The organism is Agathobaculum sp. Marseille-P7918 (genome assembly GCF_964248325.1).
Lineage (GTDB): Bacteria > Bacillota > Clostridia > Oscillospirales > Butyricicoccaceae > Agathobaculum.
Genome location: NZ_CAXTXI010000004.1, coordinates 1 through 56,490 on the forward strand (window position 1 = coordinate 1; position 56,490 = coordinate 56,490).

The 56,490-nt window shown below is 58.3% G+C and carries 57 protein-coding genes, 2 pseudogenes and 1 riboswitch; of the genes and pseudogenes, 50 read left to right on the forward strand and 9 right to left on the reverse strand.

The window, feature by feature from the left end; translation table 11 throughout:
- Positions 1-330: 330 nt before the first annotated feature.
- On the reverse strand, positions 331-1,176 hold the full coding sequence (locus tag ACESSO_RS06785; RefSeq protein ID WP_373164296.1) for a tyrosine-type recombinase/integrase: 846 nt from the start codon (positions 1,174-1,176) through the stop codon (positions 331-333).
- Between the two features lie 217 nt (positions 1,177-1,393).
- Here ACESSO_RS06785 and ACESSO_RS06790 point away from each other — a divergent pair, with 217 nt between their 5' ends.
- Complete coding sequence (locus ACESSO_RS06790; protein ID WP_373164297.1) at positions 1,394-1,516, forward strand: hypothetical protein; 123 nt, start codon at positions 1,394-1,396, stop codon at positions 1,514-1,516.
- A gap of 158 nt (positions 1,517-1,674) precedes the next feature.
- On the opposite strand, the gene ACESSO_RS06795 is transcribed toward ACESSO_RS06790, so the two are convergent.
- Positions 1,675-1,863, reverse strand: a complete 189-nt coding sequence (locus ACESSO_RS06795) for a ferredoxin (protein WP_373164298.1) — start codon at positions 1,861-1,863, stop codon at positions 1,675-1,677.
- Positions 1,864-1,880: 17 nt separating this feature from the next.
- Positions 1,881-2,213 (reverse strand): cupin domain-containing protein, encoded by a 333-nt coding sequence (locus ACESSO_RS06800; protein ID WP_373164299.1) that lies wholly within the window; start codon positions 2,211-2,213, stop codon positions 1,881-1,883.
- Between the two features lie 208 nt (positions 2,214-2,421).
- On the opposite strand from ACESSO_RS06800, the gene ACESSO_RS06805 reads away from it, so the two are divergent.
- The 8 genes from ACESSO_RS06805 (at position 2,422) to moaC (ending at position 7,941) form a co-directional block, all read left to right on the forward strand.
- Entirely contained in the window at positions 2,422-2,649 is a 228-nt protein-coding gene (locus ACESSO_RS06805) for a hypothetical protein (protein WP_373164300.1), read from the forward strand.
- A gap of 2 nt (positions 2,650-2,651) precedes the next feature.
- The gene (locus tag ACESSO_RS06810; protein WP_373164301.1) at positions 2,652-3,254 is read left to right on the forward strand and encodes a hypothetical protein; all 603 of its coding nucleotides are present in this window, start codon (positions 2,652-2,654) and stop codon (positions 3,252-3,254) included.
- Positions 3,255-3,290: 36 nt separating this feature from the next.
- On the forward strand, positions 3,291-4,073 hold the full coding sequence (locus ACESSO_RS06815; RefSeq protein WP_373164302.1) for a hypothetical protein: 783 nt from the start codon (positions 3,291-3,293) through the stop codon (positions 4,071-4,073).
- A 3-nt stretch (positions 4,074-4,076) separates the two neighbouring features.
- Positions 4,077-5,138 (forward strand): hypothetical protein, encoded by a 1,062-nt coding sequence (locus ACESSO_RS06820; RefSeq protein WP_373164303.1) that lies wholly within the window; start codon positions 4,077-4,079, stop codon positions 5,136-5,138.
- A 178-nt stretch (positions 5,139-5,316) separates the two neighbouring features.
- Complete coding sequence (locus tag ACESSO_RS06825) at positions 5,317-6,159, forward strand: hypothetical protein (RefSeq protein WP_373164305.1); 843 nt, start codon at positions 5,317-5,319, stop codon at positions 6,157-6,159.
- A 62-nt stretch (positions 6,160-6,221) separates the two neighbouring features.
- Positions 6,222-6,644: a hypothetical protein gene (locus ACESSO_RS06830; RefSeq protein ID WP_373164306.1), complete on the forward strand. Its 423-nt coding sequence runs from the start codon at positions 6,222-6,224 to the stop codon at positions 6,642-6,644.
- Between the two features lie 135 nt (positions 6,645-6,779).
- On the forward strand, positions 6,780-7,334 hold the full coding sequence (locus ACESSO_RS06835) for a sugar O-acetyltransferase (protein ID WP_373164307.1): 555 nt from the start codon (positions 6,780-6,782) through the stop codon (positions 7,332-7,334).
- 121 nt (positions 7,335-7,455) lie between these two features.
- On the forward strand, positions 7,456-7,941 hold the full coding sequence (moaC, locus tag ACESSO_RS06840) for a cyclic pyranopterin monophosphate synthase MoaC (RefSeq protein ID WP_373164308.1): 486 nt from the start codon (positions 7,456-7,458) through the stop codon (positions 7,939-7,941).
- Between the two features lie 108 nt (positions 7,942-8,049).
- Here the strand turns inward: moaC and ACESSO_RS06845 are convergent, their stop codons facing one another.
- Positions 8,050-8,871 carry an AraC family transcriptional regulator gene (locus tag ACESSO_RS06845; RefSeq protein ID WP_373164309.1) on the reverse strand — a complete coding sequence of 274 codons (822 nt, stop codon included), beginning with the start codon at positions 8,869-8,871 and terminating at the stop codon, positions 8,050-8,052.
- 223 nt (positions 8,872-9,094) lie between these two features.
- On the opposite strand from ACESSO_RS06845, the gene uxaC reads away from it, so the two are divergent.
- From uxaC to ACESSO_RS06890, 9 genes and pseudogenes are all read left to right on the forward strand, one after another.
- Entirely contained in the window at positions 9,095-10,501 is a 1,407-nt protein-coding gene (gene uxaC, locus ACESSO_RS06850; protein ID WP_373164310.1) for a glucuronate isomerase, read from the forward strand.
- Between the two features lie 21 nt (positions 10,502-10,522).
- Positions 10,523-11,572: a mannonate dehydratase gene (gene uxuA / locus ACESSO_RS06855; RefSeq protein ID WP_373164311.1), complete on the forward strand. Its 1,050-nt coding sequence runs from the start codon at positions 10,523-10,525 to the stop codon at positions 11,570-11,572.
- Positions 11,573-11,626: 54 nt separating this feature from the next.
- Positions 11,627-12,655: a TRAP transporter substrate-binding protein gene (locus ACESSO_RS06860; RefSeq protein ID WP_373164312.1), complete on the forward strand. Its 1,029-nt coding sequence runs from the start codon at positions 11,627-11,629 to the stop codon at positions 12,653-12,655.
- 15 nt (positions 12,656-12,670) lie between these two features.
- On the forward strand, positions 12,671-13,165 hold the full coding sequence (locus ACESSO_RS06865) for a TRAP transporter small permease (protein ID WP_373164313.1): 495 nt from the start codon (positions 12,671-12,673) through the stop codon (positions 13,163-13,165).
- A gap of 3 nt (positions 13,166-13,168) precedes the next feature.
- Entirely contained in the window at positions 13,169-14,470 is a 1,302-nt protein-coding gene (locus ACESSO_RS06870; RefSeq protein WP_373164314.1) for a TRAP transporter large permease, read from the forward strand.
- Between the two features lie 106 nt (positions 14,471-14,576).
- Positions 14,577-16,193, forward strand: coding sequence for a mannitol dehydrogenase family protein (locus ACESSO_RS06875; protein WP_373164315.1), 1,617 nt, complete (start codon positions 14,577-14,579; stop codon positions 16,191-16,193).
- Between the two features lie 502 nt (positions 16,194-16,695).
- Positions 16,696-17,511: pseudogene (locus ACESSO_RS06880) on the forward strand (metallophosphoesterase); the annotation flags it as partial.
- Positions 17,512-19,304: 1,793 nt separating this feature from the next.
- Positions 19,305-19,403: pseudogene (locus tag ACESSO_RS06885) on the forward strand (hypothetical protein); the annotation flags it as partial.
- A gap of 85 nt (positions 19,404-19,488) precedes the next feature.
- A complete protein-coding gene (locus ACESSO_RS06890) occupies positions 19,489-20,097 on the forward strand; it encodes an S-layer homology domain-containing protein (protein ID WP_373164607.1) in 609 nt (202 codons plus the stop codon).
- Positions 20,098-20,162: 65 nt separating this feature from the next.
- On the opposite strand, the gene ACESSO_RS06895 is transcribed toward ACESSO_RS06890, so the two are convergent.
- On the reverse strand, positions 20,163-20,912 hold the full coding sequence (locus tag ACESSO_RS06895) for a DeoR/GlpR family DNA-binding transcription regulator (protein WP_373164316.1): 750 nt from the start codon (positions 20,910-20,912) through the stop codon (positions 20,163-20,165).
- Between the two features lie 156 nt (positions 20,913-21,068).
- Between ACESSO_RS06895 and iolC the strand changes: the two genes are divergently transcribed.
- From iolC to ACESSO_RS06915, 4 genes are all read left to right on the forward strand, one after another.
- Entirely contained in the window at positions 21,069-22,100 is a 1,032-nt protein-coding gene (iolC, locus tag ACESSO_RS06900) for a 5-dehydro-2-deoxygluconokinase (RefSeq protein ID WP_373164317.1), read from the forward strand.
- Entirely contained in the window at positions 22,097-22,936 is an 840-nt protein-coding gene (locus ACESSO_RS06905) for a class II fructose-bisphosphate aldolase (RefSeq protein WP_373164318.1), read from the forward strand. The genes iolC and ACESSO_RS06905 overlap by 4 nt, the downstream gene beginning before the upstream one ends.
- Complete coding sequence (locus tag ACESSO_RS06910; RefSeq protein WP_373164319.1) at positions 22,933-23,724, forward strand: 5-deoxy-glucuronate isomerase; 792 nt, start codon at positions 22,933-22,935, stop codon at positions 23,722-23,724. The genes ACESSO_RS06905 and ACESSO_RS06910 overlap by 4 nt, the downstream gene beginning before the upstream one ends.
- A 65-nt stretch (positions 23,725-23,789) precedes the next feature.
- Positions 23,790-24,626, forward strand: a complete 837-nt coding sequence (locus ACESSO_RS06915; RefSeq protein WP_373164320.1) for a sugar phosphate isomerase/epimerase family protein — start codon at positions 23,790-23,792, stop codon at positions 24,624-24,626.
- Between the two features lie 84 nt (positions 24,627-24,710).
- Here ACESSO_RS06915 and ACESSO_RS06920 read toward each other — a convergent pair whose 3' ends face one another.
- Entirely contained in the window at positions 24,711-26,258 is a 1,548-nt protein-coding gene (locus ACESSO_RS06920; protein WP_373164322.1) for a nitrite/sulfite reductase, read from the reverse strand.
- 226 nt (positions 26,259-26,484) lie between these two features.
- On the opposite strand from ACESSO_RS06920, the gene cbiQ reads away from it, so the two are divergent.
- The 28 genes from cbiQ to ACESSO_RS07060 all read left to right on the forward strand — a co-directional run bounded on the left by cbiQ (position 26,485) and on the right by ACESSO_RS07060 (position 52,897).
- On the forward strand, positions 26,485-27,270 hold the full coding sequence (cbiQ, locus tag ACESSO_RS06925; protein ID WP_373164323.1) for a cobalt ECF transporter T component CbiQ: 786 nt from the start codon (positions 26,485-26,487) through the stop codon (positions 27,268-27,270).
- Between the two features lie 18 nt (positions 27,271-27,288).
- The gene (locus ACESSO_RS06930; RefSeq protein ID WP_373164324.1) at positions 27,289-28,122 is read left to right on the forward strand and encodes an energy-coupling factor ABC transporter ATP-binding protein; all 834 of its coding nucleotides are present in this window, start codon (positions 27,289-27,291) and stop codon (positions 28,120-28,122) included.
- A gap of 99 nt (positions 28,123-28,221) precedes the next feature.
- A riboswitch (cobalamin riboswitch) is annotated at positions 28,222-28,416 on the forward strand.
- Positions 28,417-28,562: 146 nt separating this feature from the next.
- Complete coding sequence (locus ACESSO_RS06935) at positions 28,563-29,312, forward strand: energy-coupling factor ABC transporter permease (protein ID WP_373164325.1); 750 nt, start codon at positions 28,563-28,565, stop codon at positions 29,310-29,312.
- Positions 29,309-29,641 carry an energy-coupling factor ABC transporter substrate-binding protein gene (locus tag ACESSO_RS06940; RefSeq protein ID WP_373164326.1) on the forward strand — a complete coding sequence of 111 codons (333 nt, stop codon included), beginning with the start codon at positions 29,309-29,311 and terminating at the stop codon, positions 29,639-29,641. The genes ACESSO_RS06935 and ACESSO_RS06940 overlap by 4 nt, the downstream gene beginning before the upstream one ends.
- A 69-nt stretch (positions 29,642-29,710) precedes the next feature.
- Positions 29,711-30,841, forward strand: a complete 1,131-nt coding sequence (cbiD, locus tag ACESSO_RS06945) for a cobalt-precorrin-5B (C(1))-methyltransferase CbiD (protein ID WP_373164327.1) — start codon at positions 29,711-29,713, stop codon at positions 30,839-30,841.
- Positions 30,838-31,530 carry a precorrin-2 C(20)-methyltransferase gene (gene cobI, locus ACESSO_RS06950; protein ID WP_373164328.1) on the forward strand — a complete coding sequence of 231 codons (693 nt, stop codon included), beginning with the start codon at positions 30,838-30,840 and terminating at the stop codon, positions 31,528-31,530. Before cbiD ends, cobI begins: the two co-directional genes overlap by 4 nt.
- The gene (gene cobM / locus ACESSO_RS06955; protein WP_373164329.1) at positions 31,527-32,282 is read left to right on the forward strand and encodes a precorrin-4 C(11)-methyltransferase; all 756 of its coding nucleotides are present in this window, start codon (positions 31,527-31,529) and stop codon (positions 32,280-32,282) included. The genes cobI and cobM overlap by 4 nt, the downstream gene beginning before the upstream one ends.
- Positions 32,279-33,328 (forward strand): cobalt-precorrin 5A hydrolase, encoded by a 1,050-nt coding sequence (locus tag ACESSO_RS06960; RefSeq protein WP_373164330.1) that lies wholly within the window; start codon positions 32,279-32,281, stop codon positions 33,326-33,328. The genes cobM and ACESSO_RS06960 overlap by 4 nt, the downstream gene beginning before the upstream one ends.
- Positions 33,325-34,530 (forward strand): glutamyl-tRNA reductase, encoded by a 1,206-nt coding sequence (gene hemA / locus ACESSO_RS06965; RefSeq protein WP_373164331.1) that lies wholly within the window; start codon positions 33,325-33,327, stop codon positions 34,528-34,530. The genes ACESSO_RS06960 and hemA overlap by 4 nt, the downstream gene beginning before the upstream one ends.
- A complete protein-coding gene (cobJ, locus tag ACESSO_RS06970) occupies positions 34,527-35,255 on the forward strand; it encodes a precorrin-3B C(17)-methyltransferase (RefSeq protein ID WP_373164332.1) in 729 nt (242 codons plus the stop codon). Before hemA ends, cobJ begins: the two co-directional genes overlap by 4 nt.
- A complete protein-coding gene (gene cobK, locus ACESSO_RS06975) occupies positions 35,252-36,457 on the forward strand; it encodes a precorrin-6A reductase (RefSeq protein ID WP_373164333.1) in 1,206 nt (401 codons plus the stop codon). The genes cobJ and cobK overlap by 4 nt, the downstream gene beginning before the upstream one ends.
- Complete coding sequence (gene hemC / locus ACESSO_RS06980; protein WP_373164334.1) at positions 36,454-37,317, forward strand: hydroxymethylbilane synthase; 864 nt, start codon at positions 36,454-36,456, stop codon at positions 37,315-37,317. Before cobK ends, hemC begins: the two co-directional genes overlap by 4 nt.
- Positions 37,314-38,798 (forward strand): uroporphyrinogen-III C-methyltransferase, encoded by a 1,485-nt coding sequence (cobA, locus tag ACESSO_RS06985; RefSeq protein ID WP_373164335.1) that lies wholly within the window; start codon positions 37,314-37,316, stop codon positions 38,796-38,798. The genes hemC and cobA overlap by 4 nt, the downstream gene beginning before the upstream one ends.
- Positions 38,799-39,785 carry a porphobilinogen synthase gene (gene hemB, locus ACESSO_RS06990; protein WP_373164336.1) on the forward strand — a complete coding sequence of 329 codons (987 nt, stop codon included), beginning with the start codon at positions 38,799-38,801 and terminating at the stop codon, positions 39,783-39,785.
- Positions 39,785-41,065: a glutamate-1-semialdehyde 2,1-aminomutase gene (gene hemL / locus ACESSO_RS06995; RefSeq protein WP_373164337.1), complete on the forward strand. Its 1,281-nt coding sequence runs from the start codon at positions 39,785-39,787 to the stop codon at positions 41,063-41,065. Before hemB ends, hemL begins: the two co-directional genes overlap by 1 nt.
- 230 nt (positions 41,066-41,295) lie before the next feature.
- Positions 41,296-42,489, forward strand: coding sequence for a precorrin-6y C5,15-methyltransferase (decarboxylating) subunit CbiE (gene cbiE / locus ACESSO_RS07000; protein ID WP_373164338.1), 1,194 nt, complete (start codon positions 41,296-41,298; stop codon positions 42,487-42,489).
- Entirely contained in the window at positions 42,479-43,819 is a 1,341-nt protein-coding gene (locus ACESSO_RS07005; protein ID WP_373164339.1) for a cobyrinate a,c-diamide synthase, read from the forward strand. Before cbiE ends, ACESSO_RS07005 begins: the two co-directional genes overlap by 11 nt.
- A 5-nt stretch (positions 43,820-43,824) precedes the next feature.
- Positions 43,825-44,883: a nicotinate-nucleotide--dimethylbenzimidazole phosphoribosyltransferase gene (gene cobT / locus ACESSO_RS07010; protein WP_373164340.1), complete on the forward strand. Its 1,059-nt coding sequence runs from the start codon at positions 43,825-43,827 to the stop codon at positions 44,881-44,883.
- A 30-nt stretch (positions 44,884-44,913) separates the two neighbouring features.
- Positions 44,914-45,444: a bifunctional adenosylcobinamide kinase/adenosylcobinamide-phosphate guanylyltransferase gene (locus tag ACESSO_RS07015; protein ID WP_373164342.1), complete on the forward strand. Its 531-nt coding sequence runs from the start codon at positions 44,914-44,916 to the stop codon at positions 45,442-45,444.
- Positions 45,441-46,229 carry an adenosylcobinamide-GDP ribazoletransferase gene (locus ACESSO_RS07020; protein ID WP_373164343.1) on the forward strand — a complete coding sequence of 263 codons (789 nt, stop codon included), beginning with the start codon at positions 45,441-45,443 and terminating at the stop codon, positions 46,227-46,229. Before ACESSO_RS07015 ends, ACESSO_RS07020 begins: the two co-directional genes overlap by 4 nt.
- Positions 46,226-46,561: a bifunctional adenosylcobinamide kinase/adenosylcobinamide-phosphate guanylyltransferase gene (locus ACESSO_RS07025; RefSeq protein WP_373164344.1), complete on the forward strand. Its 336-nt coding sequence runs from the start codon at positions 46,226-46,228 to the stop codon at positions 46,559-46,561. Before ACESSO_RS07020 ends, ACESSO_RS07025 begins: the two co-directional genes overlap by 4 nt.
- On the forward strand, positions 46,552-47,520 hold the full coding sequence (gene cbiB, locus ACESSO_RS07030; RefSeq protein ID WP_373164345.1) for an adenosylcobinamide-phosphate synthase CbiB: 969 nt from the start codon (positions 46,552-46,554) through the stop codon (positions 47,518-47,520). Before ACESSO_RS07025 ends, cbiB begins: the two co-directional genes overlap by 10 nt.
- Positions 47,521-47,534: 14 nt before the next feature.
- On the forward strand, positions 47,535-48,590 hold the full coding sequence (locus tag ACESSO_RS07035) for a histidinol-phosphate transaminase (protein ID WP_373164346.1): 1,056 nt from the start codon (positions 47,535-47,537) through the stop codon (positions 48,588-48,590).
- Positions 48,590-50,092, forward strand: coding sequence for a cobyric acid synthase (locus ACESSO_RS07040; RefSeq protein WP_373164347.1), 1,503 nt, complete (start codon positions 48,590-48,592; stop codon positions 50,090-50,092). Before ACESSO_RS07035 ends, ACESSO_RS07040 begins: the two co-directional genes overlap by 1 nt.
- Positions 50,089-50,619, forward strand: a complete 531-nt coding sequence (locus ACESSO_RS07045) for a cob(I)yrinic acid a,c-diamide adenosyltransferase (RefSeq protein ID WP_373164348.1) — start codon at positions 50,089-50,091, stop codon at positions 50,617-50,619. Before ACESSO_RS07040 ends, ACESSO_RS07045 begins: the two co-directional genes overlap by 4 nt.
- Positions 50,613-51,251, forward strand: a complete 639-nt coding sequence (locus ACESSO_RS07050; RefSeq protein WP_373164349.1) for a precorrin-8X methylmutase — start codon at positions 50,613-50,615, stop codon at positions 51,249-51,251. The genes ACESSO_RS07045 and ACESSO_RS07050 overlap by 7 nt, the downstream gene beginning before the upstream one ends.
- Before the next feature lies 1 nt (position 51,252).
- On the forward strand, positions 51,253-52,035 hold the full coding sequence (locus tag ACESSO_RS07055; RefSeq protein ID WP_373164350.1) for a sirohydrochlorin cobaltochelatase: 783 nt from the start codon (positions 51,253-51,255) through the stop codon (positions 52,033-52,035).
- Positions 52,036-52,261: 226 nt separating this feature from the next.
- Positions 52,262-52,897, forward strand: a complete 636-nt coding sequence (locus ACESSO_RS07060; RefSeq protein WP_373164352.1) for a corrinoid protein — start codon at positions 52,262-52,264, stop codon at positions 52,895-52,897.
- Between the two features lie 57 nt (positions 52,898-52,954).
- Here ACESSO_RS07060 and ACESSO_RS07065 read toward each other — a convergent pair whose 3' ends face one another.
- The 3 genes from ACESSO_RS07065 to ACESSO_RS07075 all read right to left on the reverse strand — a co-directional run bounded on the left by ACESSO_RS07065 (position 52,955) and on the right by ACESSO_RS07075 (position 56,483).
- A complete protein-coding gene (locus ACESSO_RS07065; protein ID WP_373164353.1) occupies positions 52,955-54,442 on the reverse strand; it encodes an ASKHA domain-containing protein in 1,488 nt (495 codons plus the stop codon).
- Positions 54,443-54,633: 191 nt separating this feature from the next.
- Positions 54,634-55,416, reverse strand: a complete 783-nt coding sequence (locus tag ACESSO_RS07070) for an AraC family transcriptional regulator (RefSeq protein WP_373164354.1) — start codon at positions 55,414-55,416, stop codon at positions 54,634-54,636.
- Positions 55,417-55,433: 17 nt separating this feature from the next.
- The gene (locus tag ACESSO_RS07075; protein WP_373164355.1) at positions 55,434-56,483 is read right to left on the reverse strand and encodes a LacI family DNA-binding transcriptional regulator; all 1,050 of its coding nucleotides are present in this window, start codon (positions 56,481-56,483) and stop codon (positions 55,434-55,436) included.
- Between the last annotated feature and the right edge of the window lie 7 nt (positions 56,484-56,490).

The window sequence follows — 56,490 nt, forward strand, 5'->3', positions numbered from 1 at the left end:
TTCTGAATACCGGTTTGGCTTTATCCGAACAGAACAATCGTAAATGCAAGGTATTCATGACAAAATCAACATTTTGTCGCAACAAAATACTCATTCGCCTTTTTTCGACTACATAATATAGTAATTATAACATACTCATAGTTGATTCACAAGGCGTTTTCCCAATATTAGGCACAGCAAATCACGACCCCATCATTCATTTTGTTGCGGCCGTCCTTTTTTGTACCCAAAAGGCTGTATCGCTCAACGCGATATAGCCTTTTTGCACGCCTGTCGATTAAGTTGCGCAGCATTGCGCCATAGACAGATATACAAAATGTTGATTTTGTCTTATGACACAAAGCCGAGTTTTTCTAGTTGCCGTGCGTGCTCTGCGCCCGAGGTGACCAGATAAATGCGTGTGGTTTCGATGCTGGAATGCCCAAGTACGTCAGCCAGCAGCACAATATCCTTGCAGACCTGATAGAATGCGGTTGCGAACAGATGACGCAGGTTGTGTGGAAACACCTTAGACGTTTCGACGCCCGCACGCTTGCATAAATCTTTCATCTCCGCCCAAATTTGCTGACGCGACAGACTTTTTCCGTTTCCGGTGAGGAAAATTTCTCCGGAGACGGTTTTATTTTTTTCAGCATACTGCAGCAGCTTGCGGGTTAGTTTATGCGGCAGTAAAATGGTGCGGATTTTGCCTTTGAGTGCAATCTCCGTCCGGCCTTTTTGGATGGCCTCTACCGTGATATACTTTACTTCGCTGACGCGGATGCCTGTTGCACAGATGGTTTCCATCAGCAAGGCCAATCGTTCTTGTCCCTGCGCCTGCGCGGCAGCCAGCAAATGATGGAATTCCGCCCGGGTCAATTCCCGCTTGGTATCTCGGAACAGACGCCGCTGGATTTTTAAAAACTTTATCCGGAATGTCTCCCAGCCAAGAAAGCGGAACAGACCGTTGAGAGCTGCTAACATAGAATTGATGGTGCTCGGCGCGTAATGTTGTGCTTGCAAGTGCTCCTTCCATTGGATGAGCAACTCTTTGGTAACCGTTCTGCCGTTCAGCCAGCGCATAAAAGCGGACAAATCCCTCATATACTTGTCGACCGTGCCGGCACTGCGCTCTTCCGCATAAAGATAGTCCCGATATTCCATGATTATTTCTCTCGATACGTGCATATCTCTCATATCTGAAGCCTCCGCTTGGTTGGTATTGTTCTTATTCTACCTGATGCAGATTAAGATTATGTGAATGAATAAGACTCCGACTTTGTCAAGCGGATGCCTGTGTGGATGGAAGCTGTCTGCGCCGCAACTGTAAAGGAGAGTTTGAGGAAAATGATCATTGTGGTGGTAATTGCGGTAAATAAGGACGGATACCGTGAGGCTTTGGGGGGCGCTGAGGTTGGAAGAAGGACAAGGCTATCTGAGTGAAACCTGTGGTAAAGGAACTGCACCCCATGATATAAAGGGTAAAATGCTTGATTTTAAGCATTTTACCCTTTGTCTTATACATATAGGTGGCTGACAGCATGCCAATCATCCAGCTGTCTGAACCAAAATATTTGATTTAGTCAGCAGTCTGCCCTTGACGCGCATATTTCAGAGGATGGAGTTATTCATCCCTGTATACCTCGTTCACTCCCAAACCATACAGCACATCCCGCTGACATGGGATTTTAATGTTTAGTCTTCCCAGCTGATTGCCGATACCGGGCAGGAATCGATGGCGCTCTGCACTTCGCTCTGATTTTCCTCGGTTGCCTCCTGATATGCTTCGGCTTTCCCGTCATCATTCATGCGGAACACGGCATCGCACATTCCGCAGCAAAGGCCGCAGCCGATGCAGGTATCCTGATCTACAAATGCTTTCATATCAAAAACTCCTTTTCTTAAAATACAACAACAAGCAGCATCTTGAATGCTTCTTCTCCATATACAGCATGGGGATGGCCGGCGGGCATGACGATGGATTCTCCTTCGTGCAGCAGATAATCCACGCCGTCGATGGTGATCTTGCCTACGCCGTCGAGGCAGGTCACAAAAGCGTCTCCGCCCGATTCATGGGTGCTGATCTCCTCGCCCTTGGCAAAGGAGAAGAGTGTGACGCTGACGGCGCTGTTCTGTGCCAGCGTTTTGCTGACCACCTGACCTTCCTGATAGGAAATTTGCTCCTTCAGAACCAGAACTTCCGATTGGCTGATGTTTTTCATTTTCATGTTCATCACAAGACCTCCGAGTTTATAATAAGAATAATGTCATACTTTTTCGTGCGATTTATTCAGTTCAATATGGTTTCGCATAAGTGGATGCTTATTGGACCGCAGTTTGATAATCTGTGATTCCGTTCCATAGAACCGCTCACCTCACTCTGGTTTATGTTTTTATATTAGACCATTCTTTCCGGAATGTATGTTGTTAAAACAACAAACTGTGGATACTGCAGGGTATTTTGCGCAGAAATCGGAGCAGAATGATGGGCGCTTGCTGCCGCGGATGTTGCCAAATCAAAATGGGATGCCTATGGATAATGTTTACAATGGTGTGTTGCCGGTTTTGGTACTTTCTGCTAAAATAAGATATATCTTTATTTTTCAAAAGGGGCTGATAAAAGGCGGGGTACAGTATTGTTTTATATATGTAAAGAAAGAGGATGAATGAAGATGAAAAAGCGCAATTCCATATTAGGGCTAATTTGTCTGGTGGTCTTGGTTGGCGCCGGATGGTACTTTTTCCGCGGCGGCGGCGAGAAAGCGGAAATCACCATCAACGGAGTTCCTTATGAGATGTGCACCATGACCGTGCAGGAGTTCATGGGGGATAATTATGTTCTTGCCACTTCGTCTGTAGAGGGCAGGTCTGTTTATACATACAATTACAACGATTCGGAGCTGGAGGCCAAAAGCTATTACAACATGGCGGTCCCCTTCTGTCCGAAGGACGGAGTGGGCGCACCAATCGCCTGCTGGCTCTATAACCCCACTTCGGAGCCGGTGGAAATTCGGGAAGGAAAGATCTGTGCTATCTCCTGTGATGTGCCGGAATTGCGGACCTATGATATCACCGTGTCGGTAGCCGGTTTGGAGTTGGATAGCCAGAGCAAAACAGAAATCAAAACCTATATGGATGAACAGCTGAAGGGCTATCAATTGAGCGAGAGCGAGGATGTAAACGCTATATCGTACACCAAGGGAAAGGTGTCTTATACCTTCAGCTTTGATGAGGACGATATTCTGGAAAATGCCATCGCCCGGTATAATGTGTGATTTGCCATGGAAAGAAACGAGTTTTTAAGCCCTCTGGTGAATTTGATGCACCAAAAGCGGTGGGAGGATGCATACGTTTGGTTTCGGGAACATCAAAACCGGTTTTCCCGGCGGGAGCAGCGGCTGATTCGTGCCGTGCTGTCCAGACGGCTTTGGCGTGCGCCTGTATTACTGGCGGTGGTGACGCTGGTGCTGCAAGTGACAGCTGCCGGCCTGTTCGACAACCAGATTCAGGATTTCTTCTCTTTTTTGGGCAGATCCTTCCGGCCCTATATGTATGTGGCTTCGGTGGTTCCGCTTCTTGTCAATTTGGCGTTGGCGATCCTGCTGGCCATTCAGTGTTATGAGCGGCTGGTATTCACCTTCCGCATGTTCGGGCTGCGCCCGCTTTGGGGCAGAGTGGTTGTGGCTTGGGCGTTCACTCTGCTTCTGGCGGGATGGTCTGTGTATTCGCTGGTTCCCTATATCCAGGACTTCCCCTTGGTGGCGGCGGGGGAGTGGCGTACCGGCATTGTTACCAGAGAGCAGCAGGAGGCTACAGCCATGAACAATGTGCTGGTGGAAATGGGGCGGGAGCCGGAGGGAGAATACGATCCTATTCCGTGGTACTCCAATCCCCGCTGGTCCAAGCTGCTCATGCCCATCATGCCGGGGCTGTATAACCGCTGGGTGTGCGACATTCATGTGGACGATGTCACCTGCCGCATGGGGCGGCTTCAGTTTGACCTGACGGACTATGATAGCAACATCTATCCGGTGCGGGTGGATTATCTGCCCCACAGCAAACTGGTGTTGTGGATTTCTTGCGGGGAGGGCTAATCCGTGGACAAAAAAAGAAAATGGAGATGGTGGCTTCCGGCCTTGGCTTCGACCGTTGTGCTGCCTGTCTGTGCCTTGATTGCTCCCTCTGTGATGAAGTCTGTGTTTTGGCAGTTTGGGAGTGATCCGGCAGTAGCCGTTCTTCAAGGCGAACACTTGGGAGCAATCATCCGCGCAGCGCTGTTGACCGCAGCCCCTGTTGTTCCGATCGTGTGCTTTATTCTCGAGCAGGTCGGCGTTCGTCGCGCGCGATGGCAGCGGCAAAACAGCCGACCGCCGGAGTTTGCCACACAGGAGGAACGCAAGGCCTTCTATCTCAAAGAGCTGGACCGCGAGAAACACGCGCGGCAAGGCACACCTTGGATTGTCTATGCTGCCTTATGCGGCCTGTCTATCTTGTTGTTCGGCAGCGGAGTGCTTCGAGCGGCGCTGCCCCGACAGATTGAGGAGACCGGTCAGGATTTGGAGGCATATCGCACCGGTCACCCCACGGTTTATGAGGGACCGCTTCAGCTGGTGGATCGCCAGCTGCGTGATGGGGTCAGAGCGGTTCCCGACAAGCGTTTTGTGTATTACGATTCGGCAGAGGACTCCCTGCGGTGCGCTGCGACCTTGCTTTCCCAGACCCAACTGATGCAGGAATCCTATACCGTGACCTATCTGCCGGAAACGGGTACGATCCTCACCATCACGGACGCCGCCGGAAATCTGCGCACCGGAGGGGCGGAAACCGAACTGTCTGCGCCGTCGGGATGCTGGCTGTACGGTGATTTGGCGGTGCCCATCTGTGATGAAGTGGAAGGGTATGCCGCCTTGTCCCAAGAGCAGCAGGCGCTGTTCGATTTGATGTATTCCGAGGTACTCAGCGGCGGCGTAGCGGCGGGAGAGATACCGACCCGGAGTTTTGACTTGCCCTATCCACTCAAAAAGGACGAATTCAATGCTGTGCTGGAGTTGTATGAGACATCGGTAGCTGCGGAAAAGCATCCGAACCATGGTTACCGCACGGATGACGGGCGTATTGTCCGGCAGGCGTACTGTTATGGTATCACCTATGCAGCATAAAACCGATGATATCGATGGCAGGATTATGATTGCCGGCTGCTTGCCGCCGAACAAAGCGTCCAGAGCTTGCAGGCGGCATGGGTGGAAAGCGGAGATAACAAACCTTTGCATTCCATCTGGAAGCGTTGTGTACGGGAATCCTGACTGAAAGTACCAATGATGAAAAAGGAGAAAAGATTTGGATATCACAATTTCTGGGGTTGTAACCTTACTCATTATTCTTGTTTTTTTATCGGCACTGCTGGCAAGGGCTTATGAAGTCGGTCCGATTATCTGGTTGAAACGGGTGTTGCGGCGAAAACGGGCGCAGGAGGGAACGGACCGTCGGGAATTGGTAGCCAGCGTGCGGCAATTGCTGCCTCAGGCCAATGACGATACGGTGGTTTTCTCCCTGCATCGGGAAAGCTCGGCCAGCGGCGGCAGCAAGATAACGGTTTTAAGCAGTACCTATTATCCCAGAGTGTTTGTCGTGGACGGGGACTCCTTGTGGATGATACCGATGGCCTATGACAAGAGAAGGCGGCATTATGAACTGGGAGAGCCGGTCCAGTTTACGGCTGATGCCGTAAGGCAGATAAGCTTGACCGGAACGCGCGGGAAAACGCTGACCGTCAACTTCCTGCTGGAGTTAGACGGCCGCAAGCGGGATATAGACATGGATTTAACGCCGTTCTGTTTCCGGAAAAACTCGTTTTATCCCTTTGACCTTATGCAGGAAACGGCCTGTGACAGAGCTTTGAAAGTCGCTGAAAATATGGCTCGCATCGCTTGCAATCTGACTCCGGAGGAGCTGGAGGCAGGCCGGTTAAAAGAAGAGTGCAGTCAATATGGCACATATGCCGCTTGCGCCGGCATTTTTGGCGTTCTGCTTACGCCAGCGAACAATCTTCCCATTGTTCTGGCCTGCTTTGCAATTTCGCTGCTCTTGTTCGGGCGGATGATTGCAAAAAAACAGATTCCAAAAATCAGCGCCATTGTGGTGCTCATAGAGGCTGTGGGAGCCTATCTGCTGATGCAGTAATCCCTTTGGGTGACAGGTTGTACTGTGCTGCAACCAAGATAAACGAAAATGGAGAAATGATTATGTATCTTTTTACACTTGTTATTCCCTTTCTGCTGATCGCAGCGGTAGTGATATTCATTATTGTGATGGCGAAAAAAGGCGCGTTTCGTTCAAAGACGACTCCCCAAATTACAATGCGAAATGGTGAAGTTTCCATCTTGGCAACTCATGTTGTCTGGATGCAGAAAAAGGTTTACCTCAACAAATACCGTATTCCGCATGGAGTGCTGGACATCACAAATCAGCGGGTGGTATATACCCAAACCTCTGGTGACAAAGTGGATTTTGCTCTGGAAAAGGCCGATATTGAGGCGGCGATTCATACGGCGGGCATACGTGTCAACATTCAGGCAAAGGACGGAATGGTTTATGCGCTCAATACAATGCCCGTTAAGGACACATTGGACGCACTGGAGCAGATGGGGGTTCCTGTGCAGAGATAACATGGTACAAAGTCCCCGGATGTTATGTCATTGAGAATAATATGCCTTTTGAGCATGCAAGAGACGTTATTATAAGTATTTGCTATTTGCATGTCGCGGGCATACAATAAAAGAAAAATGATAAGGGGCGAGCAAATGAATATCGCGGATCGGAACGAAATTGAAAAGGGACTGGACGACCCGGAGGCGATGCGTGCGGCATCGCAGCGCGCTCTGCGCCTGACGATGGAATTGAACGGCAGCTATTTTGAACCGGCAGAGGTTCGACGTCGTTTTTTTGAACTGATTTGTCAGCCGGAGGAGGAAACCTTCTGCCTGTTTCCGCCGTTTCATACGGATTACGGAAAGAATATTCGCGTAGGGAAAAATGTATTTATCAATACCGGCTGTCATTTTCAGGATCAGGGCGGCATCGAAATCGGTGACGGGACGCTCATCGGGCATAACGTCGTTTTGGCGACGCTCAATCATGATGAGGACCCGGATTTGCGGCATATCCTGCATCCTGCTCCGATTGTGATTGGCAAAAATGTTTGGATTGGCGCAAATGTGACCGTCGTGGCAGGTGTGACAATAGGAGACGGCGCCATTATTGCTGCGGGCGCGGTGGTGACCAAGGATGTGCCGCCAGATACTATGGTCGGCGGCGTACCGGCAAAGGTAATCCGCAAGGTCCGTCGGCAGGCATAAGGGCATCCGACACGGCGGATTGGCCCTCGGACTATTGTGCATTTGTGTTCCCTTTGGTAAAATAGATACCACACCGGCGGCTGAGCCGCAGGGGGTGGATTTACAGAAGGGAAGAGAAAACATGCAGTTATCGCATTTGGATGCTAAGGGCAATGCGCATATGGTTGATGTTGGAAAGAAGCCGATCACAGCCCGCATGGCGGTGGCGCAGGCGGAAATCGCTATGCAGCCGGAAACGCTTGCCATGATATGCAACGGGGAAATACCCAAAGGCGATGTTTTTTCTTGCGCGCGTATTGCAGGCATTATGGCAGCAAAGCGGACGTTTGAATTGATTCCCATGTGTCACCCGCTGCCGATAGATGCGGTTACAATCGATTTTGAAGCCCGAGAACCGGCGCATGTGCTGGTGAAAGCGACGCTGCGGTGCGATTGGAAAACCGGGATTGAGATGGAGGCATTGACAGCCGCAAGCGTGGCCGCATTGACGGTTTATGACATGTGCAAAGCGGTGGACCGCGGCATGGTAATACAGAATATCTGCCTGTTGGAAAAAACGGGCGGTAAGTCCGGGCATTTTGTCAGGGAAGCGGAAAAAACAGAATAGGTATGCGGCGTGCCGCAGTTTCGGATGGCAGTAAAACAGCCGGATCGTATCTGATACGATCCGGCTGTTTTGGGTGTTTCGGATAAAAATGTGCAATATTTTGGGCAATTACTGCAGATGCTTGATATAGTCGCTCGGATTATGTCCAAACTCACGCTTGAAAGCCTTGAGAAAGTTGGAATAATCGTTAAAGCCACAGCGCATACAGGCGTCGGTGACAGGCACACCGGTGCGCAGCATGTTGCGCGCAACGGTCAGGCGTTTTTTCATAATGAACTGATAGAGCGTCAGGCCGGTATACTGCTTGAACTGATTGCTGAGATAATATTTACTGATATAAAAGGTACTTGCGAGGTGGTCAAGCGACAGGTTTTCGGTCAAATTATCGTTGATATAGGCCACAATCTGATTGATTTTTTCATTTTCCGTAATGTCATGCCGAATGGAGTCCGGCGTGTCAAAATACGCGCGGTTGAGGTACACCAGAAATTCCAGCAGGCAGGCATACAGCAAGGTCCGACTGCCGAAATGCTGCTCGGCCTTGATTTGCGCCATATAGGCGCCATGCTGCTTGAGACGGGCAAGCAAATGGCTGTCCGGTCGGATAAGCTGGTATTTCTTGCGGGCCGTGTCGTTAAAACAGGCGGAAAGGTCATCGCCCCAATCCTGAAAGCGCGCGAAAAAGTCATCCTCCATCCAGATGACATAGCGCTCATATGGTTTGCCGGGGGTGATAACCGGACGGTGAATATCGCGGCTGCTGGTCAGCAGAATATCGCCCGGACGCAACTGATAGGTGCGGCCTTCAATGATGTAATTGACATTTCCGGACAGGAAAAAGAAGATTTCATAGAACGGATGCTCGTGAAATTCCACATTCGGCGGAATGTGGTCAAGGTAGTGATGGAATTCAAAATCTTTCTCTTCCATGAACTGCCGCAGTGTAAATTCTTCTTTGTGTACATTCAATAAAATCAACCTCGCAATATTGTGTACATTTATATTATATAGCAATTTTCACTACATTTCAAGCATGAAACACCAAGATATAGCGCAATAATTGCTGTAAACTAAAACCAGAAACAAAGAAACGCAAAAATGGAATGCATTTCCATCCACGTTACTCATCCGAATCAGCAAAGGAGAAAGGAACATGAAAACTTTTATTGGAGACGACTTTTTGCTGAACAGCGAAGCGGCGCGTATTCTCTATCACGAGCATGCAGAGAAAATGCCGATCTTCGACTATCACTGCCATCTCAATCCGCAGGAGATTTACGAGGATGTCCGTTTTGACGATTTGGCTCATGCATGGCTGGGCGGCGACCATTATAAGTGGCGCGTGATGCGTGCCAACGCGGTTCCCGAGCGCTGCATCACCGGCGATGCGCCCGGCCGTGAAAAGTTCGACCGCTATGCGGAGGTGATGCCCCGCCTGATCGGCAATCCGATCTATCACTGGTCGCATCTGGAACTGATTCGCTTTTTCGGCATTGACGATCTGCTCGACCCGACCACGGCGGATGCCATTTGGGACAAGGCCAATGCCAAGCTGCAAAGTCCGGCGGGCTCCTCTCGTTCGCTGATTATGGAGAGCAATGTGCGCGCGCTCTGCACCACGGATGACCCGATTGACGATTTGCAGTGGCACAAAAAGCTGGCGGCGGATACGGGCTTTGCGGTTAAGGTGCTGCCGACCTTTCGGCCGGAAAAGGCGCTCAACATCGTCGACCCCGGCTATCCGGTGTATTTGCAGAAACTGGGCGCGGCGGCCAACATCCTGATCCGCACGATTGACGATGTCAAGCAGGCGCTGGCGCAGCGTGTGGAATACTTCGCGCAGGTCGGCTGCCGACTGTCCGACCACTCCTTCGGTTCGCCGGACTTTACGGTTTGGGACGAAAGTGCGGCGGAGGAGGCTATGCGCAAGGCGCTGGCGGGCGAGTCGCTGCTTGACTATGAGGTTGCAGCCTACCAGTCGCTCATGATGGACTTCCTCGGTGAGCAGTACGCGGACCGCGGCTGGGCGATGCAGCTGCACATGGGCGCGATTCGCAACCTGAACACCAAGCTGTACCGTGCGCTTGGCGCGGATGTCGGCGGCGACGCCATCGGCGACCCGATTGCCGCGGCTTCGCTGGCAGCGCTGCTCGACCGTCTGGCGGTGCGGGACAAGCTGCCCAAGACCGTGCTGTATACGCTCAATGCAGCGGATAACGACAAGCTGATTGCTGCGGCGGGCTGCTTCCAGGACGCAACAGCGGCAGGGAAGATTCAGTTCGGCTCGGCATGGTGGTTTAACGACCATTATGACGGCATGATCGCGCAGATGAAGAGCCTTGCCAACATCGGTGTGCTCAGCCGCTTTATCGGCATGCTGACCGACTCCCGTTCCTTCCTGTCCTATCCCCGTCACGAATATTTTCGCCGCATTCTGTGCAATCTGGTGGGCAGTTGGGTTGCAGACGGCATGGCGCCCGCCGATTATAACCTGCTCGGCGGCATGATTGAGGATATTTGCTTCCGCAATGTGGAAACGTTCATTGGTTTAAATCAGTAATTTATTTGAGGAGGATTATATATGAAACTATCGTTCCGTTGGTATGGTGAATCCGACCCGGTTACGCTGGAGTACATCCGGCAGATTCCGGGTATGCGCTCGATTGTCTCGGCGGTATATGACGTAAAACCCGGCGAGGTGTGGCCGGAGGAAAGCCTTGCCAAGATGAAGGCTCAGTGCGAGGAAAACGGCCTGATTTTTGATGTGGTGGAATCCATCCCGGTATCCGAGGATATCAAGCTCGGTACGGACAAGCGCGACGCACATATCGATGTATACTGCGAAAACATCCGCCGCTGCGCGAAATACGGCGTCAAGTGCGTGACCTATAACTTCATGCCGGTCTTTGACTGGACGCGTACCCAGCTGGACAAGAAGGCGCCGGACGGCTCGACCAGCCTTGTGATGTATTGGGAGCAGATGAAGGGCCTTGACCCGCTTACGGACGATATCAACCTGCCGGGCTGGGATGCCAGCTACACGCAGGATCAGGTGCGCGACCTGATTCGTGCGTATGGCGAGCTGGGCGAAGAAGGCCTGTGGAAGAACATTGAAATTTTCCTTAAGAAGGTTATTCCGGTTGCCGAGGAGTGCGGCGTTGTGATGGCGCTGCATCCGGACGATCCCCCGTACCCGATCTTCGGCCTGCCGCGTGTTATCACCTGCGAGAAGAACCTCGACCGTTACCTGTCCATTGTCGATTCGCCGGCCAATACGCTGTGCCTGTGCACCGGCTCGCTGGGCTGTGCGAAGTTTAACGATATCCCCAAGATGGTGCGCAAGTATTCTTCCATGAACCGCATCGGCTTCATGCACATGCGCAACGTTAAAATCATGGACGACGGCTCCTTTGAGGAGCGCGCGCATCTGTCCAGCTGCGGCAGCCTGGATATGTGTGAGATTGTCAAGGCACTGGTCGAAACCGGTTTTGACGGCTATGTCCGTCCCGACCACGGACGCATGATCTGGGGCGAGACCGGCAAGCCGGGCTACGGTCTGTATGACCGCGCACTGGGCGCGACTTACCTCAACGGCCTGTTCGAGGCATGTGAGAAAGCGCTGTCTAAGTAAGCGGACAGCGAAGAGAAAGTGTAAAAGAGAATGGACAGGAGGAACGTCTGCACGATGAAAACCTTCAAAAAAGTGCTGGCGCTCGCGCTGGCAACGGTGATGTCAGCGGCGGTACTGACCGGCTGCGGTCAGGGCTCGGATGGCAGAACAATCATCCGAATCGGGCATAACCAGTCGACCAATCACCCCACCCATATTGCACTGGTAGCATTTGAAGAATTTATTGAAAGCAAGCTCGGTGACAAGTATGACGTTGAGGTCTTTCCGAGCGAACTGCTCGGTTCCCAGAACGAGATGGTGCAGCTGACACAGACCGGCGCAATCAACTTCTGTGTAGCATCCAACTCGCTGCTTGAAACCTTCAGCACGAATTACACCTTGTTTAACCTGCCGTATCTGTTCGCCAGCGCGGAGGCGTATCACGCTTCGATGGATGACGAATCGATCACCGGCCCGATTTTTGAGTCCACCAAGGACGCGGGCTTTGAGGCAGTGACATGGCTGGATGCCGGTACCCGCAACTTCTACACGGTCAGCACGCCGATTGAGACGCCTGCCGACCTCAAGGGTCTGAAGATTCGCGTGCAGCAGTCGCCGACCAACGTGCAGATGATGAGCCTGCTGGGCGGATCGGCCACACCGATGGGCTTTGGCGACGTATATACCGCGCTGCAGAGCAAGATTATCGACGGCGCGGAAAACAACGAGCTGGCCTTGACCGATAACGGACATGGCGACGTGTGCAAATATTACTCTTACGACATGCACCAGATGATCCCGGATATTCTGATCGGCAATATCGCCTTCCTCGATGGTCTGAGTGAGGAGGAGCGTGCCATCTTTGAAGAGGGCTTCCAGCTGGTCAATCAGGTGCAGCGGACGGAATGGACCGATGCGGTCGCGGCAGCGAAGGACCGTGCGGCAAACGAGCAGGGCGTACAGTTCCTGTACCCCGACACCAAGCCGTTCCAGGAGGCCTGCGCACCGATGCACGAGGATATGCTCGCGCAGTATCCGGATCTTACGCCGATATACGACGCGATTCAGGTGTACAACGAGCAGTATCCGTCGGCCGAGTCTTGAGGAGGTGCGTAACACATGAAAACACTCAGAAATATTCTGACCAAATTGCTCAATGTGCTGGCCGGCGTGAGCTTTATCGCCATGGTCGTACTAACCTGCTGGCAGGTATTCACCCGTTACGTTCTGAAAAACCCGTCCTCCTGGTCGGAGGAGCTGGTTTCCTATCTGTTTGCTTGGGCAAGTCTTCTGGGCGCGTCGCTGGTCACCGGCGAGCGCGGCCACATGAACATCCCGATTCTGGTAGAGAAGATGAACCCTGCGATGCAGAAGGCGCTGGGCATTTTCGGTGAGCTGATTGCCTTTGCGTTCTCTCTGATTATTCTGGTGTACGGCGGCGTGCAGATTTCGCAGCTTGCAATGGGCCAGATGACCTCTTCGCTGGGCGTTGCGGTCGGCGTATTCTATGTTGTCATGCCGCTGTGCGGTGTGTTGAACATGATTTATACCGTCCTGAATATTGCAGATATCTGCAAGGGTACCGGTTTGGACGCAAAGAAGGAGGGGGCGTAACATATGGCAATGCAGTCTTTGCTGATTATCATCGGCGTGCTGGCCGTTTTGCTGGTCATCGGCGTGCCGATCTCATATTCCATTGGTATTTCCTCGCTGATTGCGATTCTGCAGACGGTTTCGCTGGACGTCTCGGTGGTAACCGGTGCGCAGCGTATCTTTGTGGGCATGAGCAAGTTCAGCCTGACCGCCATCCCGTTCTTTATCCTTGCGGGCAATCTGATGAATCAGGGCGGTATCGCCAAGCGGCTGGTCGATTTCGTCATGGCGATTCTGGGCAAGCTGCCCGGCGCGCTGCTGGTGACCAACATCGGCGCAAACGCGCTGTTCGGTGCGATTTCCGGTTCGGCTTCGGCCGCGGCCGCCGCAGTAGGCAGCATGGTGGAAAAGGGCGAAGAGGAGCAGGGCTATGACAAGGCGCTCTGTGCGGCAACCAACGGCGCATCCGCCCCGTCCGGTCTGCTGATTCCGCCTTCGAATGCACTGATTACCTACTCGCTGGCAGCGGGCGGTACGTCGGTTGCGGCGCTGTTCATGGCCGGTTATATTCCCGGCATCATCTGGGCGCTGTGCTGTATGGCGGTGGCGATTATCATTGCCAAGAAAAAGGGCTACAAGGGCATGCCCGGTAAATTTGATTGGAAAAACCTCGGCGTGTGCACTTTGAAGGCGATTCCGTCGCTGTCCCTGATTGTTGTTGTCATCGGCGGCATCATCGGCGGTATCTTCACCGCTACCGAAGGCTCGGCCATCGCGGTGGTTTACGCGCTGATTCTGGGTATCTGCTATCGCAATATCACGCTCAAGTCCTTCTGGAATATTGTGGTGGAAAGCGCCAAGATGAGCGGCATGGTCGTATTCTTAATCGGCGTGTCCAACATCCTCGGCTGGGTGATGGCGTTCACGCAGATTCCGCAGGCGATTTCCGAGGCGCTGCTCGGTCTGACGCAGAACCCCATCATCATCCTGCTGATTATGAACGTTATCCTGCTGATTGCAGGTACGTTTATGGACGTTACCCCCGCGATTCTCATTTTCACGCCCCTGTTCCTGCCGGTCGTTAAGACTTTCGGCATGGACCCCGTGCAGTTCGGCCTGATTCTGGTGTACAACCTGTGCATCGGCAACATCACTCCGCCGGTCGGCAATACACTGTTTGTGGCCATTAAGGTCGGGCGATCAAGCCTGTCCAAGGTCATGCCATATATGCTCTGGTATTATGTGGCGATCCTGATCGGTTTGCTGCTGGTCACTTATGTTCCGATGGTCAGCCTTGGATTGCCGATGGCGGCCGGACTGATTTAAGACAAAAACAGAAACAATTGGTATGCTGCGGCTATCCTGCGTCATTGACAGGATAGCCGCGGGTACCGTTGCAAAACCCTTTGATAGTTGCGAAAGGAATGGTAGTATGAAACTCTGTCTGGAAGCGTTGCAGGACAAGGAAGGCTGGCAGGCGGTCGGCGTCAAGCTGCCGCAGTTTGACGTGCAGAAGATGCGTGCGCAGACCGCGGAAACCCCGGTTTGGGTACATTTTGGCGCGGGCAACATTTTCCGTGGCTTTGTGGCGATGCTGCAGCAGGAGCTGCTCAACAAAGGCGAGGCCACCTGCGGTATCATTGCGGGCGACACCTTCGACTATGACATCATCAAGAAGATCTACAAGCCGCACGATGAGCTGACCATGATGGTCGGCCTCAAGCCGGACGGCACGACCGAGCGGGAGATTGTCGCCTCCATCGCGGACAGCGTTTGCGCGGACAGCACGGACGCGGACGAGATGGAAAAGCTGCGTAAGATTTTCGTGAATCCGTCTTTGCAGCTGGTCAGCTTCACGATCACCGAAAAGGGCTATGCGCTGCGCAACATTCAGGGCGAGCTGATGCCAGTGGTCGTGGAGGACATGAAGGCCGGCCCGTCCGGCGCGCGCCACGCGATGAGCATGGTTGCAGCGCTGATGTACGAGCGCTACAAGGCAGGCGCGTACCCCATCGCACTGGCCAGCATGGACAACTGCTCGCACAACGGCGAAAAGCTGCGCGGCAGCGTGCTCGAGGTTGTCGAAGCGTGGAAGCAGAACGGTCTGGTCGACGACGGCTTTGTTTCCTACATGCAGGATGAGAGCCGCGTTGCCTTCCCGTGGAGCATGATCGACAAGATCACCCCGCGTCCGGCCAAGGAAGTGGAAGAAGCGCTGCTGGCCGATGGCATCGAGGACATGGAGCCGATCGTCACCAGCCGCAACACCTTTATTGCGCCGTTTGTCAACGCGGAGATCCCGCAGTATCTGGTCGTTGAGGATAACTTCCCGAATGGCCGTCCGGCACTGGAAAAGGCGGGCGTGTACATGACCGACCGCGATACGGTCAACAAGACCGAGCGCATGAAGGTCACGACCTGCCTGAACCCGTTGCACACCGCGCTTGCGGTTTACGGCTGCCTGCTGGGCTACACCAGCATCGCCGCCGAAATGCAGGACACCGAGCTGAAGGGCCTCATCGAGCACATCGGCTATGACGAGGGCATGCCGGTTGTGACCGACCCGGGCATCATCAAGCCCGCGGACTTCATCGCGGAGGTTGTCGGCCAGCGCTTCCCGAACCCGTTCATCCCGGACACCCCGCAGCGCATCGCCACCGATACCTCTCAGAAGATTCCGATTCGCTTTGGCGAAACCATCAAGAGCTATATTGCGTCCGACAAGCTGGACGTCAAGAGCCTGACGTTCATCCCGCTGGCGATTGCGGGCTGGCTGCGCTATCTGCTCGGCGTGGACGACAAGGGCGAGAAGATGGAGGTTTCCTCCGACCCGATGCTGGAAACCCTCCAGCAGCAGCTGGCCGGCATCGAGCTGGGCAAGCCCGAGAGCGTGGGCGATAAGCTGCGTCCGATTCTGTCCAATACGGCTGTGTTTGCCGCCGATCTGGTGGAAAACGGTCTGGCCGACAAGATCGAAACCATGTTTGGCAAGCTGATTGCCGGACCGGGCGCGGTGCGCGCCACCCTGCAGGAATACCTGCGCGGTTGATTGCCAAGCTGAACTTTTGATTGCCTAAAATTCCGAAAAATGCGTCGCAGAGCATGTTCTGCGACGCATTTTTTTCAGTATTTGGAAGTAATGTGGTTAGGTATAGACAACTTTTGCCGAATTGTTAAGTTCTTGTAAAGTACACAAAATAGACACAAAGCGCTGTCAGGAATGCACAACGTCAGGCGAATGATGCGGGCGAAGCGGCTGTGCAATTGACGCGTTTGCGGAAATGCACGGCGAAAAGTTGCACAAGAATCGAGTTGCATCTCTCTTTTCTTTCGGTTATTATAAATAAATCATTTAGGCTGGAGGACATCCCTCCGGAGAAAACAAAGGCAAAGGAGAGAGGATTATGAAGCGACGACTCAGCTTATCCAAGCGGCTGCTCAGCCTGCTGCTGACCATTGCGATGGTTGCAGCACTGATGCCGGCTGCGCTCGCAGCGCAGCAAGCAAAATTCGTTATCGGGCCGTATCTGCTCGCGCCCAAGACGAACAGCATGGTTGCGGTGTGGGAGACGGACACCGGCGATGCGTCCACCATCCGGTGGGGCACGGACGCTAATGCACTGGGTGAAGCCATCACCATCGAGCGCGATCCGTCCGCACCGGCATACGGCGGCGTGCAGACAAACATTTTCCGGTACAAATTTACCGATTTGGAGCCGGGCGCACGGTATTATTATGAGGTGACGCTGGCAGGCGGCGCAAGCTGCAAAGGCACCTTCCGCACGCTGGAGGAAAACCCGGAAGAAGTGCGTTATATGTCGATTACGGATACGCACAAGTTTGACACCAAGAGCACCTTTGACAAGGCGGTTGCCGACTACGATCCCGCCTTCATCATTCACGGCGGCGATATGGTGGAAGGCACCGGCACGCAGAAGGAGCAGTATGCGTTCTGGTTCAACAGCGGCGAATTTATCCACAATTATCCGGTGGTTTATGCTTGCGGCAACCATGATTTCAGCGATTACTTTAATATGTATGTCATCAATACCCAGACCGAGGAATACGGTTCGGAGGTTGAGGGCAACATCGCGTTTGACTACGGCGACATTCATTTCGACCTGATGGACAGCAACCCGTGGGCGCTGTTCCAGATGAACGCCGAGACCTCGGGCGGGCAGATGGACGCAGCAACCGCGAACAAAATTGAAAAGTCCGTACAGTGGCTGAAGGACGATCTGGCAGCCAATCAGGATAAAAAGTTCCGCATTCTGGTCATGCATCACCCGATTTCCGACCCGTACACCAAGATGCACATTGCATCGGTAGCCGAGGCAGGTCATGTCGATATGATGCTGGCAGGCCATACACACAGCTACGCCCGCGCGGTGTCCGATGACCCGACCGTAGGCGCAGGCACAATTTACCTGACCCATCAGGATTCCCGTGCGGTCAGTGCGAAGGGCAGCTACATGACCCATACCATGAAGGGGGATGTGCTGACCACATCCAATATGGCCGAGGGCAAGGTCGTTGGTACGACCGTAACTGCGGTGGACAAGCAGCAGCTGTCGTACTCGAATGTGTCCATCCAGTCCGGTCCGGTGCCCTGCAACAGCGAAATTGAGATTTCCGCGACCGTGAAAAATGACGGAAAGGGCCTTGCGGCGGCGGTCATTCCGGTGGACGACAACGGCACCATGAAGTACATTTACGGCGAACTGGTCAGCGACAGCGGCGTGTCCACCTCGGGCGAGCCGGTGCGCGTCGAGTCCAACGGCGTTAAGACACTCGATCCCGGACAGTCCATCGAACTGCGCGGCACGGTCGAGCTGAGCACCATCGGCACGCACACCCTTAAAGTCGGCGGCAAGACCCAGACTGTACAGGTTGATTTCCGTCCGGCGACCTTCTCGTACACCAACGTTCGCACTAAGCTGGGCGATGGGGAGATCAGCGATATCAACAGCGATGTGCTGCACATCAAGGCGGACGTGACCAACATCGGTAATGAGGCCGGTACGGCGACTGCAACGCTCTATATTGACGACAAAGCGATTGAGAGCAAGCAGTACAGCATGGACGCAGGCGGCGTCAAGACCTGCGAATTTACCTATCAGTTTGAAAAGTCCGGCGATTTCAAAGTGCGCATCGGCGATTCCGCTGTGCAGACTGTGTCCATCGAAGGCTCAATTCAGGGCATGCCGATGGTCAAGGACAAGTCCGGCATGGGCAACAACGGCTATCTGCACGGCGCGCCCACGCTCGGCACGGATGAAAACGGCAAGGGTACAATCATTCTGGATGGCGACAAGGACTACGTGGAGATTCCGGATAACGGAAACTTTACGATCACCGACGGCATCACCGGTATGGTTTGGGCCAAGCTCCCGAACTGTCCGGGCACCGGCATCGACACGCTGACCCCGACCGGCCGCGACCACAACCCGCTCATGACCAAGGGTGTGTCGATCGGCTGGGGCACCAACTATCTGTACCGCATGGCCGTGCGTGCGACCGGTAAGGTCACGGTCGGTATCGGCTTTGACAACGACAACGGCGAGTTCTTCTGGAACGATGATGACGCGGACGATAACGCGGGCATCAAGAAGGGCGAGTGGGTGCAGTACGTCGGCGGCTTTGACCGCACGACCGGCGGTGATTCGTATCAGAACACCTATCACAGCGGCCATATCGACGCACCGGCGTTTGATTCCGAGATTAAAAACTGGCCGGGCGCTTCTACCTATATCGGCTTTTCGTACACCGGCGCACTGCTGACCAACCGCGGCCGCGGCATCGACCGCACTATGCTTGCAGGCGAGATTTCGCAGGCTCGTCTGTATCAGAGTAAGCTGAGCGAAAGCGAAGTTTCTTCGGTAAAGGCCAGTCCGGCGGCTGCCGGCCCGAAGAGCAGCGATATGGTGCTCTGGCTGGACTTTGATTCTTCCAATATTGTACAGACCGGTACACATACCACGGAGTGGGTCAAGGTATCCGGCGCGCCCGAATCTCTGGCCTATGACGCGGTAATTGAGGGCGACTCCAAGATCGACGCAACGGTTGAATTCTCGCAGGATGGCAAGACGGTTTCCGCTTCCAAGCAGTATGCGCTGCAGAACGGCGCCGGGACAATTGACCTGACTGGTGCGGGCGAGGGCGCTTATATGCGCATTGTCACCAAGTTTACCTCGGATTTGGGTACAGACGCAAGCTATCTGCCTGTCCTGAATACCTACACGCTCAAGGCAGGCAATGAGACCGCATGGAACACCTGGGCCGACTGGAAGAAGGGCACCTTCACGGACGGCGCAGGCCATCAGTCCGCGGATGTATACCGCGCCCTGTCTGCTGATTTTGACGATTACTCCGGCACAGTAGACGAAGGCACACCGGTCACACCGACCGAGCCGAGCGGCGAACTTGGCTGGGATGTTCCGTCCGGCTACTGGGCGGCAGAGACCATCCAGAAGCTGATTGATAATGGCATCATTAAGGGAGACGGCGACGGCAGCGTACGTCCGGAAGACCGCATCACGCGCGAAGAAGTCGCTTCTCTGCTGGTTAACGCGCTGGATATCGAGCCGGCAGCAGACGCGGCGGTTGACCCTGCCGACAATTCCTCCAAATGGGCAGCGGGCGTGCTGCAGGCAGCCAAGGAGGCCGGCATCATGCAGGGCGATGAAAACGGCCATATGAACGGTCTGGACAATGCAACGCGCGCAGAAGTGGCAGTCATGATTGCCCGTGCGGCGCAGATTTCATCGGACGACCTGACCGTCTTGGATAAGTTCTCCGATGCCGGTGCGATTCCGGGCTGGGCGCAGTCTTCGATTGCGGGTCTGGTTTCTCAGGGCAAGATGAACGGCTATGAGGACAGCACGCTTCGTATGAACAACCTGATTATCCGTGCGGAGGCATTCCAGCTTCTGTCGGGCATTCTGACAACATAACCGAACCATGACAGACGGAAAAAGGCCGGGGCAAATGCCCCGGCCTTTTTGTGCATGCGTCGATTTTATCCAGCTTCTGTGAGCAGGACGGAGGTGTCCGGCAGTACGCCGCGATAGGCCTCCGGCAGCGCGTCCGTAATCAGGTATTGGACCGCGCGCAGCTCCGCCACAGAGTACATGGCAATCTTGCCGAATTTTGTGCTGTCCGCCATCAGATACCACGAGCGCGTGATGGAGGGCAGGCTGCGGTAAATATGGGTGGAGACAATCGAGTGTACCGTCAGGCCGGCCTGCAGGTCAATGCCGGAAATGCTGGTGAAGGCTTTGGAAACAAAAATGCTGTTGGTAAAAGCGGTGGGATTTTCCGGGCTGGAAAACAGCGTGTGCGCATCGGTGGAGGTGACCTCGCCGCCGAGCAGATATACCCGCGCGTCGCTGCGCAGCAGATCACTGAGTGCAGTGATGTTGTTGGTGACAACCGACAGGTCATGGAAGCGGTCGAGCAAACGGGCCAGATAGCAGCAGGTCTGCCCGGAGCCGAGGAAAATGCTGTCGCCGTCGTGGATTTCCGCACAGGCGCGCACAGCCAGTGCAGCGCGGACGCGATCATCCGCGTGGGCGAGTGCGGGCGGCAGGGCGCTTTCCGCAAGCAATGCGCCGCCATAGATGCGCCGGGCAATTCCTTCCTGTTCCAGATGCTCCAAATCCTTGCGGATGGTCACTGTGCTGACATCAAACTGCTTGCTCAGCGCATCGACAGATACTTTTTTCTGCAGGAAAAGCAGTTTGCGGATTTCTTCCAAACGGCTGGTCATATACGCTCCCTCCTTGCTGGTTTGAGTATAAACGAAATAAAATGAAATGTCAATTTTACAAAACGAAAGTGAAACAAAGCGAAAGTTGAAAGTGTAATATTGCGGTGTTATGATAAGGACAACAGAAGGAAACAAACGCTGCGGGAGGAATCTATCATGCAAATCATTAGGGAACGAGAAATCGACCTGCTGCTGGCGGGCCGCGCGGGGATTGACTTGAATACGACCTGTGCAGGCTGCACTTTTTCAGAAATTCCGTCCTTTACCAAGTCGGTGGGCGGTTCGCCGGCCAATATCGTGCAGGGGGCGGCTCGGCTGGGCCTGAAGACCGGTTTTCTCGGTAAAATCTCCCGCGATGGAATGGGCGAATACATTCTGGAAACCTTCCGAAAAGCGGGTATCCGGACCGAGGGCGTGGTTGTTGATCAAACGGGTGCGCGCAACTGCATTGCGCTGACCGAGATTATCAGCCCGGAGCAAAGCGGCGGGTATACGACGGATGGAGAGGCGTTCCATCATGGTACCTATCTTTACCGTACAGGCACGGCGGATTTGCTCTACGCGCCTGAGGAGGTAGACCGTACGCTGCTGGGTCAGGCCAGAGCAGTGCTGCTGTCCGGTACGGCGTTTTCGCAGTCGCCGTCGCGGGAAGCCATGTTTGAAATCCTGCGTCTGGCGCGGGAGTTGGGAGTATGGACCGTGCTGGATATCGATTATCGTCCGTTTGGCTGGCAGTCGCGGGAGGAAACCGCGCAATGCTATGCGCAGGCAATTGCGCAATGCGATATGGTCATTGGCAACCGGGAGGAGTTCGGTGCAGTCGAATATCTGACTATGCCGCAAAACCGAGATAATGCGAAATCGGCGCGGGCGTTGATTGAGCAGGGCGTGCAACTCGTTATCGTGAAGGATGGCGCCAAGGGTTCGGTTGGCTATACGGCAGAGGGGGATGTGGTACCTTGCGGCAGCATCCCGACCGCTGCGATCAAGACCTTTGGTTCAGGAGATGCTTATGCGGCGGGGCTGATGTATGGCCTGCTGCGGGAAAAGGGGCTGACCTATGCCATGCAGTTAGGTACGGCGTGCGCATCGCTGGCGTTGACGACAATCAGCTGCGGTGATGCGATGCCGGATTTTGCTGCGGCGGAGGCACATCGGGCCGCGCATGAAGGGGTGATGATGCCGTGAGATGGACACAGGACTATGTTGCGCGGGCGGCGGCCGATCGGCGCATTGTGGCAGGCTTTAATGTGTTCGGCTATGAAGATGCGCAAGCGGTCATCCGTGCGGCCGAGCGGGTGAGAGCACCCGTGCTGCTGATGGTCAACCGCGATGCCAGCCAGGTGATGGCAGTGGAGCATTGGGGCGCGCTGCTGGGATCGCTGGCAAACGCTGCGGCGGTACCGGTTGGGGTGCATCTGGATCACTGTTCGGAAACCAATACGGTTTTGCGCGCCATCAACAGCGGATTTTCCTCGGTGATGTATGATGGATCCAAGCGGCCGATTACGGAAAATCTGAAAATCACTGGCGAAATTGTGCGGCAGGCGCATGCAAGACAGGTGCTGGTGGAAGCGGAGCTGGGCACGGTGCCGTACAGCGACTTAGGCGAGACGGAAATCCGCTTAACCGACCCGGAGGAGGCGCGCCGCATGCAGCAGGAAACCGGTGTGGATTGGCTGGCGGTTTCGGTTGGGAATATCCACCGGCTGGAAACGCAAAAAGTACCGATTCGGTTTCCGGTGCTGCGGAAGATAGAGCGGTCGTGCACGCTGCCGCTGGTCGTGCACGGTGCAAGCGGAATTGTTGAGCAGGATGTGCTTCGGCTCAAAAAGACTCAGGTCGGCAAGATGAATTTCGGCACGGTGCTGCGCAAAGCGTTCGGCTATACGTTGCGGGAGCAGATGGAGCAGTATCAGGCGGAGTTTGACCGGCTGCGGCTGTTTGATAAGCCGACGGCGCAGGTAGAAGAACAGGCGTATCAAATCATTGACATGTTATGGCGGGAGGAAACAGAACAATGAGACTGCATCAGGGAAAACCGTTTGAAGCGGGCTATCAGGCCATCACCGAATTGGATGGCAAACACAGCGAAATGCTGATGGATTTCGGTATTTTAAAGCTGGCAGCGGGCATGGAGTTTACCGACGAAAAGCCGCTCGAACGCGTATTTGTGCTGCTGTACGGCGAAATCGAAGTGGAGCTGGACGGCAAAGTCATTCGGGCTTCGCGGCCGACCTATACCAATGACACCATCTGGAGCATCAATCTGCCGAAAAACAAAGCGGTCAAGCTGCGCGGCGTGGCGCAGGACAGCGAGGTGGCGGTCATCCGCACAGAAAACGACAAGGACTTTGCGCCGGTCGTGCGCGCCGGAGACGACGTAGTGGAAGAGGTGCGCGGCCGCGGCTTTATGAACGAGGCAGGCACACGTATTGTTCGCACGGCACAGGATATCCGCCTGTCGCCGGAGTCCAACATCATGTTTGGCGAGGATATGCATTATCCCGGCAAATGGTCGGGATTCCCGTCGCATTCGCATGCCCAGCCGGAGATTTATTTTTATAAATTCTATCCGGAGAACGGTTTCGGCCTGCTGCGTCTGGGAGATGAGGGTGTGCTGCTGGAGCATAATGATACGGTGCTTATCGAGCCGAATAAGGTGCATCCGCAAGTGGCTGCACCGGGTTATGCGATGTATTATCTTTGGGTGATTCGCCATCTGGACGGCAATCCGTATATCAAGCCGGATTTTGACCCGCAGTATCTGTGGGTGGAGCAGCCGGGTGCAAAATACTGGCCGGAGGCATAAATCCGCACGAAAACAGCAAGGCCCGTCCGCAGCAGCGGAAAACGGGCGGGAAAGGATGTATCATTATGGCAGGCAAAGCACTGCACACAAAGTCAATTTGGAAAAGCAACCTTCTCAGCGATATCCGTATTGCCAAGCAGGCGGGCTTCGGCGCACTGGAGATGGCAGGGACCAAGGTGTGGGACTATCTGGAGGCAGGCTGCACACCGGAAACGGTAAAAGAAGCGCTGGCACAATATGATATGCGCATCATCAGCATCAACGATATCGCGCATGTGGAGCGCACGGATGATGATAACATCGCCCGCATGCTTCGTGAGACGGAAACGCTGTCTGCATTTGCGCGCGAGGTGGGCTGCGACTGTATTCAGCTGGTGCCGCTCTGCGCTTTGGAAGGACGCCCGGAGGAAGAAGTCATTGAGCTGACTGCAAAGAATATCCGCCGCATCTGTGACATCGGGGCGCGGTATGGCGTGCGCTTTCAGTTGGAGCCGGTGGCATGGTCGCCCATCCATTCGCTGCGCACAGCCAAATTGCTGATTGATGCGGTCGGACGCGATAATTTCGGCACGGTCATTGATTTCTGGCATCTGTGGTACGGTGCGGAGACCACATCCGACGATGTGCGCGCATTGGACCCGTCGCTTATCTATCACATTCATTTTTGCGACGGACGCCGCAATGCACCGGGGACGGTTTGTGATGAAACCGTGCTGCGCGGCTGCTATGCAGGTGAGGGCGATATCCCGCTGACGGAGTGGGTGCAGGCGGTCAAGGACACCGGCTATGACGGCTGGTGGAGCTATGAACTGGTCAGTGCAAAACACTGGCAGGCGGATACGGCGGCAGTGGCTGCGGAGACCAGCCGTTTGCTGGACCGATATGTGTTTGACAAGGCATAACAGGAAAAGAAAAAGCAAGGCGCCGCTTACAGCGGCGCCTTGCTTTTTTGTTTGAAAATCGTGGCTTCTGACTCACTCACAGAATCAGGCCAGATACGGTGCTGCAATACGGTCGATGCCGTTGGGGTCGGTCTTGCGCCATGCGGCAAAGTCCTTTCCGGAAGCGGCAACGGTCCTGCCCAGCTCGATCAGAAATGCGGGGATTTCGCTTTCCAGGATAGCGCCCAGCTCACGGCCCATCGCTTCGCAGCCCTGACGGTCGCAGCCGCCGACAAACAACGTGAAAGCCGACTGCGGCTTACCGTCCACCAGCTTGGACGCACCGCGGAAACCGATGGAGCCGGTCTGATGTGTACCGCACGAGGAAGCGCAGCCGGAAATGTGCATCTGGGGCAGCGCGCCGTCCGGCAGACCGGCCTCGCGTACTGCTGCAATGCATGCGGCGAGCAGGCCTTGCGAGTCGCGCATGCCAACCTGACAGGTCATGCCGCCGATGCAGCTGACCGAGGTTTCAAACAGTGTGCGTGCGCTGTCCGCAGTGGCGGCAAGCACCTTTTGCGCCTCCGCGCCGGTCAGATTGACAATATAGGCGGCTTCGTCGGGCGCAAGGCGCAGTTCGGCGTCCGGCATGTTCTGCAGCAGGTCGCTGAGTGTGCACAGCGTTTCGGGCGCAGGCTGTCCGCCGATCGGATGCCAGACTACGGTGTACAGGTCGGGCTGCTTCTGTGTCAGCACACGCGGGCCGCTGAGCGTTGTGCCGTCGCCGGTTTTGGTAATCGCTTGCGGCTCGACCGAAAGCGTTAAGTCTTCGCCGGAGGCATAGACCTCGTCCAGTTTTTCACAAAACGCTTTGATATAGTTCTGCTCACCGCCAAGGGTTTCCACCATATAGCGGGTGCGGGCTTTGCCGCGGTTTTCATAGTTGCCGTAGGCGCGGAAAGTCAGCCACATAGCCTTGATATAATACAGGATCTTCGAGGGCTCTACGGCTTCGCCCACCTGTACGCCCATACGCGGATTGTTGCCCAGACCGCCTGCGCTGTATACGTCGAATTTGCCGTCCGCACGTGCGACAAATCCAAGGTCGCGGTAGGTCGCGTGCGTTTGATTGGCCGGCGAGTTGGAAAAGCCGACTTTGAGCTTGCGCGGCATCTTTTCGGCTTTGATGAAGCCCAGCAGGTAGTTGCCGGCGGCTTCCGCCCACGGCAGCGTGTCGAAATATTCATCTGTCTGCACGCCGGAGAGCGGAGAGCACATGACGTTGCGGGGGAAGTCGCCGCCACCGCCCATGGTCACGATGCCCGCGTCGAGCGCCTTCTCCATGACGGAGTATACGGTATCCTGCCCCAGGTCGTGCAGCTGGATGGTCTGGCAGGTGGTGAAGTGTACGCGCGGTATGGCATAGGTGCGGAGCATTTGCGCAACAAATGCCAGCTTTTCGCGTGTCACGCGACCGGCAGGCATGCGCAGGCGCAGCATGCTGGCTTTGCCGCCCTTCTGAGCATAGCTGCCGTAGTAGCCGGAAAAGCCCTTGTATTCGCCGAGCTTGATTTCACCTGCATAAAATGCCGCGGTCTTTTCACGGAAGGCGGGCAGGTCCGCTTTCCAGTTCTGGGGATTGATGGTGTTCATGGATATCCTCCTTGTTTGATTCCAAGCAAAACCGACCCCGTGCGAGACAGCATGCAGCGGGGCGCTGATCGTCTTGTTCCTTATCTTGTCCCTATTATACGATATTTCTCGCAGGATGACAATTTATCCGCGTTGAATATTAAAATTTTTCACATAGATGCATCTGGTTGACAAACCACAGTCCGGACGATACAATGTCACATATTGCAAGGAGGGGGCGCAGGGCGTGAAGCATCGGCATGGACACGGGCCGCGGTCAATCGACCGGCTGGCGTATCAATCCGGGATGCGTGGCTGGAATCCGGCGTTTAAAACCGTATTGGCGGTGGGTACGCTCATTTTGTGCCTTGCCGCCGACCGGCCTGCGGTGTCTGCCGCAGTGATTGTCGTGCTGGCGGCGCTGCAAAAGGGCAAGGGGAAATTGCCGCTGCACGATTATTTCGGCCTGCTGCTCGTGCCGCTGGCTTTTCTGCTGCTGGGCGGCGCAGCGGTCGCATGCGACATAGCCGCCGTGCCTGTGGGCGACTGGAATCTGTCCCTTCCGTGGTTTTATGTGTGTGTGTGCGCGGACAGCGTGCGCTTTGCCGCGGCGCTGGTGCTCAAGGCGCTGGGCGCAGTCAGTGCGATGTATCTGCTGGCGCTTACTACCACCGCCTGCGAGCTGGTGGACGTGCTGCGCCGCGCGCACCTGCCGACGCTGCTGTGTGAGCTGATGTACCTCATTTACCGCTTTGTGTTTGTGCTGCTGGATATGTACGGCCGCATGCGGCAGGCCGCGGGCGCGCGGCTGGGCTGGCGGGATTTCCGCACCTCGTGCCGGTCGTTCGGTGGCACGGCGGGCAACCTGCTGGTGCTGGCGCTGCGCCGCTCGCGCGTCTATGCGGACGCGATGGCCGCGCGCGGCTATGACGGAGATTTGCGCTTTCTGGAAGAGGAAAAGCCGGTGCGCGGGGCGCAAATCGTCTGGATGTTGCTGTTCTGGGCGGTGCTTTTGACGCTTGCCGTACGATAAAAGAAGGGAGAAAGACGGATGCAACCGATTTTGCAGGCGAGAAACCTGCGTTTTTGCTATGATTCCGGTGCGCCCGCGCTGGACGGCGTATCGCTCGATGTGCATGTGGGCGAGCGCATTGCGGTACTCGGCCCGAACGGGGCGGGAAAGTCCACCTTTTTTCTGTGCCTGAATGGGGTGTTGACGCCGGAGAGCGGTCAAATCCTGTTATGCGGTAAGCCGGTTGATAAAAAGACACGTAAAATCCTGTGCGAGCGGGTCGGAATTGTGTTCCAGAACGCGGATGACCAGATTATCGCCTCGACCGTTGCCGCTGAGGTATCCTTCGGGCCGATGAACCTGCGTCTGCCGCGTCAGGAGGTGGCGCGCCGTGTCGACCATGCGTTGGATTACATGGATTTGCAGGCATTCCGCGCCCGTCCGCCGCACGACTTATCCGGCGGGGAGAAAAAGCGCGTGTCCATCGCGGATATTCTGGCGATGGAGAGCGAGATTATCCTGCTGGACGAACCGGCGGCTTCGCTCGACCCCGCGGGGGAGGAGCGGCTGGAGCAGGTGCTTGCCCGTCTGTCGGACGAAGGGCGGACGCTGCTTATTTCGACGCATGACATGGATTTTGCCTTTCGCTGGGCGACGCGCGCGGTGGTGTTTTCCGCGGGGCGCATCCTTGCCGACGGTACGCCGCAGGCGGTGCTGGCGGATGAAGCCGTGCTTCGTCAGGCGCATCTGCGCCGCCCGATGCTGATGGAGGTGTGGGACGTGCTGCGCGCGCGGGAGTTGGTGCTGCCGGATGCACCTTGCCCGCGGACAGCGGAGGCACTTGCCCATCTGCTCGACCAGCAGCGGCATTAGGAGAATGTTGCGGATTTTGGTAGAATCCGATACAATGCGGAGCGCTTGTGTTGACAGCGGTTCCGAGAGTGATATAATGAATATGCTTCTTCCGGCATACAATACCGGATATCAAAAGGTGCCTGCCATTTCTCCGGCAGGAGAATAGGGAAAGAGGTGCAAATCCTCTGCGGTCCCGCCGCTGTAAGGGAAGAGCGCGCCGCCGAATACGTCACTGAGCCGGAAGGTTCGGGAAGACCGGCTGCGTGTGAGGACGCCCGAGCCAGAATACCTGCCTTTTGAGATGGAAGCGCATACGGCTACGAGCGATGGCCGGTTGTGCGTCAGCCCGGCTCTCCGGCAAAGGGGGAGGCGGGCGTTCAGCGCCGGCCTGATGCGTGGGAAGCATCGGGATACGGCGTATTTTTGTATCCGCAGTTTTTCGCGGGAAAGGAGAAAATATGACACAAAAACAACGAAAACTGGTAAGGCTGACGGCCTGTGCTGCGCTTTTGTGCGGCGTGGCACCGACAGCGGGCGCCATGCACATCATGGAGGGCTTTCTGCCGCCGTCTATGTGCATCCTGTGGGGCGTGATTGCGCTGCCGTTTCTGCTGGCGGGGTATTTCTCGCTCAAGAAAACCGTGGCACGCGACCGGCGTGCAGTGACGCTGGTGGCGATGGCGGGCGCGTTCATCTTTGTCATCTCGTCGCTCAAAATTCCGTCAGTGACTGGCTCATGCTCGCACATGACCGGCACGGGACTGGGTGCAATCCTGTTCGGGCCGAGCGCAGTATCCATTCTGGGCGTGATTGTGCTGCTGTTTCAGGCGATTCTGCTTGCGCACGGCGGCTTGACCACGCTGGGCGCGAACACCTTTTCTATGGCGGTTGCGGGGCCGTTTGTCTCGTTTGGAATTTACAAGCTGTGTCTGCGGCTCAAGGTGAATAAAAAAGTATCGGTTTTTCTGGCGGCGGCGCTGGGCGATTTGATTACCTATTGCGTGACGAGCGTGCAGCTGGCCGTAGCGTATCCGTCCGCGACGGGCGGCGTTTCCGGCTCGGTGCTGGAATTTCTCGGCGTATTTGCGCCGACGCAGCTGCCGCTGGCGGTGCTGGAAGGCGTACTGACCGTGATTATCATGATGGCACTCGAGGCCTATGCGCAGCCCGAGCTGCGTGCAGTCGGATTTGAGGAGGCGGGCGCATGACGAAGAAAGACAGAACGCTGATGATTGTGCTGCTTCTGCTTTGTGTGGTGCTGATTGTCACGCCCGTGCTGGCCTTGCGCGGCGCGGAGTTCGGCGGTTCGGACGACGCGGGCAGCGAAAAGGTTGCGGAAATCACGGGCGAAGAATACGAGCCATGGGCAACGCCTGTGTTTGAACAGCTGCTCGGCGGGGAGCTGCCGGGTGAGCTGGAAAGCCTGCTGTTCTGCGTGCAGACCGGTGTAGGCGTGGGCGTGATTGCGTTTTTCCTCGGGCGCTTTGTTGAGCGGAAAAAGCAGGAAACCGCGCGCGCGGCGCAAAAGGAGCAATGAGAAAGGCGGGCAGGGCGGGGTTACGGCCTGTCCTGCCTCTGCTTTCTGCAGGGAGGTGACCGGAATAACATGGAACAAATGACCTATCAGGGCGGTCGGGCGCTGCGCCGCGGCTGGACGACGGGGTCGTGTGCGGCAGCGGCGGCACAGGCGGCGGCAATGCTGCTGCTGACGGGCGCGGCCCCTGCTGAAATCGCCTTGCAAACCCCGGCGGGGCTGACCTTTCGTTTGCCGGTCGAGCAGCCGCATTGGGAGGACGGCGCGGCGGTCTGCACGGTGCGCAAGGACGCGGGTGACGACCCGGATGTGACAAACGGTGTGCGTATCTCGGCGGCAGTGCGCCGTGTGGAAAACGGCGTTGCGATTGCGGGCGGCACGGGCGTTGGGCGCGTAACGCGGCCTGGACTTTCGGTTGCTGTAGGCGAGGCCGCCATCAATCCCGCCCCGCGTGCACAGATTACAGCGGCGGTCGAGCGTGCCGCGCGCGAAGCGGGTTACATGGGCGGCTTTTCGGTCGTCGTTTTGGCGGAAAACGGAGAGGAACTGGCCAAACAGACCTATAACGAGCATCTGGGTGTCATGGGCGGCATTTCTATCCTCGGCACAAGCGGCGTGGTCGAACCGATGAGCGAAAAGGCGCTCATAGACACCATACGGCTCGAGCTGGACAGCCTGTATGCCGCGGGGCAGCGCGTGGCGTTTCTCTGTCCCGGCAATTACGGCGCGGATTTTGCGCGCGACACGCTGGGGCTGGATTTGGAACGCGCGGTCAAGTGCTCGAACTACATCGGAGAGACGCTCGACCACGCGGCGTTTCGCGGCTTTGCGGACATTCTGTTGGTCGGTCACGCGGGCAAGCTGGTCAAACTCGCCGCAGGCGTGATGAACACACACTCATCGGTTGCGGACGGACGGCAGGAGATTTTCACCGCGCACGCCGCGCTGTGCGGCGCGGGGCGTGAGACGCTTGAAGGCTTGATGAACGCGATATCGGTCGACGCCTGCACCCAACTGCTGGATGCAGCCGGCTTGCGTGACGCGGTGCTGGCACGCATCGGCAAGGCGATAGAAGAGCGGCTTCGGCTGCGGCTGCGCGGCAAAGCACAAGTAGAATTTATCCTATTTACGGGAAAATACGGGATTTTGGCACAGTCGCCTGGAGCGCGGGCGTTGTGCGAGCGGTTAAAGGAGACAGTATGAGCAAGGGAACACTATATGGCGTGGGTGTTGGTCCGGGCGACCCGGAATTCTTGACGGCCAAAGCCATTCGCGTGATTGGAGAGAGCGACGTGATTGCGGTACCGCAGTCGGGCGCGGGCGAGCAGACCGCGCTTCAGATCGCGGCGCAGTACATCGGGGACAAGCCGTTGCTGCACTGCGACATGCCCATGACGCGCGACAAGGCGAAACGCGACGCCTGCCACGACCGCGCGGCGGACGATATCTGCGCGCTGCTGGATGAGGGCAAGAAGGTCGCCTTTTTGACGCTGGGCGACCCAACCGTGTACTCGACCTGCTGGTATGTGCTGCGGCGCGTGCAGGCGCGCGGCTACGCGACCGAAATCGTGCCGGGCGTGCCGTCCTTTTGTGCGGCGGCGGCCGCACTGGGCCGCGCGCTGTGCGAGGACGGTGAAATGCTGCATATCATCCCCGCGTCGCACGGCGGGCTGGATGAGGCACTCGATTTAACCGGCAGCCGCGTGCTGATGAAGGCGGGCAAGTCGATTTTGGAGGTGCGCGACACGCTGGCGGCGCGCGGTGAGCTGGAACACGCGGCGCTGGTCGAGCGGTGCGGCATGGAGGGTGAACGTATTGTGACCGACCTTGCGGAGCTCGATGACCCGACCGGATATTTTTCCATCATTCTGGTAAAGGAGGGGCAGGCATGATTTATTTTGTCGGCGCAGGCTCGGGCGCGCCCGACCTGATTACCGTGCGCGGCGCAAAGCTGCTTGCACAGGCGGACGTAATTGTGTATGCGGGCTCACTGGTCAATCCTGCTCTGCTCGAGTATAAAAAGGACGGCTGTGAAGTCTATGACAGCGCCAAAATGACGCTCGAAGAGGTCATTGCCGTGATGGCGCCTGCGTCGCAGGCGGGCAAGATGGTTGTGCGCTTGCACACGGGCGACCCGTGCGTGTACGGTGCGCACCGCGAGCAGATGGACGCGCTCGACCGGCTGGGACTGGCATACGAGGTCTGCCCGGGCGTTTCTTCGTTCTGTGGCGCGGCGGCAGCCTTAAAAGCCGAGTATACGCTGCCGAATGTCAGCCAGACGGTTATCCTGACCCGCATGGAGGGGCGCACGCCTGTGCCGGAAAAAGAGCAAATCGAGGCCCTTGCCGCGCACGGCGCAACGATGGTGATTTTCCTGTCCGCGGGACAGCTGGAAAAGCTGTCCGCGCGATTGATTCAGGGCGGCTATGCGCCCGAAACGCCCGCTGCTATCGTCTACAAGGCGACTTGGCCGGATGAGAAGGTCATTCGCACGACGGTGGCGGGTCTGGCCGAGGCTGCCGCGCGCGAGGGCGTGACCAGAACCGCGCTGATTACGGTCGGCGGTTTTCTGGGCGACGAATATGACCGCTCGAAATTATACGACCCGTCGTTTACCACGGGCTTCCGCGAGGCCAGCCGATGAAGCACGCAAAGTTTGTCTCGTTCACCGCCGTCGGCGCGCAGACCGCGAAGAAAGCGGCCGCGCTGCTGCCGGATTTTCTGACCGAGCGGTACGCCCGCACGGTGGACCCCTCGCTTGCCGGTACGCAGCTTTCGCGCTTTGCGCAGCAGGCGATGGTGGATTGTGACCTCATCGTGTTCGTCGGCGCGGTGGGCATCGCGGTGCGTGCGGTCGCGCCGTATCTTGCGGGCAAGGCGTTCGACCCGGCGGTGCTGGTTATCGACGAGGCGGGGCGGTTTGTCATCCCGATTCTGTCCGGTCACCTCGGCGGCGCGAACGCGCTCGCGGAGCGGCTGGCGGACGGGCTGGGCGCGCAGGCGGTCATCACGACCGCGACCGACGCACGCGCGGCTTTCGCGGTTGATACATGGGCGGCGGCACATGACTGCGTCGTGGTTGACCCGGAAAATATCAAATACGTTTCCGGTGCATTGCTGCGCGGCGAGACAGTCGGCCTGCGGTCGGATTTTCCGGTCGAGGGGCGTTTACCCGCACAGGTGATGCTGGATGGCACACCGGAAAGTGGTTTCTGCATCGGTTTTGACACCGAAGCCGCATCGTTTGCGCATACATTGCATCTGGTGCCGCAGGTTGTTTTCCTCGGTGTCGGCTGCCGCAAGGGAACGGACGAAAAAACAATAGAAGCCGCCGCGCAGGTGGCGCTGGACACGGCGGGTGTGCCGTGGGAAGCGGTGCGCGGGATTGCGAGCATTGACGTAAAACAAAACGAGCCGGGATTGCTGCACTTCTGCGAAACGCACGGCCTGTCGCTGACCGTGTTTTCCGCGGAGACGCTGCAAAGCGTGTCGGGTGACTTTACGCCGTCGGACTTTGTCGCGCGCACGGTTGGCGTGGATAATGTGTGCGAACGCGCGGCAGTATGCGCTGCGGCGGGCGGAGCGCTGCGTTGCCGCAAGCGGGCGCAAAACGGCGTGACAGTCGCGCTGGCGCAGCGGGACTGGCGCGCGGACTTTGATGAAAAACAGTTGGAGGACAAAAAACTGTGAACCTCACGATGATGGGAATTGATTTTGTGCATGCGCCGCTGAAGCAGCGGGAGCGCGTATCGTTCGTGCGCGGACAGGTGCAGGCGCTGCTGCCGAGTATTGCGGAAATGCCGGGCGTTTCGGGCTGTGTGCTGCTGGCGACCTGCAACCGCACCGAGTTGTATGTGCACGGTGAGGATGGCGTGTCGCTCGACCCACTCGCCATGCTTGCTCGCGCGGCAGGCTTTGATGCGGTATCGCTTCGCGGGCTGAGCGTGACCCGCACGGGCGAGGCGTGCGTGCAGCATCTGATGGCGGTCGCGGCGGGACTGGAATCCCAGATTTTCGGAGATGACCAGATTCTCACGCAGGTGCGTGATGCCGCTGCGCTTGCGCGTGAGGCACAGACCATGGACAGTGTGCTCGACACACTGTTTCGCCGCGCGGTAACCGCAGGCAAGCGCGTGCGTACCGAGGTCAAACTCACCGGCGTGCCTGCCTCCGCAGCGACAGCGGGTGTGCGGCGGGCGCAGGACTTTTTCGGCGCGCTGGAAGGCCGTCGCGCAGTCGTCATCGGCAACGGCGAAATGGGACGGCTGGCCGCCGCCGCTCTGCGCGCACAGGGCTGCGCGGTGACGGTCACGCTGCGCAGCTATCACCACGGTGAGACCATCGTCCCCGCCGGATGCGATACCTTTCCGTATGACCGGCGGTGCGAGATGCTCGAGGGCGCGGACCTCGCGGTCAGCGCAACGACCAGCCCGCATTTTACGCTCACCGCGCAGCAGATTCGTGATTTGCATCAGCCGCCGCGCCTGCTGCTCGACCTTGCTATGCCGCGCGATATTGAGCAGGAAGCGGGCGAAGATGCGCGCGTGACGCTGTATAATCTCGACGATTTGGGCGATTTGGATGATTCGCGCAACGTTGCGGCGAAACAGGCGGCGGCGCGTATTCTGGAGGAGGAGCAGGCGGAGTTTTATCGGTGGCATGCCTACCGGCAGGCGCTGCCCGTGATTGCCGAAATCAAAGACACTGCGCTCGACCGTCTGCATTTCGACCACGCCTACGGTGATTTGTACCGTGACGGGGATATGGACGGACTGATGGAACTCGCGGTTGGCAAAACGGTGGATTTGCTGCTGGGCGGCATGAAGGAACTGGTGGACGCGGGCAGGCTGGAGGCGTGCCTTGCGCATATGAGAAAGGGGAGCGGCAGATGAAGCTGTATTGCATCGGCATCGGGCCGGGCGGCGCGGAACAGATGACTTCTCGCGCGGTGCGCGCACTGGAAGAATGCGATTGTGTGGCGGGGTACGGGCTGTACCTCGATTTAATCCAAGAGCTGTTGGACGGCAAAACGCGCATCCAGACCGGTATGACGCGCGAGGTGGACCGCTGCACAGCGGCGCGCGACGCGGCGAAGGACGGGCATACGGTCGCAGTCGTTTCGTCGGGCGACGCGGGTGTGTACGGCATGGCGGGACTGCTGCTTGAGGTGTGCGCACAGGACCCGGAAATCCAAATCGAGGTCATTCCGGGCGTGACGGCGGCGCTGTCGGGCGGCGCGGTGCTGGGCGCACCGCTGACTAATGATTTTGCGTGCGTGTCGCTTTCCGATTTGCTGACGCCTTGGGAGGTCATTGAGAAACGCCTGCGCGGTGCGGCACAAGGCGATTTCTGCATTGCGCTGTATAACCCGGCAAGCAAAAAACGAACCGACCATTTACAGCGCGCGTGCGATATCCTGCTTGAGACTTTGCCGCCGGAAACCGTGTGCGGCACGGTGCGCAACATCGGCCGCGAAGGCGAGACATATACTTTGACGACGCTTGGTGCACTGCGTAATATACAGGCCGATATGCTGACGACCGTGTTTGTCGGCAACAGCCGCACGCGCGTGATAAACGGGCGCATGGTCACGCCGCGGGGGTATCGCGGCGTATGAAACTGGTCATTTTCTCGGGTACGAGCGAGGGACACGCGCTGTGCCGCTTTGTTTCGGCCTGCGGCGGAAATGCGGACGTCTACGTTGCGACCGCCTACGGCGCGGCGGTCATGGAGCCGATGCACGGCATCACGGTGCATAAGGGGCGGTTGGACGCGGATGCGATGGCGGCCGTGCTGGATGCGGACACCCTGCTGGTGGACGCAACTCATCCGTATGCCGCGGTGGTTTCGGATAATCTGCGTGCGGCCTGCGCACAGACCGGCGCGCAGTACGAACGTCTGCTGCGTCCCGCGCTGAACGGCGAGGGCGTGATTACCGTGCCTGACACCGCCGCTGCGGTGCGTTGGCTGAATGAGCATCCCGGCCGCGCGCTGCTGACGACCGGCAGCAAGGAACTGACGGCGTTTACTTCGGTCGAGGGCTACCGAGAGCGGCTGGTCGCGCGGGTGCTGCCGAGCGCTTCCGTACTCGAGCAATGCGCGTCGCTTGGCTTTGCGGGCGCACAGATTGTTGCGATGCAGGGACCGTTTTCGCATGAAATGAATGTTGCACTGCTGCGCCAGACGCGCGCGGATATTCTGGTCACCAAGGACACGGGCGCGGCGGGAGGCTTTGCGGAAAAGCTGTCGGCGGCGCGCGAAGTAGGCGCGACCGTTCTTGTTATCGCCCGTCCGCGTGCAGAGGAGGGCAAGACGCTCGGCGAAACGCAGGACTTTCTTGCGGCGCGTTTCGGCTGGACGGCACCGGCGCACAAGCGGTCCGAATCCGCGCCGCGTTTTCCGTTGTTCGTCTCGCTCGCGGGCAAAAAGTGTGCAGTGTTCGGCGCGGGAGCAATCGCCGCGCGGCGCGTGGGCGTTTTGCGGCGTTTCGGCGCGGCGGTGACGGTGGTTGCGCCGGAAAGTCCGGCGGGAATCGCGGTTGATGCCGTTCGCGGCTATGAGAAAAGCGATCTTTCGGGCGTTTTTCTGGCAGTCGCGGCAACGAATGACCGGCAGGTCAATCGCCGTATCGCGGCGGATTGCGCGGATTGGCACATTCCGTGCAGTGTGGCCGACTGCGCGGCGGAATCGACCTTTTTCTTTCCCGCTGTGTGCGAGGGTGGAGGACTCACGGCAGGCGTGGTGTCGGACGGCACGGCACATGGCAAAACGGCGGCGGCGGCAAAGCGCATCCGCGCGGTATTGGAGGAAATGACATGATTCGAGTGGGCAGCAGAGACAGCCGTTTGGCGGTCGTGCAGGCTGAGGAGGTCTGCCGCGCGCTGGGCGACTGTGAACTCATCACGATGAAAACCACGGGCGATAAGATTCTGGACAGAACACTCGACAAAGTCGGCGGCAAGGGGCTGTTTGTCAAGGAACTGGACCGCGCGCTGGCGGACGGCCGGGTCGATTTGACCGTGCACAGCTTAAAAGACGTGCCGATGGAGCAGCCGGACGGCCTGCCGCTTGTGGCGTTTACCAAACGCGAGGACGCGCGCGATGCGCTGGTGCTGCCGGAGAGCGGCGTTTGGGATAAGGCAAAGCCGATTGGCTGCGCATCCGCGCGGCGGCGGGTGCAGCTGAAAGCGCTGTTTCCCGATATCGACGTGCAGCCCGTGCGCGGCAACGTGCAGACGCGGCTTAAAAAGCTGGACAGCGGTGCGTACGGCGCGCTGGTGCTGGCAGCGGCGGGGCTGCACCGCTTGGGGTTGCAGGACCGCATCAGCCGGTATTTTTCACCGGACGAGATCATCCCGGCAGCGGGGCAGGGCATTCTGGCCGTGCAGGGCCGCGCGGGGGAATGGGAAGATATGGTGCGGCTGGTCGACGACGCGGACGCGCGCGACTGCGCGGCGGCTGAACGGTCGTTTATCCGTACACTCGGCGGCGGGTGCTTTGCGCCGGTCGCGGCGTATGCCGAGGTGCAGGATGATACGCTGCACCTGCGCGGGCTGTATGTGTCCGCGGATGAAACGCAAATGGCGCGCGGTGCGGTGACCGGACGGCGGGCGGAAGCTGCCGCCCTTGGGCGTACGCTTGCGCTGCAACTCAAACATCAGGCGGAGGGAACGGTATGACAGGAACGGTAACGCTGGTCGGCGCAGGACCGGGCGATAAAGGACTGCTGACGACAGCGGGCGCGCAGGCAATTGCGCAGGCGGACGCGGTAGTATACGACCGGCTGGTGGGCGAGGATATTCTCGACCTTATCCCATCGGGGGCCGCGTGTGTGTCGGTGGGCAAAGAAAACAATCACCATCCCGTGCCGCAGCCGGAGATTAACGAAATATTGGTGCGGCTCGCACGCGAAGGGAAAAATGTCGTGCGTCTCAAGGGCGGGGACTGCTTTCTGTTCGGACGCGGCGGCGAGGAGTGTGAGCATCTGCTGGCAAACGGCGTGCCGTTTCGCGTGATTCCGGGCGTGACGAGCGCACTGGCCGCGCCCGCGTTTGCGGGTATTCCGGTCACACATCGGGATTTCACCTCGTCGGTGCATATCATCACGGCGCATGCGCGTGCGGGAAAGCCGCTGAAAATCGACTTTGCCAGCTTGGTGCGGCTCGACGGCACGCTGGTGTTCCTGATGGGATTGACCGCACTTGAGCAGGTGACAGACGGTTTGCTGCGCGCAGGCATGCAGTCTGACATGCCCGCCGCTGTCATTGAAAACGGCGCGCGCGGCACGCAGCGCAAGGTGGTGACAGACCTCGCTGACCTCGCGGGTGCGGTGCGCAAAGCGGGGCTGCAAAGCCCGGCGCTCATCGTGGTTGGACGGGTGTGCAAACTGAGCGATGCGCTCGACTGGTTTACACCCTTGCCGCTGCACGGCAAAACCATCGTCGTGACCCGACCGAAAGCGCGGGCGGGTACACTCGCCGCGCGGCTGCGGGCGTTGGGGGCAAACGTCATCGAAGTGCCATGTATCCAAACAATCGAGCGCGAGGACACGCAGCCACTTGCAGCGGCACTGGAGCAGCCGCATGACTGGGCGGTGTTTACCAGTCCGGCGGGTGTGCCTGCGGCGGTGCATGCGCTGCACAAACGCGGCCGCGACCTGCGGGCGCTGTACGGCATGAAGCTTGCGGCCATCGGCATGGGGACGGCGAATGCGCTGGCGGCTTACGGTCTGACCGCCGACCTGATTCCCGCGCAGTACGACGGGGAGCACCTTGCGGATGCGCTGATTGATGCAATGCCGCAGGGCGGTTCGGTTCTGCTGCTGCGCGCGGCGCAGGGCGGACAGCTTTTACCCGAAAAGCTCGCCCGCGCGGGCATCCGCGTGACCGATGTGCCGCTCTACGACACGGTGCACCGCTGCGACAAGGCGGACGCGCTGCGAAGCCTACTCATCGCAGGTAAGGTGGATGGGGTAACGTTCACCAGTGTGTCCACGGTTGAGGGCTTTGTCGAGACCATCGGTGCAGACCGTACCGGCTTTACCGCGTTCTGCATCGGTAAGCAGACCGCCGATGCCGCAAAGCAGTACTATAACAAGGTGAAAATCGCAAAAAATGCAACCATAGACGACTTGGTCGCCTGCATCAAGGAGGAGATATAAATGTTCAATGACAGCATTCGCCCGCGCCGCCTGCGCACATCGGACGGCCTGCGCCGTATGGTGCGCGAGACGCGCCTTTCGCCCGAAAGCCTGATTTGGCCGATTTTCGTCATGGAGGGGGAGGGCATTTACGAGGAGATTCCCTCGCTGCCCGGTCAGTATCACTATTCCCCTGACCAGCTGTATCGCATGGTCGAGCGCGCCCGCGCGCACGGCGTGTCGCGCGTGATTCTGTTCGGCCTGCCGAAGGAAAAGGACGAAATCGGCTCAGGCGCGTGGGCAGAGGACGGTATCGTGCAGCAGGGCATCCGTAAAATTAAGGAACTGGCCCCGGAGATGTACGTCATCACCGACGTTTGCATGTGCGAATACACCAGCCACGGGCATTGCGGCATCCTGTGCGGCTGCGATGTCGATAATGACCAGACGATTGTACGGCTGGCACAGATTGCGGTGTCGCACGCCGCAGCGGGCGCGGATATGGTCGCGCCGAGCGATATGATGGACGGCCGTGTTGCGGCCATCCGCGGCGCGCTCGACCAGAACGGCTTTACGGGTGTGCCGATTATGTCCTACGCCGCCAAATATGCTTCCTCCTTTTACGGTCCGTTCCGCGACGCGGCGGGTTCTGCGCCGTCCTTCGGCGACCGCCGTTCCTATCAGATGGACTGGCACAACAGCCGCGAGGCGATGCGCGAGTGCGCGCTAGACGTGCAGGAGGGCGCGGATATTCTGATGATTAAGCCCGCGATGAGCTATCTTGACCTTGTGTATCAGTGCAAGCAGCGGTTTGAACTGCCGGTCGCGGCATACGCGGTTTCGGGCGAATATGCGATGATAAAGGCCGCGGCGAAAGCGGGGCTGATTGACGAATACGGTGTGATGTGTGAGAGCGCGGTGTCGATTTTCCGCGCGGGCGCGGATATTCTGATTACTTATTACGCCTGTGAACTTGCGGACGCGATTCGGAAGGGGGACATCGGCTGATGACAAGGTCGGAACAGCTTTTCGAGCGAGCGAAAAAGGTGCTGCCGGGCGGGGTGAACTCGCCGGTGCGTGCGTTTCGCGCAGTGGGCGGTACGCCGCGCTTTATCGTCAAGGGCTTGGGCAGCCACATCCTGGACGAGGATGGGCTGGAATATATCGACTACGTCGGTTCATGGGGGCCGATGGTGCTCGGCCACAGCCATCCGGATATTCTGAAAGCGGTCTATGACCGTATGGTCAACGGCCTGTCGTTCGGCGCGCCGACCGCTTTAGAAGTCGAGATGGCGGAGAAGATGGTGTCGATGGTGCCGCATATCGAAATGGTACGCATGGTGAACAGCGGTACAGAGGCGGTGATGAGTGCGCTGCGTTTGGCGCGCGGCGCGACCGGACGCGACAAAATCATCAAGTTTGAGGGCTGTTATCACGGCCATTCGGATGCCATGCTGGTCGGCGCGGGCAGCGGGGCGCTCACGCAGGGGGAGCCGGACTCCAAGGGTGTGACCCGCGGCGCGGCGCAGGATACGCTGATGGCGCAATACAACGACATTGCTTCGGTCGAGCGCCTGCTGGACGCCAATCCGGGTGAGGTTGCGGCGATCATTGTCGAGCCGGTTGCGGCAAATATGGGTGTTGTCCCGCCGAAGGACGGCTTTTTGCAGGGGCTGCGCGATTTGTGTGATAAGCACGGTGCGCTGCTGATTTTCGACGAAGTTATCACGGGTTTCCGTTTGGCGGCGGGCGGTGCGCAGGCGTATTTCGGCGTGCGCGCCGACCTTGTCACCTTCGGTAAAATCATCGGCGGCGGCATGCCGGTCGGCGCGTATGCGGGCAGCCGCGTGCTCATGGAGCAGGTCGCGCCGTGCGGGCCGGTGTATCAGGCAGGTACGCTGTCGGGCAACCCGGTTGCGATGGCGGCGGGACTGGCGCAGCTGCAAATCCTGACCGACCATCCGGAGATTTACGCCGTTATGGAAGCTTCCGCGCAGTATCTGGCCAATCATCTGCGGGCAAGCGCGGAAAAGCATGGCATCAAAATGCAGGTCAATCAGGTCGGATCGCTGCTTTGCCCGTACTTTACGGACACGCCGGTGGACTGCTTTGCCGCTGCAAAAACGAGCGATACAAAAAAATACGCAAAGTATTTTAATGAAATGTTATTACGCGGTGTGTATCTTGCGCCCAGCCAGTTTGAGGCGATGTTTGTCTCGTCCGCGCACACGCAGAAGGACTTGGCGTTCACGGTGCAGGCGGCTGAGGAAAGTCTTGCAACACTATAACGTTTGTGACACAGGAACGGTGCGGCTGCGCGCCGCAGGCGGGCAAGAGGGCGACAACCTGCGGTTTTCTCCCTCTTGTCAATCACTCTCTTTCCCTTGAGGGCGCGCTGCGCGCAAAATGCGTTTCCTGCTTCTGTCTGCCGCCCACCTCGCGGAATCAGAACAACTTTCGCGGTTGCCTGCCCCAGAGGGGCGCGGGCGCTATCGCTCTTACCGAAAGGAGAACGGAAATGAATCGCCTCTTTTTTATCATCGGCGCAGGGATGGGTACGCCGGACACGTTGACCGGTGAAGCCCGCCGCGCGCTGGATGCGGCGGATGCCGTGCTTGCCACGCATCGGCTTGCGTCCATCGGGCCGGAGACGGAGATTTGTCCGTTTACCGAACTCGCCGCGCGCGCGGTGGGGGCAAATGGACAAACGGTCGCGGTGCTGGTTTCGGGCGACGTGGGCTTTTTCAGCGCGGCGGCGCGGCTGAGGGAGCAGCTTGCACCGCACGGGGACGTTCGGCTGGTGTGCGGCCTGTCCAGTCTGCAATATTTTTGTGCAAAACTGGGTGTTTCCTATGACGATGTGTGCGTGCGCAGCCTGCACGGGCGCGCGGGTAGCATTCTCGGTGCGGTCAGCTATCACAAAAAGGTGTTTGTGCTGACCGGCGGGGCGCAGAACGCGCAGACCGTGTGCCGGACGCTTGTGGATGCGGGACTCGGCGGGCTGACCGTCCATCTGGGAGAAAATCTTGGTATGGAGAGCGAGCGTGTGCAGACTGCGACGGCAGAAGTACTTGCCGCGCAGCCTTGCGGTGACCTCGCCGTGCTGCTGATTGCGCATCCCGGTGCGGTAAACGCGGCCGAACCCCTGCGTGACAGCATGTTTATGCGGGCTAAGGTACCCATGACCAAGGAGGAAGTGCGCTGGACGGCGTGCGCACGGCTGGCCGTGCAGCCGGACAACACGGTTTGGGATGTGGGCGCGGGAACGGGCGCGATGACGCTCGAGCTTGCCCGCCGCGCGTGCGACGGCATGGTATACGCGGTCGAGCGGGACGCAGACGCGCTGGCACTGCTGGAAGAAAACCGTCGCAAGCTGGGCGGATATAACGTGCAAGTGATAGCAGGACGCGCCCCCGAAGCGCTGGAGGCGTTGCCCGCGCCGGACTGTGTGTTCGTCGGTGGCAGCGGCGGCGCAATGCGGCGCATTCTGGAGCTGGCTAGGAGCAAAAATCCTGACGTGCGCGTGGTTGTGACTGCAATTGCGCTGGAAACGCTGGAAGAGACGCGGCACGCGCTCCTTGACCTCGGCTTTGCGGGTGTCGAAGTGTCCCAGCTGGCCGCGTCGCGCGGGCGCGCCGTCGGGCCGTATACTATGATGACCGCGCTCAACCCGGTATTCATTCTGTCGGGAGGGGGAAAAGATGCAGAATAATGCGCCCCGCCTGCTGCTGGCGGGCACCGGCTCGGGCTGCGGCAAGACGACGGTCACGACCGCGCTGCTGCGTGCTTTGCAGCGCCGCGGTGTGCCGCTTGCGGCCTTCAAGTGCGGGCCGGATTACATCGACCCGATGTTCCATACCGAGGCGCTCGGCATTCCCAGCCGCAACCTCGATTTATTTTTCGTGGATGAGGGCGAGGTGCGCGGACAACTGGCGCGTCACATCCCGACGGGCGGCATCGGCATCATCGAGGGTGTGATGGGCTTTTACGACGGTGTTTCCGGCACGACCGACACGGCTTCGGCGGCGCATGTCGCGCGCGCGGCCGATACGCCTGCCGTGCTGATTGTCCGTCCGCGCGGGCAGTCGCTGTCGCTCGCGGCGGAAATCAAAGGGTTTCGGGATTTTGCGCCGAACACGCTTGCCGGGGTGATTCTCAACGGCGTAACCGCGGCAATGTACCCGTTTTATCGGGCAATCGCGGAAAAAGCGGGCCTGCCGGTTTACGGTTTTTTGCCGCCGGTACCGGATGCGGAAATCCCCGACCGACACCTCGGCCTTGTGACTGCGGCGGAAATCGGAGACTTGCAGCAAAGACTCGACCGGCTGGCCGATGCGGCTATGGAAGGGCTGGACCTTGACGGTCTGCTGGCGCTCGCGTGTACTGCGCCGCCGCTTGCGGACGAGACTGCGCCGGTGGCGCCAGTGGCGGACAAGCCGGTGCGTATCGCGGTCGCGCAGGACCGCGCGTTCTGTTTTTACTATGCGGATAACTTTGACGTGCTGCGGGCGCTCGGCGCGGAGCTGGTGCCGTTTTCCCCGCTTGCAGACGAGAAACTGCCGGACGGAATCGACGGCTTATATCTCGGCGGGGGATATCCCGAACTGCACGCGGCGCGTCTGGCGGCAAACCGCACAATGTGCGAAAGCATCCGTGCCGCCGTGCGCGGCGGCCTGCCGACGATTGCGGAATGCGGCGGCTTTCTCTATCTGCACCGCACGCTGGACGGGACGGAAATGGCCGGTGTCATCGATGCGGATGCGCATTTGACCAAAAAGCTACAGCCCTTCGGCTATGTGACGCTGACCGCGCGGCGGGATAACCTGCTGTGCCGCGCAGGGGAGCAGATGCGCGCGCATGTGTTTCATTATGCGGTGTCGAGCGATGAGGGCGCGGATTTTGACGCGGTCAAGCCGAACGGCCGCGCATGGGCGTGCGTCCACGCGACGGAAACGCTCTATGCGGGCTTTCCGCACCTGTATTTTCGTGCAAACCCGGCGTTTGCCGCGCAGTTCGTGCGCCGCTCGGCGCAGAAAGGATGAAGAACATGGATTTGCAGCAGGGGATTGCAGCGGTGCGCCCGCTGTGCGAGGACAGCCGCGCGCAGGCGGCGCAGCGTTTTTCCGATATTGCGATGCCGCTGGGCAGTCTGGGGCTGTTGCAGGATGCAGTCGCGCAGATTGCCGCCATCCGGCGCACGCCGCGTCCCTCGATTGCCAAGCGCGCGGTTGTGATGTTCTGCGCGGATAACGGCGTGGTCGCGCAAGGCGTGACCCAGTGCGGGCAGGAGGTCACCGCGACCGTGACCGAAAACATGGGACGCGGCCAGTCGGCGGTTTGCCTGATGGCGCGTCATATCGGGATGGACAGCTTTCCGGTGGATATCGGCGTGGCGCGCGACGTGTACGGTGAAAGGATTTTGCACCGCAAAATCCGGTACGGCACGGCGGATATGACAAAGGAGGCCGCTATGACGCGGGCGGAGGCCGTGCGGGCCGTTGAAACGGGGATAGAGCTGGCACAGTGGTGCGCCGCGCAAGGGTATGACCTGCTGTGCGGCGGCGAAATGGGCATCGGCAACACGACGACGAGTGCCGCCGTGACCGCTGTACTGACCGGCGCGGACGTGGAAACCGTGACCGGCCGCGGCGCGGGCCTGTCCTCGGAAGGGCTGGAACGCAAGGTGCATGCGATTCAAACCGCACTGGCGCTGCATCGGCCCGACCCGAGCGATCCGCTCGACGTGCTGCACAAGGTCGGCGGGCTGGATATCGCGGGACTGGCCGGATTATACCTCGGCGCGGCGGCTTGCGGTCTGCCTGTCGTGCTCGACGGCGTCATTTCCTGTACGGCGGCGCTCGTCGCGGTGCGGTTGTGTCCCGAAGTGCGGGGATATCTGCTTGCAGGACATCGTTCGGAGGAACCGGCAGGCGCGCTGCTGCTGCGCGAACTGGAGCTTCAGCCGTTTATCACGGCGGGTATGCGGCTGGGTGAAGGTACAGGCGCGGTTGCGGCGGTCAGCCTGCTTGATTTGGTGTTTGCGGCCTATGACGGTATGCCGCGTTTTGACGAAGTGGGGATAGAAGCCTATCAACCGCTCGTATAGAAAGCATAAGTGGGAGGTCGTGCGCAAAATATGCTGATTTTGGTGACTGGTGGTGCGGCGAGTGGGAAATCCGCGCATGCGGAGCGCTTGCTGTGCGAGTGTGTGCCGTCCTCCCGGTTGTATCTGGCGACCATGCAGCCCTTTGGCGCGGCGGCACAGGCGCGCATTGCGCGGCACCGCGCGCTGCGGGAGGGAAAGGGGTTTGAGACGGTCGAGTGTCCGCTGGGCCTGCAAAATCTATCGCTTTCCCAGCGGTATGACGGGATTCTGCTCGAGGATTTGGGCAATCTGCTGGCAAATGAAATCTTTGCGCCCGATGGCGCGGGCGACGCGGCGTTCGGCAGCATCCTTGCAGCGATAGCGCATCTGCAAGACTGCTGCGAAACGCTGGTCGTGGTGACGGATGAAATCTTTTCCGACGGCGTTGACTATCCGCCGGAAACGGCGCAATATACCCGCGACCTCGCGGCACTGAATTGCGCGCTTGCCGCGCGGGCGGATGCAGTTTATGAGTCGGTCTGCGGCATTCTGCTGCCGCTGAAAGGGGAGAAAAACGCATGAAAAGCGCGTGGAGCGGCCTTCTGGTCGCATTTTCCATGTACTCGGTCGTACCCGTGCCGCAGGTGCAGTGGGAAAAACGCACAATGCGCTGGGCGCTGGGCTTTTTGCCGCTGGTCGGCGTGCTGATTGGCGCGCTTGAGTGGCTGTGGTTCGCGTTCTGCGCGCATTTTGCCGCGGACGGCCTGTTCTACGCGGTCGGGGCGGCGCTGCTGCCGCTGTTTGTGTCGGGCGGCATCCATCTGGACGGACTGTGCGATACCTGCGACGCGCTCTGCTCCTACGGCGACCGGGAAAAGCGGCTGGCGATTTTGAAAGACCCGCACGTCGGCGCGTTCGGTCCGATGTGGCTGATTGCCTTTTTGCTGGCCGAAACCGGCTGCTTTGCGCAGGTGTACCGCGCGCCCGCGTTGCTGCCGCTGGCGCTTGTCGGTTTTGCACTTGCGCGCACACTGGGCGGCTGCAAGGTCGTACTCACGCCTTGCGCGAAGGATTCCGGCCTTGCGCACTTGTTCGCGGAGAACAGCGACAAAAAAGCGGTCGCCATCGCGTTGATGCTGGAGTTTGTGCTCTATCTGACCGCAGCCGGACTGCTGCTGTATGCCGTGCCGCACGGTTTGACGGCAGGCAAGGTGCTCGTCATCGTGCTGCTGGTGTGGTATGGCGTGCATGAACAGCTGGCCCGCTGTATTTTCGGCGGCATCACGGGCGACCTGGCCGGATTTTTCATTTCGGTATCCGAGGTTTTGGCGCTCGCTTGCGCCGCGTTTGGAGGGTTAATGTTATGACGGTACTCATTGTCGGCGGGGCGCATCAGGGCAAGGCCGCGCTTGCGCGCACACGGTATCCCGCGCTGCCGCTTGCGGAAAATCTGCATGTGCGCGTGCGGGAGCAGCTTGCCGCCGGGCGCGACCCGATGGCGCTGCTGGATTCTTTATGCGGCCACGCGGTCACCTGCGACGAAGTCGGCTGCGGCGTGGTGCCGATTGACCGCGCAGACGAAGCCTATCGTGAGGCGGTCGGTCGGCTGTGCTGCGCGCTGGCAGAGCAGGCGGACGCAGTCGTGCGCGTGACGGCGGGCATCCCGCAATATATCAAAGGAGACAAACCATGTACCTGACCTGTGCCGTGCTGCTCGGCTTTCTGCTTGATAGTCTGCTGGGCGACCCGAACACCGCTTTGCATCCCGCCTGCCTGATTGGGCGGCTGGTGTCGCTCACTGAAAAAATCCTGCGGCGCGTGTTCCCCAAGACGAAAGGCGGCGAGACCGCCGCTGGTGTCCTGTTGTGGCTGATGGTGTGCGGCGTCAGCTTTGCCGTACCGTTTTTCGCGCTGCGCTGGCTGCGCGGACAGAACTTCTGGCTGGGCTTTGCAGCCGAAACGCTGCTTTGCTGGCTGATTCTGGCGCGAAAATGTCTTGCCGATGCGGGTAAGACGGTATACTGCGCGCTGGGGCAGTCGCTGGACGACGGACGCAAGGCGGTGGCGATGTATGTCGGCCGCGATACCGGAGAACTGGATGAGGCAGGCGTCATCAAAGCCGCGGTGGAGACGGTTGCGGAGAACACGACCGACGGCGTGGTCGCGCCGCTCATCTTCCTGCTCATCGGCGGCGCGCCGCTGGGGCTGCTGTACAAAGCGGTCAACACGCTCGACTCGATGGTCGGCTACCACAACGAAAAATACGAGTATTTCGGCAAGTTTTCCGCCCGTATGGACGATGTTTTCAACTTTATTCCCGCGCGGTTGGCTGCCGTCTGCCTGATTGCGGCGGCGGGTATGCTGGGGCTTGACAACCGCAACGCGCTGCGCATTTGCCGGCGCGACCGCAATGGTCACAAAAGCCCGAACGCCGGGCAGACCGAGTCCGCGTGCGCGGGCGCGCTGCATATCCAGCTTGGCGGGGATGCAAGCTACTTTGGAAAAACAATCAAAAAAGCGTCGTTCGGCAACCCGGACCGTGTGGTGCGGCGCACGGATATCTTGCAGACCTGCGATTTGATGAGTATGGCGAGTGTACTGGCGCTTGTGCTGTGCGCGGTAGTGCGTCTGATGCCGGTCTGGTCGCCGCTTGGATAAAAAGGAGGAACCCCATGCCCGAATATGTACACGGCGGCGACGTGTATTCCTACACTGCGCGCTTTGGGGGCGCGCCGGTGGACTTATCAGCCAATATCAACCCTTACGGCATTCCGGAGCGCGTCAAGCAGGCGATGCTGGACGCGATTGACGCCTGCACACAGTACCCTGACCCGTTCTGCCGCACGGCGCGGCAGGAGATAGGCGCGGCAGAGGGCATCGACCCCGACCGCATTTACTGCGGCAGCGGTGCGGCGGATGTGCTCGACCGGCTGGCGGCTGTTCTGCGTCCCAAAACCGCGCTGCTGCTCGCGCCGACCTTTGCGGAGTATGAGCGCACACTCGAGGGCGCGCAAATTCGCTTTCACACACTGCGCTCGGACGAGGGTTTTGCGGTTACCAAACGAATTTTGCAGGATATCACACCTGAAATGGACGCGGTCTACCTGTGCAACCCCAACAACCCGACCGGACGCACGATTGCCCCCGTACTGCTGCAGAAGATTGCTGCTCGGTGCGCGCAAGCAGGCGCGCGGCTGATGGTAGACGAGTGCTTTCTCGATTTTGTGCAGGGCGGCAAGACGCTTGCGCCTTATCTGGATGCATTTCCGTCGCTTGTGCTGCTGCGGGCGTATACCAAGATGTACGCTGTGCCGGGTGTGCGCTTTGGCTGGTGCATGACGGCGGATGCGGCGCTCATCGAGGGCTTGTACCGCGCGGGGCAGCCGTGGAACGTGTCGGTCATCGCGCAGGCATGCGCGGTGGCGTGCGCGCAGGAGCATGGTTTTGCGCAGGAGAGCACCGTGCGGATTGCGGGCGAACGGGCGTATCTGACAGAACAGCTTGCTGTGCGCGGACTGCGGGTCTGTCCGGGCGAAGCAAATTTCCTGTTGTTCCGCGCGCAAGACGCGGATTTGCAGGAAAAACTCGCGCGGCGCGGCATTCTGATACGCGACTGCGCAAATTACCGTGGCCTGACGCGTGGCTATTACCGCACGGCGGTCAAGACGCGAAAAGAAAGCGACGCGCTGCTCGCGGCGCTCGATGAAATCCAAAAGGAGGAAAGTTGATGGCGCGGTGCATCATGGTGCAGGGCACTTGCTCGAACGCGGGCAAAAGCCTGTTGTGCGCGGCGCTGTGCCGCATTTTCCGGCAGGATGGCTGGCGCGTCGCGCCGTTTAAGGCGCAGAATATGGCGCTCAACTCATTTATCACGGCCAATGGCGGCGAAATGGGCCGGGCGCAGGTCGTGCAGGCCGAAGCTGCGGGCGTTGCGCCCGATGTGCGCATGAACCCGATTCTGCTCAAGCCCACGAGCGACGTTGGCTCGCAGGTCATTGTGATGGGACAGGCGCGCGGCAACCGCACCGCGCGCGAATACTGGGGCGATAAAAGGGCGCTGCTGCCGGTGGTCAAGCAGGCGTATGACAGCTTAGCGGCTGAGTACGACATTATCGTCATTGAGGGCGCGGGCAGTCCGGCGGAAATCAACCTGAAGCAGGACGATATCGTCAATATGGGGCTGGCAAAGCTGGTGGACGCGCCCGTGCTGCTGGTGGGCGATATTGACCGAGGCGGCGTGTTCGCCTCGCTTTACGGTACGGTAAAGCTGCTGGAGCCGGACGAACAGGCGCGCATCCGTGCGCTCATCATTAACAAATTCCGCGGCGATGTGGAGATTTTGCGTCCCGGTTTGGCGCAGCTCGAAGAACTGACCGGCAAGCCGGTCGCGGGCGTGGTGCCATATGGACGGTTCGATATCGATGACGAGGACAGCTTATCCGAGCGGCTGAACGGCGACGCGCGCGGCGCGGCGGTGCGCATTGCGGTTGTGCGGCTGCCGCGGCTCTCGAATTTCACAGACTTTGCCGCGTTGGGCCGCGTGCCCGGCGTGGGTGTCTATTACGCGGACAAGCCCGCGCAGCTGGAAGGGGCGGATATGATTGTCTTGCCCGGCACGAAAGCGACGCTTGCCGATCTCAAATGGCTGCGTGAGAGCGGCATGGAGGCACAGATGCTCAAGCAGCACGCGGCGGGTATACCCGTGTTTGGCGTGTGCGGCGGGTTTCAGATGCTCGGGCGCACGGTGTCCGACCCGGAGAACACCGAGGGCGGCGGCAGTCTGCGCGGGCTTGGGCTGTTGCCCGTCGATACGGTGTTCCGTCCGCGCAAGACCACGGTGCAGGCGCGCGGCGTAGTGGAATGCCTGTCCGGCATGCTGGAAGGTTTATCCGGCGCGGCGGTCGAGGGCTATGAGATTCACATGGGTGAAACCGTGCGCGACACGGAGGCATTGCCGTTTGCCGTGCTCACCCGTGCGGACGGCACAACGGTTTCGGATGGTTGTCAGGCGGAAAACGTCTACGGCACTTATCTGCACGGCGTGTTCGATGCGCCGGGGGTCGCGCTGGGACTGGCGCAGGCGCTCGCCGCGCACAAGGGTGTGTCGCTGGAAGACGCGGTTTGCGACACCGCGCAATATAGGGAACAGGAATACGACCGTTTGGCGGATACCGTCCGGCAGACGCTCGACATGGATTTGATTTACCGGATTCTGGAGGGAAACGCATGAACAGTAAGGCTTGTGTGCATTTATATTGCGGTGAAGGCAAAGGGAAAACGACCGCGGCAATTGGTCTGGCGGTGCGGTTTGCGGGACGCGGCGGCAAGGTGGTGCTGGCGCAGTTTTTGAAGGATGGCACGTCGGGCGAATGCCGCGCGCTGGCAAAATTGGAAACCATAACTATGCTTGCGGCCAATCCGGTGCGCAAATTCTCCTTCCAGATGACGGACGACGAGAAAAAGCAAACAGCGGACGCGATACAGCGCACCTTCGCCGCTGCGACCGGCTACGCTGTGCGCGAGGGCGCGGGGCTGCTCATCCTCGACGAAGTGTGCGCCGCTATCTCCTGCGGTTTTCTGGACGAGCAGACTGTGCTGGATTTTCTGGACGGCCGTCCGGACACGCTTGAGGTTGTGCTGACCGGACGAAATCCGTCCGAAGGCTTGCAGCAGCGCGCGGATTATATCACGGAAATGGTTAAACACCGCCATCCCTTTGACGATGGCGTGGCCGCAAGGGAGGGCATCGAATGGTAAACGGACGCATGGCGCCTGCCGAGATAGAAAAGCGCAGCTTCGAGATTATCACTGCCGAACTGGGTGAACGAACCTTTGCGCCGGGTGTTGCGGAAGTGGTCAAACGCGTCATCCATACGACGGCGGATTTTGACTATGCCGACAATCTGTGCTTTTCGGAAAACGCAGTCGAACAGGCGAAAAAGGCACTTTCGGCGGGTGCAACGGTCGTAACCGATACCAATATGGCGCTGGCGGGCATCAGCAAGGCGACGCTGGCCAAACTCGGCGGACGCGCGCTCTGCCTGATGGCGGACGAGCAGGTCGCGCATGAGGCAAAAGCGCGCGGCGTGACGCGCGCGACGGTTTCGATGGAGCACGCGGCGAAGCGGAACGGGCCGCTTATCTTTGCCGTCGGCAATGCCCCGACCGCGCTCATCCGTCTGCATGAGCTGATAGAGGAGGATGCGGTGCAGCCTGCGCTTGTCATCGGCGTGCCGGTTGGCTTTGTCAACGTGGTCGAGGCCAAGGAGCTGTTTCTCGGCGGAAACACGCCGTATATTATCGCGCGCGGGCGCAAGGGCGGCTCGAACGTCGCCGCGGCTATCGTCAACGCGCTGCTGTACCAGCTGGTCAAGCGGGAGGGATTCTGATATGGGTAAAAAAGCGCTGATGGTCGTCAGCTTTGGCACCAGCATGCCGCAGGCGCGGTGCGCAATCGAGAAAATCGAGGAACGGCTGCACAAGGCGTTCCCGGACCATGACTTTTTCCGCGCGTTTACCTCGCGCATGGTTGCCCGCAAAATCGAGCGGGAGGAGGGGGTGCACATCCCTGCTCCGGAGGAGTTGATGGAGCGCTTGGCAGCCGAAGGATATGAGGAAGTACGCTGCCAGAGCCTGCATGTCATTTTCGGGCAGGAGTATGAAAAGCTGCTTGCGCAGCTGCGTCCGTATCGCGGGCGGTTTGCACGGCTGCTGATTGGCCGGCCGCTTTTATGGGACACCGAGGACTATCTGCGGCTGACGCGGGCGCTTTTGGCCGAAATGCCGCGCCTTGCGGAGGATGAGGCATTTGTGTTTATGGGACACGGCACCGAGCATCCGGCGAATGCCGCGTATGCGCTGGTTGAGAACTGCTTCCGGTATCACCGCGCTGAACGGGTGTATGTCGGTACGGTCGAGGGCTTCCCGCATTTGGATTATGTGCTCGCGCGGCTGGACGCGCATGAGGTCACACATGTGCATCTCGCGCCGCTGATGATTGTGGCGGGCGACCATGCCCATAATGACCTTGCGGGTGCGGAAGAGGACAGCTGGAAGAGCCGTCTGGAGAGCGAGGGCTATACGGTCGAAACCCATCTGCGCGGGCTGGGCGAGCTGGACGCGGTCGGGGAGATTTTTGCCGACCATTGCCGCGCCGCGGAAACATTGGAATAATGCGGAAAAAGAGCGGTTCCTGTTGCGGATGGATGCAGCAGGAGCCGTTTCACTTATGCCTCGGCATGGGGGCGTAAGGGATAAGCCAAGATTGTGCAAAAAAACCGCAATTGCGTTCAAGAAAATAGACGGCCAGAATGGTATGATAATGCCAGAAACCAAAACCGGCGCGCGGGACAGAAGTGTCTGCAACGCGAAACGGCGGAAAGGAAAAGGGGCAATCGAAATGAGCATTTTAAGCGAAATCAGTTCCTGGCTTCAGCAGGGCCGTGCGCCGAAGGTGAAGGCCAGTGTCCAGCAAGCGCTGGACGAGGGAATTCCGGCCGGAGAAATTCTCGAGCAGGGGCTTTTGGATGGTATGAATGTGATCGGGCAAAAGTTCAAGAATAATGAGGTATTTGTGCCCGAGGTGCTGATTGCGGCGCGTGCCATGACAAAGGGCGTTGAGGTCCTCCGACCGTATCTTGTGGCGGACGGCGTAGAGGAAAAAGGCACGGTTGTTATCGGCACAGTCAAGGGCGATTTGCATGATATCGGCAAGAACCTTGTGCGCATGATGATGGAAGGCAAGGGGCTTAAGGTTATTGATCTGGGCGTGGATGTGCCGGCAGAGCGGTTTCTTGATGCCGCGCGCGAGAATGATGCAAAGATCATCGCCTGTTCGGCGCTGCTGACCACTACCATGGGCGAAATGCGCAGCGTGGTCGAGGCAGTGGAGGCATCCGAGCTGAGGGATAAGGTCAAGGTGATGATTGGCGGCGCACCGATTACCCAGGCCTTTTGCGACCAGATTGGCGCAGACAACTATACGCCGGATGCCGCTTCCGCAGCTGAGGTAGCGCTGTCGCTGTGCATGGCGTAAAGACTTATCAAAAAACCGTCCGGGATACCGGACGGTTTTTTTGATAATGCGGAGCGGCTAAAATGGCTCAAAGGACATGCACGCTACATAGTGCTCGGTGAACGAAGCGTTGGAAGACAGGGAGAGCGCAGCCGCTTCGCGGGCGATGCGCTCACTGTCTGCACGCAGTGCACGGTTCATCAGCAGCATGGATGCGCCGCCGAGTGCGCCGTTTCCGATAAAAGCAGCTTTATCCCGCAGTGCAGCAGGAAACAGGCCGATGGCTGTGGCAGAATCACAGTTGAGTGTGCTGCCAAAGCCGCCTGCGATACAAAAACGTTTGATTTGGTCGGGGGACAGCGCGGCATGTTCCAAAAGCGTCAGCATACCGGCGCAAACAGCAGCTTTGGCGAGTTGAATTTGGCGCACGTCTCGTTGTGTGATGCGTACGTTATCGCACAGCGCAAAGTCCTCCTCCAGAAAACCGGTGTCATCCATTACATCGGCTTGGAGCATGACGGTCAATGCGTCCAAAATGCCCGAACCGCAGATACCGCAGGCGGGGGCATCCTGTACGGTTTCGCACCGTATCTGATTTTGCTCCAGCGTTACTGCGCGGATGGCGCCGGCTGCGGCGGGCATACCGCAGGATAAGCCCGCGCCCTCAAAGGCTGGGCCGGCTGCGGTCGCGCAGCACAGCAGACGGCCGTTTTGTGCGAGTGCAAGCTCGCCATTGGTGCCAATATCGGCCAGAAACTGCACGCCGCCGGACAGCAGGCCGGCTGCCAGAACTGCACATACGGTGTCTGCGCCCACGTAGGCATCTATGCAGCGCGGCAGATAGACCGGCGCGCCCGCAAGTGTGTGCCGACTGCTGCCGCCGAAATGCGACGGCACATCAAACGGAGCAACGGCAAGCGGAGCGGGGTCCAATCCTTCAAATAGATGCAGCATAGTAGTATTGCCGGTCACGACCGACTCGGCAATATGGGATATTCCCGCCTGATGCATGCAGGCGGCCGCCATTTCCGCAAGCTGGCCGCGGATGCGTCCGGAGAGGGTATGCAGCCCGTGGGATTTGCATGCTTGGATGCGTGAAATGACATCTGCGCCAAAGCTGCCTTGTGCATTGGAAGCAAGCTGTTCAGCCAGAATGGTACCGCTGGCACGGTCGAACAGCTGCATAGCCACGGTGGTAGTGCCGATATCCACCGCAAGGCCAAAGCCGGTTTCCGTGTATACGAGGGATGGTGTGCGGCTTTGCGAGAGAATGGCAGGGGAATGCGCTTGTTCCAGTATCACGGTGGCATCGCCGCATAGATGGCAGAAGCAGGCCAAGCGAATACCTGCGGATAGTGCTGCTGTGCCAAGTAGTGCGCGTTCTTCGGCTTCCGGCGGCTCAACAAACCCTTGAACCTGCACGCGGCATTTTCCGCAGGTATGATTACCTGAACAGGGCAGTGCAAAGGAGGGGACTGTCTGTTGAAGCAGTGTGCTTAACAGTGTGCCCGGCGCAGCGGGGACGGTGCAGCGACAGTTCCCGTGCACAATGGTCAGCATTCCCATGACAAATCTCCTTTCGTACAAGGGCTTTTGAAAGTGCAAATGGCGATGTACCGTTCGCTTTTCATGTGAGTTCATTATACCTGCTGCATCCGACGGCGTATAGGAGAATCCTCTTACCGCTTGCACAAAATTACCCGGATGGCGCAGAGGTTATAGCTTTGCGGAGTAAAAAAATCCCCCTTGACGGGGGGTTATGGTTCTTCGGGCGTGCTGTGAAGGATGAGGTCACGGTACTGGCTGGGAGAGAGACCGGTGAAGCGCTTAAAAGTCCGATAAAAGTAATTGCGGTTCATGATACCGACGCGACTGGCGATTTCCGCGGCGTTGAGATCGGTTTTGCGCAGCAATAGCTGCGCCTCTCCAATCCGACGGCGAATCAGATATTGTATGGGGGAAAGTCCGAACAGCGGATTGAACACATGGATGATATGGCTGGAGGAAATGTGAAAGACTGCGGTCAGGTCGGTCAGAGAAAGCTCCTCACGGAAATTCGTATTGATATAGGAAAGAATATTCAGCGGGAGCGAGGGGGGTGGCGGCGCAATCACATGAAAACCCGGCAGCGCAGCCGATTGCAGCAGGAAGGCCTCCAGCAGTCGGTCGCGTGCGTCCGGAATCATCTCGGGGGAACGAAGCAGCGTCAGGAGCGATGCTGCTGTGGAAATCGGCGGAATCGTATGCCGGCAGTAGCTGCCTGCTGACAGTTCGGCTGGACTTTCAAAGGCAAGCGCGAAAAGCAGGGCGTTTTCCCCGGTTTGAACAGCATGGCAGCATCGCGGCGGCAGCAACAGAAGATCACCGGCATGCAGCGCAACGGGCTGTGCGTCTATGGTGACGCGGGTAGAGCCGCGAAGCGATGAGAACAAGGACCAGTTTTCAAAAGCGCATGGATAATAGCCGCTGCCTTGCTTGGGAGAAAGAATAAAGTGTTGGATGACGTGAGCATGTTGAAAGAGGGGAGACGGTATGGACATGAGACAAGTTCTCCTAATCATTGCAGCAGATTGTCAATGTTATATTTCAGAAGTACACGGATGTCAGTGAAAAAATGGGCTTTTGCCGGGCGCTGACGAAGCTGTATAAAATCCGCCAGCAGGCTGAGCGGGAGCGCGCCCTGCATTTCCGCGTCCTGACCAATTACAAAATCCACAACACCATCCTTCAGATAATGCAGGTTGGTGGTAATTTCATCGTGTAGGATTAAGCGGACATCCTGCGCTCGACCGGTTTGTATCAGCGCCTGACAGACGCCAGCGTATCCGGGTGTGATGGCATAGATGCCTGCAAGCTCCGGCACCTGTTCCAGCAGCGTAAGCGTTGCCTGCATGGCGCATGCGTCATCATCGGCCGCTATGTTGGTTTGCCGCAGAGCGATTTGCGGTGCGATCTGTGCGATTTCGCTTTGAAAGCCGGCCAAACGTTCGGAATAGGCGAAATGATATTCCGAAGGGCCGATAATGGGAGCGACGATTCCGTGACCGCCTGTAACCAGCCGCATCAGCTCGGCTGAGGTGCGGCCTGCGGCAAAGTTGTCCTGCCCAACGTAGCAAAAGCGTTTGCTGTGCGGCAGGTCGGTGTTAAAGGTAATAACGGGAAGATTGCGCTTTTGAATCAATTCGTTGAGCTTGTTTTCAACCAGAATGCTGTGCAGGGAGGCAATTGCCAAACCGCTGATGTGCTGTTCTTCGACCAGTTCTTCAATCATGGAAACCTGTTCGACAGGATCGAGCGAGCGCGAAAGCCGGAAAATCACCTTTGTGCTGAAGGCGGAAAGACGATTGGCTTCGCGACGGCAGGAATCCAGAACCAGCTGCATGAATGGGGTTTGGCTGGAATGCATGACCACGCCGATCCGGATGGGATGGGAAGCACGTGATAGCGCCATGCCGGCCCGGTTGGGGGTATATCCGTGTTCGGCAGCGACACGTTTGATACGGGCCGCAATTTCCGGACGAACGTTTCCTTTGTTGTGCAGTGCGCGGTCCACCGTGCCGCGGGATACGCCGCAGAGTTCTGCAATTTGATTGAGTGTAATGGACATAATCACA

Excerpts from the sequence above, each read along its gene's own strand:
- ACESSO_RS06785 (WP_373164296.1), bottom strand. The coding sequence starts at position 1,176 with ATGAGAGATATGCACGTATCGAGAGAAATAATCATGGAATATCGGGAC.
- ACESSO_RS06795 (WP_373164298.1), bottom strand. The coding sequence starts at position 1,863 with ATGAAAGCATTTGTAGATCAGGATACCTGCATCGGCTGCGGCCTTTGC.
- ACESSO_RS06800 (WP_373164299.1), bottom strand. The coding sequence starts at position 2,213 with ATGAACATGAAAATGAAAAACATCAGCCAATCGGAAGTTCTGGTTCTG.
- ACESSO_RS06810 (WP_373164301.1), top strand. The coding sequence starts at position 2,652 with ATGAAAAAGCGCAATTCCATATTAGGGCTAATTTGTCTGGTGGTCTTG.
- ACESSO_RS06830 (WP_373164306.1), top strand. The coding sequence starts at position 6,222 with ATGTATCTTTTTACACTTGTTATTCCCTTTCTGCTGATCGCAGCGGTA.
- ACESSO_RS06835 (WP_373164307.1), top strand. The coding sequence starts at position 6,780 with ATGAATATCGCGGATCGGAACGAAATTGAAAAGGGACTGGACGACCCG.
- moaC (WP_373164308.1), top strand. The coding sequence starts at position 7,456 with ATGCAGTTATCGCATTTGGATGCTAAGGGCAATGCGCATATGGTTGAT.
- ACESSO_RS06845 (WP_373164309.1), bottom strand. The coding sequence starts at position 8,871 with ATGGAAGAGAAAGATTTTGAATTCCATCACTACCTTGACCACATTCCG.
- uxaC (WP_373164310.1), top strand. The coding sequence starts at position 9,095 with ATGAAAACTTTTATTGGAGACGACTTTTTGCTGAACAGCGAAGCGGCG.
- uxuA (WP_373164311.1), top strand. The coding sequence starts at position 10,523 with ATGAAACTATCGTTCCGTTGGTATGGTGAATCCGACCCGGTTACGCTG.
- ACESSO_RS06860 (WP_373164312.1), top strand. The coding sequence starts at position 11,627 with ATGAAAACCTTCAAAAAAGTGCTGGCGCTCGCGCTGGCAACGGTGATG.
- ACESSO_RS06865 (WP_373164313.1), top strand. The coding sequence starts at position 12,671 with ATGAAAACACTCAGAAATATTCTGACCAAATTGCTCAATGTGCTGGCC.
- ACESSO_RS06870 (WP_373164314.1), top strand. The coding sequence starts at position 13,169 with ATGGCAATGCAGTCTTTGCTGATTATCATCGGCGTGCTGGCCGTTTTG.
- ACESSO_RS06875 (WP_373164315.1), top strand. The coding sequence starts at position 14,577 with ATGAAACTCTGTCTGGAAGCGTTGCAGGACAAGGAAGGCTGGCAGGCG.
- ACESSO_RS06895 (WP_373164316.1), bottom strand. The coding sequence starts at position 20,912 with ATGACCAGCCGTTTGGAAGAAATCCGCAAACTGCTTTTCCTGCAGAAA.
- iolC (WP_373164317.1), top strand. The coding sequence starts at position 21,069 with ATGCAAATCATTAGGGAACGAGAAATCGACCTGCTGCTGGCGGGCCGC.
- ACESSO_RS06910 (WP_373164319.1), top strand. The coding sequence starts at position 22,933 with ATGAGACTGCATCAGGGAAAACCGTTTGAAGCGGGCTATCAGGCCATC.
- ACESSO_RS06915 (WP_373164320.1), top strand. The coding sequence starts at position 23,790 with ATGGCAGGCAAAGCACTGCACACAAAGTCAATTTGGAAAAGCAACCTT.
- ACESSO_RS06920 (WP_373164322.1), bottom strand. The coding sequence starts at position 26,258 with ATGAACACCATCAATCCCCAGAACTGGAAAGCGGACCTGCCCGCCTTC.
- ACESSO_RS06930 (WP_373164324.1), top strand. The coding sequence starts at position 27,289 with ATGCAACCGATTTTGCAGGCGAGAAACCTGCGTTTTTGCTATGATTCC.
- ACESSO_RS06935 (WP_373164325.1), top strand. The coding sequence starts at position 28,563 with ATGACACAAAAACAACGAAAACTGGTAAGGCTGACGGCCTGTGCTGCG.
- ACESSO_RS06940 (WP_373164326.1), top strand. The coding sequence starts at position 29,309 with ATGACGAAGAAAGACAGAACGCTGATGATTGTGCTGCTTCTGCTTTGT.
- cbiD (WP_373164327.1), top strand. The coding sequence starts at position 29,711 with ATGGAACAAATGACCTATCAGGGCGGTCGGGCGCTGCGCCGCGGCTGG.
- cobI (WP_373164328.1), top strand. The coding sequence starts at position 30,838 with ATGAGCAAGGGAACACTATATGGCGTGGGTGTTGGTCCGGGCGACCCG.
- cobM (WP_373164329.1), top strand. The coding sequence starts at position 31,527 with ATGATTTATTTTGTCGGCGCAGGCTCGGGCGCGCCCGACCTGATTACC.
- ACESSO_RS06960 (WP_373164330.1), top strand. The coding sequence starts at position 32,279 with ATGAAGCACGCAAAGTTTGTCTCGTTCACCGCCGTCGGCGCGCAGACC.
- cobJ (WP_373164332.1), top strand. The coding sequence starts at position 34,527 with ATGAAGCTGTATTGCATCGGCATCGGGCCGGGCGGCGCGGAACAGATG.
- cobK (WP_373164333.1), top strand. The coding sequence starts at position 35,252 with ATGAAACTGGTCATTTTCTCGGGTACGAGCGAGGGACACGCGCTGTGC.
- hemC (WP_373164334.1), top strand. The coding sequence starts at position 36,454 with ATGATTCGAGTGGGCAGCAGAGACAGCCGTTTGGCGGTCGTGCAGGCT.
- cobA (WP_373164335.1), top strand. The coding sequence starts at position 37,314 with ATGACAGGAACGGTAACGCTGGTCGGCGCAGGACCGGGCGATAAAGGA.
- hemB (WP_373164336.1), top strand. The coding sequence starts at position 38,799 with ATGTTCAATGACAGCATTCGCCCGCGCCGCCTGCGCACATCGGACGGC.
- hemL (WP_373164337.1), top strand. The coding sequence starts at position 39,785 with ATGACAAGGTCGGAACAGCTTTTCGAGCGAGCGAAAAAGGTGCTGCCG.
- cbiE (WP_373164338.1), top strand. The coding sequence starts at position 41,296 with ATGAATCGCCTCTTTTTTATCATCGGCGCAGGGATGGGTACGCCGGAC.
- ACESSO_RS07005 (WP_373164339.1), top strand. The coding sequence starts at position 42,479 with ATGCAGAATAATGCGCCCCGCCTGCTGCTGGCGGGCACCGGCTCGGGC.
- cobT (WP_373164340.1), top strand. The coding sequence starts at position 43,825 with ATGGATTTGCAGCAGGGGATTGCAGCGGTGCGCCCGCTGTGCGAGGAC.
- ACESSO_RS07015 (WP_373164342.1), top strand. The coding sequence starts at position 44,914 with ATGCTGATTTTGGTGACTGGTGGTGCGGCGAGTGGGAAATCCGCGCAT.
- ACESSO_RS07020 (WP_373164343.1), top strand. The coding sequence starts at position 45,441 with ATGAAAAGCGCGTGGAGCGGCCTTCTGGTCGCATTTTCCATGTACTCG.
- ACESSO_RS07025 (WP_373164344.1), top strand. The coding sequence starts at position 46,226 with ATGACGGTACTCATTGTCGGCGGGGCGCATCAGGGCAAGGCCGCGCTT.
- cbiB (WP_373164345.1), top strand. The coding sequence starts at position 46,552 with ATGTACCTGACCTGTGCCGTGCTGCTCGGCTTTCTGCTTGATAGTCTG.
- ACESSO_RS07035 (WP_373164346.1), top strand. The coding sequence starts at position 47,535 with ATGCCCGAATATGTACACGGCGGCGACGTGTATTCCTACACTGCGCGC.
- ACESSO_RS07040 (WP_373164347.1), top strand. The coding sequence starts at position 48,590 with ATGGCGCGGTGCATCATGGTGCAGGGCACTTGCTCGAACGCGGGCAAA.
- ACESSO_RS07045 (WP_373164348.1), top strand. The coding sequence starts at position 50,089 with ATGAACAGTAAGGCTTGTGTGCATTTATATTGCGGTGAAGGCAAAGGG.
- ACESSO_RS07050 (WP_373164349.1), top strand. The coding sequence starts at position 50,613 with ATGGTAAACGGACGCATGGCGCCTGCCGAGATAGAAAAGCGCAGCTTC.
- ACESSO_RS07055 (WP_373164350.1), top strand. The coding sequence starts at position 51,253 with ATGGGTAAAAAAGCGCTGATGGTCGTCAGCTTTGGCACCAGCATGCCG.
- ACESSO_RS07060 (WP_373164352.1), top strand. The coding sequence starts at position 52,262 with ATGAGCATTTTAAGCGAAATCAGTTCCTGGCTTCAGCAGGGCCGTGCG.
- ACESSO_RS07065 (WP_373164353.1), bottom strand. The coding sequence starts at position 54,442 with ATGGGAATGCTGACCATTGTGCACGGGAACTGTCGCTGCACCGTCCCC.
- ACESSO_RS07070 (WP_373164354.1), bottom strand. The coding sequence starts at position 55,416 with ATGTCCATACCGTCTCCCCTCTTTCAACATGCTCACGTCATCCAACAC.
- ACESSO_RS07075 (WP_373164355.1), bottom strand. The coding sequence starts at position 56,483 with ATGTCCATTACACTCAATCAAATTGCAGAACTCTGCGGCGTATCCCGC.